This is a genomic window from Rathayibacter sp. AY1A2 (assembly GCF_002930935.1).
Classification (GTDB): Bacteria; Actinomycetota; Actinomycetes; order Actinomycetales; family Microbacteriaceae; genus Rathayibacter.
In genome coordinates, this window is record NZ_PSTP01000006.1 from 56,320 (window position 1) to 112,889 (window position 56,570).

Below are 56,570 nucleotides of genomic sequence, written 5' to 3' on the forward strand. Positions count from 1 at the left end.
GGGCTCGTGCACCCGTCTCGGAGGGAGGCGTCCCGTAGCCTGGAGCGGTCATGCTGCTTCTTCAGACCTCCACCCCGGACCCTGTCGCCGCCACCGTCTCCTTCTTCGAGTCCGAGCACTTCTGGAAGGTGGTCGCGATCCTCGGGATCGTGCTGGGCGCGCTGCTGGTGCGCGTCATCGCCCACTTCGTGATCGGCCGCGTCGTCGATCAGATCGTGTCGGGAGTGAAGCGCCGACAGCGCGTCGAGGACACCCAGTCGATCGCCGCGTCGCCGCTCGCGGCCGTGCGGGTGGTGCAGCGCACGCGCACGCTCGGGTCGATCCTCAACAACCTGAGCTCGATCCTGATCGTCGTCATCGCCCTGGTCATGATCGTGACGACGATCGACAAGGACCTCATCGGCTCCTTCGCCCTGCTGACGGCCGCCCTCGGCGCGGGCCTCGGCTTCGGCGCGCAGAACATCGTCAAGGACGTCCTGAACGGGCTGTTCATGGTCGCGGAGGACCAGCTCGGGGTCGGCGACGTCGTCGACACCGGGCAGGCGACGGGCGTGGTCGAGTCGGTCGGCGTCCGCGTGACGCAGATCCGCGACGTCAACGGCACCCTCTGGTTCGTCCGCAACGGCGAGATCGTCCGGGTCGGGAACATGTCGCAGGGCTGGTCGCGCGTCATCGTCGACCTGGCCGTGCCCTATGAGACGGACCTCGAGCAGGTGCAGTCCACGGTCCTCGCGACCGCGAACGAGCTGGCGGCGAGCAGCCGCTGGCGGGCCCGGATCATCGACAAGCCCGAGCTCTGGGGCCTGGAGTCCATCGCCGACGACGCCCTGGTCATCCGGGTCGTGGTCAAGACCCGCACCACCGCCAAGGACGACGTCGCCCGCGAGCTGCGCCTGCGCCTGAAGAAGTCGCTCGACGCGCTCGACGTGAAGCTCCCCTCGCTGGCCACCGTCGTCCTCGAGGGCTTCGAGGGGGCGACGAGCGTCGGAGGCGCCAAGCCGCCGCGGACCACGCCCTCCCCCACGATCAGCACCGAGCACGGCAAGCCCGTGCGGCTCCCCCGCGCGTTGCGGCGCGGGAGCGGGACGCCGCCCCAGGACGGCGGCGGTACCTCCGGCCCGACGGGAGCGCGCTCGTGAGCGGCCTGCAGATCGGCGGCACGCCTCCGCTGCGCAGCTTCTGGGAGCACATCGGCGGCCGGCCGACGTTCGAGCGCCTGGTCCGCCGCTTCTACGAGGGCGTCCGCGAGGACGAGGTCCTCTGGCCGATGTACCCCGAGCACGACCTCGAGGGCGCGATCCAGCGGCTGACCGGCTTCCTCGAGCAGTACTGGGGCGGCCCGGGCACCTACAGCGAGGAGCGCGGCCACCCGCGCCTGCGGATGCGGCACCAGCCGTTCCGGATCAACCCCGAGGCCCGCGACCACTGGCTCCAGCACATGCGGACGGCCGTCGACGATCTCGAGCTCGCTCCGGCCGACGACGCCCTGCTCTGGGACTACCTGGAGCGCGCCGCCCACGCGATGGTGAACACCTTCGAGGAGTAGCCGCTCAGCCCGGGGTGCGGACCAGCACGTGTCCGCGCCGTGAGGTGAGGCGGCGCCAGGCGCCGCTCTCGAGCAGGGCGACCGGGTCGTCGGCGCCGAGGAACCCGAGCGCGAAGAGGGCGAACGCCGCTCCCACCGGGACGTCCTCGAGGCCGTCGAGCGCGCGGCCCCAGACGCTCGACCGCACGCGGCCGACGATCTGCTCGCCCGTCTCGGAGCCGACGGCCCCCGCGATCTCGTCGATCCCCTCGCGCGCGACGCGCTCCAGGAAGCCCGGGTCCACGGGCTCGCGCCGGGTCCAGCCGCCGCGGGGCGGGGAGACGCCCGCCCAGGGCCCCGCCGTCGCGTCGTCGCCGTCGGGCAGGACGACCGGCTTGCCGTCCGCTCCGCCCGGCTCCCACTGCAGGCGGGCGAGGCGGTCCGACAGCGCACGGATCGGCACGACCCGGTCGAAGCCGGCGGGCTCGTCGAGCGCGAAGACGCGCAGGCCCAGCACGGTCGCGGAGCGGTCGAGCAGACCGCGGGGCTGGAGGATAGGCGTGTAGGCGGCCAGCACGTGGTCGTCGGCGAGGAGCCGGACCGCACCGTCCTCGACCCGGGCCGAACGGCCGAGGAAGACGCGCAGATCCGACAGGCTGGGCGGATCCGCCAGGGAGAAGGACGAACTCATCGCGTCTATAAACTTACCCGAGGCCGCTCGCCCGACCGCCCGACACCCCGGAGGTACCGTGCCCGATCCCCTGTCCTCGTTCCTCACCGCGCTCGACCTGACGGACACCGGCGCCCGCACCAGCGAGGACATCTCGACGGGTCCCTCGCAGTGGATGCCCGAGGGGCGGGTCTTCGGCGGCCAGGTCCTCGCGCAGTCGCTCATCGCGGCCGGTCGCACCGTCGAGGGGCGCTCCGTGCACTCGATGCACGGGTACTTCCTCCGCCCCGGGGACGTCTCCCTGCCGATCACGTTCTCGGTCGACCGGATCCACGACGGCCGCTCCTTCTGCACGCGGCGGACGCAGGCCTACCAGAACGGACGCCCCATCCTCTCGATGATCGCCTCGTTCCAGACCGAGGACGAGGGTCTCGACCACCAGGCGCCGATGCCGGAGGGGATCCCCGACCCGGAGTCGCTGCCGAGCACCGCTGAGATCCTCGCGGGGGTCGACCACCCGGTCGGCAGCTTCTGGGCCACGCAGCGCCCCTTCGACGTGCGGCACGTCGAGCAGCCGGTGTACCTCCGGGCCGACCCCGAGCGGGTCGCGCACCAGAGCGTGTGGATGCGCTCGCTCGGACCGCTGCCGGACGATCCGATGCTGCACCGCGCCGCCCTCGCCTACGCGAGCGACTACACGATCCTCGAATCCACGCTCCGCCGGCACGGTGCGGCGTGGACGACGCCGGGCCTGCGGATCGCGAGCCTCGACCACGCGATGTGGTGGCACCGCCCCGCGCGCGTGGACCAGTGGCTCCTCTACGTGCAGGAGGCGCCGAGCGCGTCCGGCGGACGCGGGCTCTCGCTCGGGCGCATCTACACGCAGGAGGGCGTGCTCGTGGCGAGCGTCGCCCAGGAGGGCATGGTCCGCGTCCCCCTGGGCTGAGCTCAGCCCCGCTTCGAGAAGGTGATGGGCTCCTCGACGTAGGGGCCCCACGCCTCGCGGAGCTCCTCCGGGATGCGCTGGGGCCTGCCCGTCGCGGCCGTGACCAGCACCAGAGTGGTGGCCGCCTTCGTGAAGAGCACCCGCGGGACGACGCCGGCGGGCGAGTAGAGCTCGTAGCAGACCTCGAGGCTCGCCCCGCCGATCCGCCCGATCCACAGCTCCACGTCGATCGGCGCGCGCATGTACGGGATCGGCGCGAGGTACTCGATCTCCTGCCGGGCGATGAGGCTGATCGACTCGGCGCCCGGCCGTGCGTCGAGCACCGCCGTCGCCATCCCGCCGGGCTGCGGCGAGTCCGGCTTCCAGAACGCCTGGATGCGCGCCTCCTCGAGCAGGCGCAGCATCTCGGCGTTGTTCACGTGCGCGTAGGCGTCGAAATCCGACCAGCGCAGCGGGATGGCGACGTGCAGGCGCATCAGTCGCGGGTGAGCTTGCGGTACGCGGAGCGGTGCGGCTTCGCCGCGTCCGGGCCGAGGCGCTCGATCTTGTTCTCCTCGTACGCCTCGAAGTTGCCCTCGAACCAGTACCAGTTGGCCGGATCCTCCTCGGTGCCCTCGTAGGCGAGGATGTGGGTCGCGATGCGGTCGAGGAACCACCGGTCGTGCGTGATCACCACGGCGCAGCCCGGGAACTCGAGGAGCGCGTTCTCGAGGCTGCCCAGGGTCTCGACGTCCAGGTCGTTGGTGGGCTCGTCGAGCAGGAGCAGGTTGCCGCCCTGCTTGAGCGTCAGCGCGAGGTTGAGGCGGTTCCGCTCGCCACCGGAGAGGACGCCGGCCTTCTTCTGCTGGTCCGGGCCCTTGAAGCCGAACTGCGAGACGTAGGCGCGGGAGGGGATCTCGGTCTTCCCGACGGTGATGTAGTCGTGCCCGTCGGAGACGACCTCCCACAGGTTCTTCTGCGGGTCGATGCCGCCGCGGCTCTGGTCGACGTAGGAGATGTCGACCGTCTCGCCGATCTTCAGGTCGCCCGAGTCGAGCGGCTCGAAGCCCACGATCGTCTTGAAGAGCGTTGTCTTGCCGACGCCGTTCGGGCCGATGACGCCGACGATGCCGTTGCGGGGCAGCGTGAAGCTGAGGTCGTCGATGAGGACGCGCTCGCCGAACTGCTTGTGCAGCTTCTTCGCGTCGATGACCTGGGAGCCCAGACGGGGGCCCACCGGGATGACGATCTCCTCGAAGTCGAGCACGCGCGTCTTCTCGGCCTCGGCCGCCATCTCCTCGTAGCGCGCCAGGCGCGCCTTCGACTTGGCCTGACGGCCCTTGGCGTTGCTGCGCACCCAGTCGAGCTCGGTGGTGAGCCGCTTGGCGAGCTTGGCGTCCTTCTTGCCCTGGACCTCCAGGCGGGCGCTCTTCTTCTCGAGGTACGTCGAGTAGTTGCCCTCGTAGGGGTAGAGGTGGCCGCGGTCGACCTCGGCGATCCACTCCGCGACGTTGTCGAGGAAGTACCGGTCGTGGGTGACGGCGAGCACGGCGCCGGGGTACTTCGAGAGGAACTGCTCGAGCCAGAGCACGCTCTCGGCGTCGAGGTGGTTGGTGGGCTCGTCGAGCAGCAGCAGGTCGGGCTTCTGCAGGAGGAGCTTGGTGAGCGCCACGCGGCGCTTCTCGCCACCCGAGAGGTTGGTGACGAGGGAGTCCCCCGGCGGGGTGCGCAGCGCGTCCATCGCCTGCTCCAGCTGCGAGTCCAGGTCCCAGGCGTCGGCGGCGTCGATCGCCTCCTGCAGGGTCCCCATCTCGGCGAGGAGACTGTCGAAGTCGGCGTCCGGGTCGGCCATCGCGAGGGAGATCTCGTTGAAGCGGTCGATCTTGCCCTTGATCTCGCCCACGCCCTCCTGGACGTTCTCGAGTACCGTCTTGGTCTCGTCGAGCTCGGGCTCCTGCATCAGGATGCCGACGGTGTAGCCCGGGCTGAGCCGCGCCTCGCCGTTGCTCGGCGTGTCCAGCCCCGCCATGATCTTCAGGATCGTCGACTTGCCGGCGCCGTTGGGCCCGACCACGCCGATCTTCGCTCCCGGCAGGAACGACATGGTGACGTCGTCCAGGATCAGCTTGTCGCCGACCGCCTTCCGCGCGCGCACCATCGAGTAGATGTATTCAGCCATGCCCAGTCCTCAAGTCCGTCGGTCTGCGCGGAGTCGGGTCGCCCGCCGGTCCCCTGCTCCGCGCGGAGGCGCTGACGGAGGCTCGGACCGGGGCGGGACGCCGGGCCCCGGCCGACGCGGAGCGCAGGCCGCGGGACCGTCCGCACCAGTCGAGGATAACGGGAACTCGCCGGTCCGCGTCGGAGGGAGCGCCTGAACGCGGACCGCCCTCCGCTCCGGCCGGGCCGGTGGGGAGGGCGGATCGCGTCAGCGGACGACGGTGCGGATCAGCTGCAGGGCGTCAGGCGCTCCACCGCCTCGGACAGCGTGTCCGTGCTGCCGAGCAGGATCACCTGCGTCGCCTTGGACGCGGTGATGTCGGCGAGGACCGCCCGGGGCACGCAGGTGGGCTGGACCGCGAAGAGCGGGCTCCGGGTGTAGCCCGCCGCCGTGGCTCCGGCCAGGGCGTCGGGGAACTTCTCACCGGTCGCGAGGTAGACGGTCGTCGCCGAGGTGAAGGCCGCCTTGTTCAGCTTCTCCGAGGTGTCGTACCGGTCGGTCCCGCCGATGCGGGTGATCATCGGGCCCGTGATCGAGCGCTCGATGCCGGCGCTGACCGAGAGCGTCGAGCCCGCGATCGTCAAGCTACTGACCTTGAGGCCGCTGATGATCTGCTGGGTGAGGGGGTCCACCGTGGAGCCGGTTCCATTGGTCAGCACCACCGGAGCGCGATTCGCGCCGGCTGCGGCGCTGGCGCTCAGGGCGTCGGGGAACTTCTCGCCCGTGGCCAGCCAGGCCATCGGGGAGCCGCCCCTGAAGGCGTCCTGGAGGATCAGCTTCGAGGTGTCGTAGCGGTCGACTCCGCCGATGCGCGTGGTCTTCCCCTTCGGCGCATACGCGGCCAGGTCGTTGTAGACCTGGCTGCCGACGCTGAGCTCGGAGCCGACGACGACGATCTTCGCGGGCTTGAGACGCGTCAGCTCGGTGCGGACGACCTGGCTCATCGAGTCGCGGTCGACCAGGAGCAGCGGCCCGCCCGCCTTGGCCGCGGCGGGTCCGGCGCTGAGCGCGTCCGGGAAGTTCTGCCCGGTGGCGACGTAGACGACGGGGACGTTCGCCGGGAAGGTGCGCTTGGACACCTCGACCGCGGTGCCCTGACGGTCGGTGCCCGAGATGCGCGAGACGACCGGCGAGCCGGCGGGCGGGGCGGTCGGCGTTGCGGTCGGCGTGGGCGTGACCGGAGGAGTGGTCGGGGTCGGCGTGACCGGCGGGGTGGTCGCGGTGGCCGTCGGGGTCGGCGTGACCGGCGGGGTGGTCGCGGTGGCCGTCGGGGTCGGCGTGACCGGCGGGGTGGTGGCTCCGCTTCCCGTGACGCGGACTGCGGCGTCCGACGTGATGGTCGCTCCGCGGGGCTGCTCCACCCTGCCGTTGCTGATGCCGGTGACCTGGAGCAGGCTGCTCACGCGGTCCTTGTAGGCGTCGTAGGCGCTGGACGGGATCGTCACGGTGACCTTGGACTGATCGTTGTCCGCGACCACCTGGGCGGGGATCCGCTCGGTCCTGCTGGGACCGACGTAGGCGGCGAGCCCCTGGAGGTCGTAGAAGCCGTCCCGGTTGGACTCGAGGACGACGGTGTCGCCACCCTTGACGTCCAGAGCCGTGTCGACCTTCTCGTACGCGAAGTACGCGGCGCTCCGCTGGAGCGTCTGTGCGCTGCTGCTGAGGTCGACCCCGCCGACACCGCCGGCGCCGGAGGCTCCGGCGACGGAGAGGGTGGCCGACGTGGTCAGCTCGAAGCCGCTGTCGACCGGCTGGCCGATCGGACTCTGGTTCTCCTCCAGCGGTTGCTTCTGCGCCGTGATCTGGAGGGCGACAGTCCCACCGCCGAACGAGGAGAGGGGCTGCTTCAGGTCGATGCGGAAGGTGCGATCCCCGGCGTCGAGGTCCACCGCCCCTGTGAGGGCGTAGTCGCCGATCACCCAGTTGTACGTCGTGAACGCTGGGTACCTCCCCGTCGGCCGGGCGGAGTCGGACAGCGTGACGTCGAGCCCGGTGACGTCTCCCGCGACGGGAGCGGTCTGAGCGGCCGAGAACGTCTCGGTGGTCGACCAGTTGTAGGGGGTGACCTTCGTCAGCAGACGCTTCTCCGCTGCGGCAGCCGCTCCGGCTCCTGTCGTCACTCCGAGGACGACGGCTGCCGTGCTCGCGACCGCGATGGCGGTGCGCCTCCACCTCGCTCGCGTCGTCGTCTGCGGTCGGGATGTGGTCATGGCGAGTTCCCCCTCGTCGTGGTCCTCGTGCCGAGCACTCCCGTCGGCACGTCCGTCGCGGTGCCCGCGCTGGGGCACACGTGTCGGTCCGGGCAGCCTAACCGTGCGGAGCGGCGTCCCGGGGAGGGGAGGGCGCCGCCGGCCACCGGGATCGCCGACCTGTCCGCTCGCACGAGGCGGTGCTCACGCTCGGATCCGTACCGGTCGGAGTGGTCCTGCAGGAGCGATGGGCGAACACCGGGCTCTCTCGGACTCGACGGGCGAGGGGCCTTGTCGAGGATCCTTTCGTCCTTTCCGACCCCGACCGGGGCGCGAGGCGGAGCGGTTCCCGGTCGAGGCCGGCGCGTCAGCCCTGGATCGGGACGGTCCGGCCGACCAGGCAGGCGCCGGTCGCGATCGGAGCCGCGATCACCGCCCGCACCCCGCCGCTCTTCAGGCCGTACTGGCCGATGAGGCACGACTCCCCGAGCTTGACGGAGACCTGCACCGAGTCCGCGTCGAGTCCGACCGAGGTCTCGTCCGCTGTCAGCTGCATCGACTCGCGGGAGAACCCCGCCGCGACGAGCGCGTCGACCACGCTGGAGCCGCTCACCTCCGGATCGGGCTCGGCCGCCGCGCGAAGGGTCTGCTCGAACACGGGGAGGTTCTGCTCCGTCGTCCCGCCCGGCACGAAGGCGACGGGTGCGGCGGACTCCGCCGGTGCCGGCGCCTCGGCCGCGGAGGAGGACACCACGGGGTCCGGCGCCGACGGCGACGTGCAACCGGAGAGGCAGACGGCGAGACCGCCGAGCACGAGCGCGATGCGGGCCGCTCGGTTCCGTGTCACGCCCGGCTCCTCCCGACCGGGACGGCTCTCGCTCCGGTCCCCCGGATCAGAACGGGGTCTCCCCGGATCCTACCGAGAGACCGGGAGCGCCTCCGCCGACGCCCGCCGCCACCGGCGGCTCGGGCACGGCATCACCGCGGTCATGGCCCGACGCGCCCCAGTCACCCGCCGCGGCGCCCTCGCGCGGCGCCTCCTCGCTCCACGCGGGCTCGGCGGCAGGGGCGGGAGCAGAGGCGCGCCCGACGGTCTTCGTGAAGCTGCTGGTCCCCCAGGCGAGGTCGTGCCCGATGCCCTCGGCCGTGAGGACCACATCGGTACCGGCCTTGCCTCCCGCCTCCCAGGCCCTCACCCCGAGCCGCCCGGTGACGAGGATCCGGTCGCCGCGCGACAGGGAGGACAGCGCGTTGCCGGCCAGGCCGTTGAACGCGGTGACGGTGTACCAGTTCGTCGAGACGTCGACCCAGCGCTGCTCCGAGCGGTCGTAGCGCCGCTGCGTCGAGGCGAGCCGGAAGCTGGTCATCGCGGTGCCGCTGGAGGTGTCGATGCTCCGGGGCTCGGTGCCGATGGTCCCGATGACGGTCAGCGTGTCGGTCATGGTCGTGTCCTCTCTACTCCTGCCCCGCCACGGCTGCGACGGGCACGGCGCCCGGGCGGAGGGGGCTGGTACCGCTCGGGCGCCGCAGGGCCAGTGTCGCGACGAAGGGCCCGCCTCCGAGGTGGAGGCGGGCCCTTCTGGGGAGAGGACGAGCGGATCGTCCCCTGTGGAGGAGCGTTACGACGCGGTGATGTACCTCGAGTAGGACTTGCGGATCTTGTTCACCTTGGGCAGTGCGACCGCCATGCAGTAGCCCTGGCCCGGGTTCTTCGCGAAGAAGTCCTGGTGGTAGTCCTCGGCGGGGTAGTAGACGCCCAGCGGCGAGATCTCGGTGACGATCGGGCCGTCCCACCACTCGGACGCACGGTCGCGCGCGGTCTCGAACAGCTCCTTCTCCTCGTCGGAGGAGTAGAACATCGCCGAGCGGTACTGCGTGCCGACGTCGTTGCCCTGGCGGTTCAGCTGTCGCGGGTCGTGCAGGGTGAAGAAGACGTCGAGGACGACCTGCTCGGGGATGACCTCGGGGTCGAAGGTGACGGCGACGGCCTCGGCGTGGCCGGTGCGCCCGGAGCAGACGTCCTCGTAGTCGGGCTCGGTCGTGCGGCCGCCGGTGTAGCCGGAGACGACGTCGGTCACGCCGTCGAGGACGCGGTAGACGGCGTCCAGACACCAGAAGCATCCTCCGGCGAGTACGAATGTGCGCATTGCGTGTGACTCACTTCCTGTCGCGTCGACGCGTCCGGGGTGCCGGAGGCGTCAGTCGGTCCAACACGCTCACCGCCCCCTGCATTCCGCGGATCCGCCCCCTGCAATAGAGTCGCGGCGTGAGCTACGACGCCGCCCCCGCCCGCTACGACCGCATGGACTACCGACGCACCGGACGGAGCGGCCTGCTGCTGCCCGCCCTGTCGCTGGGCCTCTGGCACAACTTCGGATCCGACCGCTCCCTCGACACGCAGCGCGCGATCCTCCGCCGCGCGTTCGACCTGGGCGTCACCCACTTCGACCTCGCGAACAACTACGGACCGCCCTACGGCGCCGCCGAGACGGCCTTCGGCCGCATCCTCGCGGAGGACCTCCGCCCGTACCGCGACGAGATCGTCATCTCGTCCAAGGCCGGATACGACATGTGGCCCGGCCCGTACGGGGACGGCGGCTCGCGCAAGTACCTGCTCTCCTCGCTCGACCAGAGCCTGCAGCGGATCGGCGTCGACTACGTGGACGTCTTCTACTCGCACCGGCCGGACCCGGAGACTCCGATCGAGGAGACCATGGGCGCTCTCGTCTCGGCGGTGGAGTCGGGCAAGGCGCTCTACGCCGGCATCTCGAACTACTCGCCCGAGCAGACCCGGGCCGCGCAGGCGGCACTGGCGGGCAGCGGAGTGCCGCTCCTCCTGCACCAGCCCCGCTACTCGCTCTTCGACCGCGGACCCGAGGACGGCCTCTTCCCCGTGCTCGACGAGCTCGGCACCGGCTGCATCGTCTTCTCGCCGCTGGCGCAGGGGCTCCTGACGGACCGCTACCTCGACGGCACCGTGCCGGAGGGGTCCCGTGCGGCGACGTCGCGCTTCCTCTCCTCCGACCGGATCGACGAGGCGTACCTGACGCGCGCCCGCGGCCTGAACGCGATCGCGCAGCAGCGCGGCCAGTCGCTGGCCCAGCTCGCCCTGAGCTGGGTGCTCCGGGTGCCCACCGTCACGAGCGCCATCATCGGAGCGTCGAGCGTCGCGCAGCTCGAGCAGAACGTCGCCGCGCTGGACGCCGGCCCCCTCTCGCAGGAGGAGATCGACGCGATCGAGGAGTTCGCGGTGCACGGCACGACCCTTCGCTGACGCCCCGGCGGGGATGTCGGTGGTCGGCCGTAGTCTGCGACAGCACTCGGCCGGTGGGTGCTGCGAGACTCGAGCAGGAGGAACCGATGTCCCTGTCCACGCTGCACGCCACCCGCACCCCGCCGACGCTCACCCGGGTCAACGCCCGGCTGTGGCGCGTGAGCACCGGCTCGGGTGCCGTCGTCGGCCACATCGAGCTGGTCGAGGATCCGCTCGGCGAGCGGTACCGCGCCCGGCTGCTGCGGGCGGGCATGCCCGCCGGCGCTGAGCTCGGCGAGTTCTGGAGCGTCGACGACGCGATCGAGGTCTTCCGCGTCGCCTGACGCGCCGATCCGCCCGGTCGGCGGCGTGCCGACCGGGCCACGGCGACCGCCACGGATAGCGTTCGCCCCATGCAGTGGTGGAACGAGTTCATGTCCTGGATCCGCACGAGCGACGGACACCAGGCGGTCTTCACGGCCGCTGTGGTCCTGCTGGCCGTGGTGGTCGGAGCGATCGTGATCGCCTCCGTCTTCCGAGCGTCCATCGCGCGCCTCATCCGTCAGCAGGATCACGAGCGGAAGAACGCGGTCATCGCGACGCTCGTCGACGCCGCGGTCGACGCCTCGGCCTGGAACGTCCTCAGCAGCCCGGAGCGCGTCCTCAGCGACCGCGCTTCCGCGCAGGCCGAGACGCACCTGCGCCTCCTGCCCGTCAAGGGCTCCGGAGTCGCGGCCAACTGGGCCGCTCACGAGCTCGCCGAGCTGAAGCACACGTCGAGCACCGGCGGCTACCAGACGCAGGCGAGCGTGGGCGAGTTCCGCGACCGCCTCGTGCAGTGGCGGGACAAGCCCGGGCGCGCCCGGAAGGCCTTCCTCGCCGACCTCGAGCGCTGGCGCTTCTCGGAGACGGGTCGAGACCGCTCCGCCGAGTCCGCTCCGTCGTCCGATCGGGCCGCGAGCACCGCCGAGGCCGCTCCCCAGCGCACCGCTCCCCCGGCCGCCGCACCGACCGCCGTCGCACCGGTCGTCGTCGGCGCGGGCTCCGCCTCCGGCTCTGCAGCCCCGCAGACGCCCACGATCGTCCTCCCCGCGTCGGCCGGGGACGCCTCGCAGGAGGAGACCCGCCGCCTGCTCGCCGACGTCGACCGCCTGGAGGTGCCGTCGCGCGAGCGTCCCGTGGAGGAGCTGCCGCCCGTCGACCCGCAGCGCTCGGCTCCTGCCGCCCAGCCGCAGCCGGACGCGGAGCACGACGCGACGCCGTCGGCTCCGGCCGACGGAGACGGCGACGGCGTGCCGGCCGACGACGAGGCGGTCGTCCGGGCGGACGAGGCCCGGTTCGAGCGGTCCGCCTCGGACGACGACCGAGGCCAGGAGCGCAGCTCGGTCTGAGTGCTCCCGACCACGAGAAGAAGGCCCCGATCGCGAGTGCGATCGGGGCCTTCTCCGTGGTGCGGGCGGTGCATGTACTGACTAGCTGTGTGCATCACGTGCACGGGCGACTCGGCCGACCAGTACGGCGAGGGGCGCCGCGACGATCGTCCACGCGACGGCGATTCCACCGAGGATGGCGAGGAGCAGCATGGTCGTACCTCCGTTCGTTACGTCGTTGTAATTCCGGACACCCCAAGACTAGGTGCCTGAATGACACTCAAACGACTTCGGGTGGGAAACACGCCGGTGTTGCCTCCGATTTGCCGGTGTGTTACTGGTGGAGCGACCGCGAGTCCTCGTCCGAGGGTCACCGGAGCGGAGGAAAACCCCGTGGGTGCCGGGCGTCACTCCTCGGAGGAGCGCAGCGCCGCCCGAGGAGAGGCCGCGACGCGGTCGAAGGACGGGCGCGAGACGTCGACGCTGATCCACACGCCACCGGGACAAGACTAGGGACGGCGACCGGCGCGCTCCCGATCCGATGGTGCCCCCGGCAGGAATCGAACCTGCGACCAAGAGATTAGAAGGCTCCTGCTCTATCCGCTGAGCTACGGGGGCGGACTGCGACCACGATACCGAAGCGCAGAGGCCGCGCCCGCCGGGGCCTAGGCGCCCCGGACGAGTCCCAGCACTCCCACGACCAGGGAGACCACGGCGAGGGCGAGCGACACGCCGATGAGCACCGTGTGCACGCGGAGGAAGGTCGTCGCGCGGCCGTCCGCGTCGCGCGCCCGCGGGTCCTTGCGGACGCGGCGGAGGAAGGGCGGCCAGACGGTCGCGTTCCACACGGCGTTGACGATCAGGAGGCAGCAGGCGAGCGTGATCACGAGAGTCCAGTGTAGGAGGAGCGGGACGGCCGGACCGGGTGTCGGCGGCCGCCGATAGACTGCCCCGCATGAGTAGCGCCCCCGACCGTCTTGTCTGGATCGACTGCGAGATGACGGGGCTCGACCTCTCCGTCGACGAGCTCGTCGAGATCGCCGTCGTCGTCACCGACTTCGAGCTGAACCCGCTCGACGAGGGGCTCTCCCTCGTCATCCGGCCCGACGCGACCGCGCTCGAGAACATGGGCGACTTCGTCCGGTCGATGCACGAGACCTCCGGGCTGCTGGTCGAGATCCCCTCCGGCGTCAGCGTCGCGGAGGCCGAGTACGAGGTGCTGGAGTACGTGCTGAAGCACGTCCCGGCGGAGCAACAGGCCCCCCTCGCCGGCAACTCGATCGGCACCGACCGCGCCTTCCTCGCGAAGTTCATGCCGCGCCTCGACGGCCACCTGCATTACCGCAACGTCGATGTCAGCACGATCAAGGAGCTGGCACGGCGCTGGTTCCCGCGCATCTACTTCAACGCGCCCAAGAAGCACGGCGGACACCGCGCTCTCGCCGACATCCTCGAGAGCATCCGCGAGCTGCAGTACTACCGCCGTGCCGTGTTCGTGGAGCAGCCGGGGCCGAGCACCGCCGAGGTGCAGGCCGTGTCGGCCGCCGTCGTGGACGAGTTCGCCTCGCGGATGTAGTACTCTCGTACAGTTGCTTCGGCGGGTCACCCCGCCGGAACACGCTCCTGGTGGGTATAGCTCAGTTGGCAGAGCGCCTGGTTGTGGTCTAGGAGGTCGCGGGTTCGAGCCCCGTTACTCACCCCAGTGGCTGTGCATGCAGCGGAAGAGGCCCGGAGTTCCGACTCCGGGCCTCTTCGCACATCCGGCGACCGGCAGCGATCGCCGACGCAGAGAGGTCCCGGATGCTCGAGCTCGACGAGGACGCCTTCGAAGCCCTGGTGATCTCCGAGCTCGACGCGCTCCCGGACGACATGGTCGACGGGCTCGACAACGTCGTCTTCGTCGTGGAGGACCGGCCCGAGGACGGGACCCTGGATCTGCTCGGCTACTACGACGGCGTCGCCCTCACCGAGCGCGAGCGCTACGGCTTCGGCGAGATGCCCGACCGCATCGTGCTGTTCCGCGAGCCGCACCTCGCCGCGTGCGACGATCTGGACGCGCTGCGCGACGAGATCCACGTCACCCTCGTCCACGAGATCGCGCACTTCTACGGCATCGACGACGACCGGCTGCACGAGCTCGGCTGGGCCTGATCGCCGCCGAGGGAGAGCCCCCCACCGGCATCCGCGCGTCGCCCCGCTCGGAGGGGACTTCTCAGCCGCGCACCGCTCCCCCGCCGCCCGTGTCCAGCACGAGGTCGGCGTTCTCCCGGGGCCGCTCCCGAGCGCAGTAGGAGCGGAAGTCGCGGTCCCAGGCGTCCCAGTGCGGAGCGAAGAGCTCGCCGTCGCGCTCGAGCGCGCGCACGCGCCGCACCTCGTCGTCGGCCTCGAGCCAGACCACCAGATCGGCGTGGCGGCGCGCGGCGGCGCCGGCCGATCCGCAGCCCTCGAGCACGAGAAGCGGCTCGCGGACAACGCGGCGCCCGGCCGTCGTCCCCGCGGCCCAGTTCCAGGGCCGCCAGTGCGCCGCGAGGCCGAGGCCGTGGGGGCGGACGAGCGTCGCGGCCGTCTCCCGCGACGCCCGGTCCAGGCCCGTCCAGCCGGGGTAGAGGTCGTCCATCCGCACGAGCGCGACCGACGATGCCGCCGGCGCGAGACGGAGCTGCTCGACCAGCGCGCGCGCGAACGTCGACTTGCCGGAGCCGCTCGGTCCGTCCAGCAGCACCGTCCGACGACGCCGCGCGATCACGGAGCGGGCGAGGTCTTCCGCCGTCCGATCCGTCAGCGGCAGGATCCGCTCAGCCATGCAGGACGAAGCTCCAGGAGCCGGTGACGACGGCGGCGGTCACGGCGACGGCAGCGATCAGCACTCCGCCCGCGAGCAGCAGGAGGTCGCCGGCTCCGAGGCGCGACTGCCGCGCCCAGGTGCGCGGGACGCCGGAGCCGAAGCCCTTCGCCTCCATCGCCGTCGCGAGCCTGCTCCCCCGCCGGATGGCCAGCACGAGCAGCGAGAACGTGCGGGCCGCGAGGCTGCGGAGCGCCTCGACGGGCCCGCGGCCGTCGGCGACCCCGCGGGCCCGGCGGGCCATCGACAGGGTGCGCCAGTCGTCGATGAGCAGACCGACGAGCCGCATGCCGGCGAGAGCGCCGAGAACGAAGCGCGAGGGCAGGCGCAGGATCTGCGCGAGGCCGTCCGCCAGGTCGGTCGGGTCGGTGGTGGCGATGAGGACCACGCTCGGCAGTCCGATCGCCAGGACGCGCAGCGCGATGGCCAGCCCGAGGGCGAGGGATCCCTCCGTGACCGAGACGATGAGGAACTCCGCGTAGACGGCGCCGCTGTCGCGCCCGTAGAGGACAGTCGAGAGGCCCGCGAGCGGAGCCGCGATCCAGACGGGAGCCGTCCGCCGCACGAGCTCTCCCGCCCGGAGCCCCGCGAAGGGCAGAACCAGCAGCTCGAGCGCCAGCGCCGTCGCCGCGGAGACCGCATCGACCGTGAGGAGGAGCGCGAACGCGATGACCAGGCTGGCGAGGAGCTTGGCGACCGGGTTGGCCCGGGCGATCCGGCTGCGCGCGGGAACGGAGTCGAGGAGCGTCATCCCGACACCGCCTCGCGGGCGCCGAGGGTGACGACCGAGTCGGCGAGGGCGGCGACCAGCGCCTCGTCATGGGTGACGGCGAGCACCGCCGTGCCCGCGTCGCGCTGCTCGGCGAGGAGGTCGACGAGCACCTCCCAGGTCAGGCGGTCCTGCCCGAACGTCGGCTCGTCGAGGACGAGCACGGACGGCGACCGGGTGAGGGCGGACGCGACGGCCAGGCGCCGCTTCTCGCCTCCGGAGAGGGTGAACGGATTGGCGTCGGCGAGGTGCGCGAGGCCGAGGCGCTCCAGGAGCTCCTCCGCCCGATGCCGCTCCGCCTCGTCGCGGGCGCCCAGCGCGAGCTCGGCGCGCACGCGAGCGGTGAGGAACTGGTGCTCCGGCTCCTGGAACACCATCGCGATCCGTCCGGCGAGCTGAGCCGAGGTCCAGCGGATCGGCTCGGGGCCCGCACCGGCGCGGAGCGACTCGGAGGCGGTCACTCGCCCCGCGACCGGCGGCAGGAGACCGGCCAGCGTGAGCGCGAGGGTCGATTTCCCTGCGCCGTTGGGTCCCAGCACGGCCGTGGCCCGCGCGGAGTCGACGGCGAGCTCGAGCCCCGAGGCCACGATGGTCGAGCGGCGGCGCCCGAGGACGGGCCGGCCGATGGCGAGGTCGTGCGCGCTCAGGGCGGCGGGCGAGGGCAACACGCTCGCCCCGCGCCTGGCGGGGGTGTCACCGGGCAGCCAGACGCCGGAGGCGCGGAGCACGTCGTGCGTTCGATCGAGGACCTCGACCGGAGCGCCGTCGGCGACGACCGCGCCGTCCCGCCCGAGCACCACGACCCGGTCGACGAGGCCGACCCACACGTCGACCCGGTGCTCGACGACGATCAGCGTCGCCCCCGTGCGGTCGGCCGTGCGCTCCACCGCCGCCCGCACCTCGCGTACACCGTCCGGATCGAGGTTGGCGGTGGGCTCGTCGAGGAGCAGGAGCCGCGGACGCATGGCGAGCACACCCGCCAGGGCGAGCCTCTGCTTCTGCCCGCCCGAGAGCGCCGAGGTGGAGTGGTCCAACGGCACGTCGAGCCCGACGTCGCCGAGTGCCTCCCGCACCCGCGCGGGGATCTCCTCGCGCGGCACGCCGAGGTTCTCGCAGGCGAACGCGACGTCGTCGCCGACCCGCGCCAGGACCGCCTGAGTGTCCGGATCCTGCAGCACGAGCCCCGCGACACCGCGCCGGGTGAGCGGCGCGGCTCCGTCGATCTCGAGCTCGCCCGCCGCGGAGCCGTCCTCCTCCCCGCCGAGGACGCCGGCCAGGGCGTGCAGCAGCGTGCTCTTTCCCGCGCCGGAGGGGCCGAGGAGCAGCACGCGCTCCCCCGGCTCCAGCGCGAGATCGAGGCCGGAGAGGGCGTCGCGGGAGCGTCCCGCGTGCCGCCAGCTCCAGCCCCGCGCCCGGACGTAAGCGCCGCTCATCGAGCGCCCGCGCCGGCTCCCTCGACCGTCCGGCCCTCGCGCCCGGAGGCGAAGCGGTCCAGCGCTCCCGAGGCCGCGAGCCCCCGCACCGCGAAGCAGGACAGCAGCCCGGCCAGGAGCGCGCCCGAGACGATCGAGGAGGCGACGTAGACGGTCTTGAAGAGCGCGTCGTTGACGGCGTAGTACGACAGCAGGTCGTTGATCGCGAGGGCGAGCCCCGCACCGGCACCGGCCAGCATCGCGACGAGCGGACGGCCGCTGCGGTAGAGGAAGAGCGCCAGGACGATCTCCGCGCCGAGTCCCTGCACGAGTCCGGAGATCAGCACGGTGAAGCCCCACTGGGTGCCGATCAGAGCCGACACGGCCGCGGCGACCAGCTCGGTGTAGAGCGCGGCTCCGGGCTTGCGGATGATCAGGCCGCCGAGGACGCCGGCGAAGAGCCAGCCGCCGCCGAGGAGCCCGCCGAGCCCGGGCAGGAACTCGAAGGCGAGGCCGAGGACGTTCGTCGCCAGGCCCCAGGCCCAGAAGACGATCCCGCTCGCGACGGCGACGACGCTCGCCACCACGATGTCGACGACCCGCCAGCGCAGATCGCGCCGGGCCGGGGCGGAGGAGGTGAGGTTCTGCGCGTTCGTGTTCTGCGCGTTCGTGTTCTGCGCGTTCGTGTTCTGCGCGTTCGTGTTCTGCGCGTTCGTGTTCTGCACTGACGTGCCCTTTCGTGGAAGCGAATGGAGGGCACGGGTTGGTAAGAGGAGATCGAAACGTTCCTTCGCTGGCATGACCCAGATCAGGTTCGACGGTCGAAGGCTGCTGCCTTCCTCTCAGCCCGGTGCACCGGACTCCCGTGTTCGTCGGCAATCATAGACGTCATGTCGTGGTCGGTGGTCGTCGTCCTGGCCGTGCTGCTGATCGTCCTGCTGCAGGCCCTGCTCTGGCAGCGCCGTGCGCGGATCCGCCGCGAGCTGCTCAGCTACGGCACGCGGGTGCCGGCGCGCGTCGTCGGGCCGGATCCGGCACGCGGCGATCGCGATTCGGCACGGGATCTGGGCAGGCTCCTGGTCGTCTACCGGACCGCCGAGGGTGTGGAGAAGCGCGCGCAGAAATACCCGCTGAAGCGGGGGGACGCGTGGATGGCCGGTGAGCCCGCCGCGGTGATCTACGACCCCCGCCGGCCGGACGACGCCGAGCGTCTGATCGTCGGCTTCGGCCGGACGAAGAAGAAGTGGTACCCCGCGCGCCAGCAGCGCGCCAGCTGACGCGGGGCCGCTCCGGCTACTTCTTGAGGGCGCGGATGATGCGCGCGAGGGCCTTGCCGGTCACCCACACGAAGGGGATGCCGACGGCGAGGACCGAGATCACGTTCGGCTGGAACCGCAGGCCGAGGTCGTCCTTGATGTAGGCGCCGATCGGGATGACCGTGGCGCCGCCGCCTCCGCCGCCGCCCTCCTGGCCGTCCTCGGAGCCGCTGCCTCCGCCGAAACCGAACCAGCGGAGGGCGACGGGGACGAGCGAGACGCCGTCGACGGTGACGGGCTCGCCGTAGATCGTCGCGGTACCCGCGGTGGTGACGGTGTCGGCCAGGGAGACTGCGATGTTGGGCATGGTCCGACGGTACTCCGCGGCTCTCCGCGGCGACAAGCGGCCCGCCGGGGCGCACAGGACTCGTCCATGGACCTCCGGGGACCTGCTGCCATGATCGACGGATGTCCGCCCGCACCCGCCGCCGCCGCCCCGTGCGCTCGGCCGCGGTGGCGGTCGCGAGCCTCGTGCTCGCCGCCTTCCTCGCCTTCCACCGCGCGCTGCCCGATCCGATCGGCTGGCTGTCGGTCCTCGAGGTCGGGATCCCGTGGACGGGGCTCGTCGTGTTGCTCCTCATCGCGGCCGCGGCGGCCCTCCGGTCGCGCCGGACGGCAGCCGCGGTCACCGTGCTGGCGATGGTCTACGGCGTGCTGGTGCTGCCGGTCGCGCTTCCGGCGCCGGCCGTGCGCTCCGGCTCGTTCACCGTCGTCAGCCAGAACATCGAGACGAGCAGCGACGCCGGTGGGCTGGCCGCCTCGCTCGCCGCCCGCGGCCCCGACGTGATCGCGCTGCAGGAGCTCGACGGAGACGCCGTGGACGCGGTCGACGCCGAGCTGGCCGACGAGTACCCGTACTCGTCCGTCTCGAGCACCGTCGGCGTCTGGAGCCGGACCGAGCTGACCGACGAGGAGCCGCTCGACCTCGGTCTCGGCTGGGAGCGCGCGCTCGCCGTCGACGTCGACACGCCGGTCGGCAGCGCGCGCCTGTTCGTGGTGCACCTGGCCTCGTTCCGGCCGGGCGACCACGAGGAGCGGGACACCATGCTCTCGAACCTCGCCACCGCTCTTCGAGACGACGCGTCGGAGCGGACACTGGTCATCGGCGATTTCAACACGCCGACGGACGACCACCTGTTCGCGCCGGTGCTGGCGGAGGCGGGTCTCGTCCGCACGGGCGGAGTCGGCTTCCCGGCGACCTGGCCGTCCCTGCTGCCGCTCGTCTCGCTCGACCACGCGCTCGCCGACGGCGTCACCGCCGCGACCGTCGCGGTCCTGCCGCCGAACGGCTCCGACCACCGCCCGATCAGTCTGACGATCGGTTCCGCGTAGCGAGCGTGTCGCTGAGGTCGATCCCCTTGGCCGACTCGGGAGCCGACCGGGACAGGAGCGAGGCGGGACGCACGGCCCCGGAGCCGAAGCGGGCGGCCACGCCGTCGACCGCGAGCTCCGCGTCGCGCCAGTCGTCGGAGTCGCTCCACAGGGAGAACGCGACGTCGTCGCCCTCGACCAGCTGCTCGCCGCGCACGCCGATCAGCCGCACGGGCCGCCGCATCGGGTTGGCCGCCTCGAGGAGCGCGGAGGAGGCCTCGTAGAGGACCCGGGCCACGTCCGTCGCCTCGACGAGCGTGCGGGAGCGGGTAAGGGTGCTGAAGTCGCCGAAGCGCACCTTCACCGCGACGGTGCGGCAGCGCACTCCCGAGCGGCGCATCCGCACGGCGACCTTGTCGCAGAGCCGCAGCAGCTCACGACGGACGAGCTCGGGGTCGGCCACGTCGTCGGCGAACGTGATCTCGTGTCCGGCGCTCTTCTCGATCTGGCGGGTGTCGACCGGCCGCGGATCCACCCCGTTCGCCAGGGCGTGCAGGCGCCTCCCGGTCGCCTCGCCGAGGGCGGACACCAGCGACGGCAGCGGGGTGGTCGCGACGTCGGCGACGGTGCGCAGACCGCGGCGGACGAGCGCCTCCTCCGTGCTCGCGCCGACTCCCCACAGCGCGCTCACGGGCAGCGGATCGAGGAACTCGCGGACGCCGTCGGCGGGGACGACCAGCAGACCGTCGGGCTTGGAGCGGCCGGAGGCGAGCTTGGCGACGAACTTGGTGCTGGCGATCCCGACCGAGCAGGTCAGCCCGAGCTCGGCGTGCACCCGGCGGCGGATCTCGGTGCCGATCGCGAACGGCGAGCCCGAGATGCGGCGGGCACCCGCGACGTCGAGGAACGCCTCGTCGATGCTCAGGCGCTCGACCAGCGGCGTGAAGGAGTCGAAGATCGCCATGACGCGGCGAGAGGCCTCGCGGTAGCGCTCCATGTGCGGCTCGAGGACCACGGCCTGCGGGCAGCGGCGGAGGGCGACCGCCATGGGCATCGCCGAGTTGACGCCGTAGCGGCGCGCCTCGTAGGTCGCCGCTGTGACGACGGAGCGCGCTCCGTGGTGCCCCACGATGACCGGCCTCCCGCGCAGATCCGGCCGGTCGAGCAGCTCGACGGAGGCGAAGAACGCGTCCATGTCGATGTGCATGATGCTCGCGCGCGGGTCGTCGAAGGGCTCGGTCGTGACCTGCCGCCCCGTGCCGTCCTGCTTGCTCATGCGGTGCCGTCCTGCTCGCTCACGCCGCGCCGTCCTGCCTGCTCACGCCGCTCCGTCCTGCTCGCCCACGCCTCGGGACATGCTCCCACGCACCACCGACATCGGCCGCTCGACAGCCGCGCCCGGGAATGAGCGCCGACCACTCGCGGTTGACCCGAGCACCACGACGCTCCGGAGAGACCATGACGCACGAGCAGCCCGACTCCCCCACCGCCACCGAGACCGGCCCCGGCGCCGAGATGAGCCGCTGGCTCGATCTGCAGGACCGCGCCCACCGCGCCTTCGAGCTCCGGCTGAGCGCCGTCGAGGACTGGTCGGCCCCCACGCCCGACACCGAGTGGGACACGCGCGCTCTGGTGCTGCACGTCGTCCGCGAGCAGCAGCGCGCGCACACGCTCCTCTCGGGCGGCGACGAGTCGGCGCTGCGACTCGAGTCCGTCGCCACCGATCTGAGGAGCGAGTGGCGCCGCGTGACCGACCGCCGGCGCGTCGCTGTCCGCACCGTCGACCCGGCGGCGACCGTGCAGCTGGGGCGCGACACCGTCAGCGCCGTCGAGCTGCTGCAGGAGCAGACGGCCGATGTGACCGTCCACGCCTGGGACCTCGCCCGCGCGACCGGCAGCGACGAGCGGCTGGACGAGGAGCTCGTCGCAGCGGTCTGGGAGCTCTTCGCACCCCAGGAGGAGACCCTGCGCGCGAGCGGCCTCTACGCCGCGCCCGTGCCGGTCGACGACGCCGCCTCCCTCCAGAGCCGCCTGCTCGCCATCACCGGACGCGACGACCGCCTCGCCGCCTGACGGCCCGGCGCCCGGACGCCGTCAAGGCCTGGGGGCGTCCAGGGACGCCGCGGCAGGATGGAGGGGACCACGAACACGGGGCGACCCGCCCCGACGAGGAGAGGAACGTCCATGACACGCATCGCCGTCATCGGAGCCCACGGCAAGGTGGGGCAGCAGATCCTGCACCTGCTCTACGACGCCGGCCACGAGTCGGTCGGAGTGATCCGCAACCCCGATCACGCCGAGGACATCGTCCGGCTGGGCGGCGAGCCGCTCGTGCACGACCTCGAGGACACGACGCCCGAGGCCTTCGCCGAGGCGCTGGGCCACGTCGACGGCATGGTCTTCACCGCCGGAGCCGGACCCGACTCGGGCCCGGAACGCAAGCGCACCGTCGACCTGGGGGGGTCCGTCCTCAGCCAGAAGGCCGCCGCGATCGTCGGGGTCCAGCACTTCGTGCAGGTCAGCGCGATCGGTGTGGACGACCCGCTCCCCGAGGACACGGAGGAGGGCTGGAAGGCCTACGTCGAGGCCAAGCGCGACGCCGACGCGGCACTGCGCGACTCCGGCCTCGACTACACGATCCTCCGCCCGGGCGGGCTGACGGACGACGAGGGCACCGGCACGATCACGCTCGGCACCTCCGTCGAGAAGGGGAGCATCCCCCGAGCGGACGTCGCCGCCACGGTGATCGCCGCCCTGGCGCAGCCGACCTCCATCGCGAAGACGTGGGAGATCGTCTCCGGTCCCACCCCGATCGAGGACGCGGTAGCTCAGGGAGCCTGAGCCCCGGCCCCTCCTCCTAGAGTGGGGCGGGTGAGCACCCACCCGCCCCGCCCCTGGATCCGCAGCTACGCGCCCGGCGTGCCGACGGAGCTCGAGCTCCCGACCGGCTCGCTCGTCGACATCGTCACCGAGTCGGCCGAGCGCTATCCCCACCAGGTCGCGCTCGAGTTCTTCGGCCGTTCGACCAGCTACTCCCAGCTCGCCGACGAGGTGGAGCGGGCCGCCGAGGGCCTCCGCCGCCTGGGCGTCCGCGCGGGCGATCCGGTCGCCCTCGTCCTCCCGAACTGCCCGCAGCACGTCGTCGCCTTCTACGCCGTCCTCCGGCTCGGCGCCGTGGTGGTCGAGCACAACCCGCTCTACACCCCGCGCGAGCTGCGCCACCAGTTCGAGGACCACGGCGCTCGTGTCGCGATCGCCTGGAACCGCGTCGTGCCGACGGTGCAGGACCTCCCGGCCGACCTCGGCGTCGAGACCGTCGTCGCCGTCGACCTCACCCGCGCGATGCCCGCCTCGATGCGCGCAGCCCTCCGCCTGCCGCTGAAGAAGGCCCGGGAGTCGCGCGCCGCGCTGACCGGGCCGGTCCGCGGTGCGATCGAGTGGGAGACGCTGCTGAGGCGGCGGATCGACCCGGCGCACCCGCGCCCGGTCGCGGAGGACCTCGCGGTCATCCAGTACACGAGCGGCACGACCGGCACACCCAAGGGCGCCGAGCTGACCCACGCGAACCTGACGGCGAACGCCGCCCAGTCGCGCGCCTGGGTGCCGACGGTCCGCCGCGGCGACTGCGTGGTCTACGCGGTGCTCCCCATGTTCCACGCCTACGGGCTGACGCTCTGCCTCACCTTCGCGATGAGCATGGGCGCGCGCCTGGTGCTGTTCCCGAAGTTCGACCCGGAGCTGGTGCTGAAGGTCGTCAAGAAGCACCCCGCCACCTTTCTCCCGGCCGTTCCGCCGATCGCGGAGCGCCTGGCGCGCAGCGCGCAGCAGCGGGGCGTCTCCCTGCGCGGCATCGAGATCGCCATCTCGGGTGCGATGCCGCTCGACCCGGCGCTGGTCGACTCGTTCGAGGCACTGACCGGAGGCACGCTCGTCGAGGGCTACGGCCTCTCGGAGACCTCTCCGGTCCTGATGGCCAACCCGGTCGGTCCGACGCGACGCGCCGGGACGGTCGGGCTCCCGCTGCCCGGCACCGACGTGCGGATCGTCGACCCTGAGGATCCCGACACGGAGGTGGCGACCGGCGAGCAGGGCGAGCTGGTCGTGCGCGGTCCGCAGGTGTTCCGGGGCTACCACCGCAAGCCCGACGAGACGGCGGCGACCTTCACCGGTGACGGCTGGTTCCGCACCGGCGACATCGCGACGATCGACGAGGACGGCTTCGTCCGCATCGTCGACCGGATCAAGGAGCTCGTGATCACGGGCGGCTTCAACGTCTCGCCGTCCGAGGTGGAGGAGGTGCTGCTCCGCCTGCCCGAGATCAAGGAGGTGGCGGTGGTCGGCCTGCCCGATCCGCGCAGCGGCGAGTCCGTGGCGGCGGCGGTCGTCCTGGAGCCGGGCGCGCAGCTCGACGTCGCGGCCGCCCGCAAGGCCGTCCGGGAGGCGCTGACGCCCTACAAGGTGCCCAAGCGGATCACCGTCGTCGACGAGCTGCCGCGGAGCATGATCGGCAAGGTCCTCCGCCGCCAGGTGAAGGCGATGCTGACCGACGAGGACTAGCCCGGAACGAGCGGGGGCCCCCGACCACTGTCCGTGATCGGGGGCCCTCTGCAACGAGGCTAGAAGCCGAAGTCGCCGCCTCCGAAGTCGCCGCCCCCGCCGAAGTCGCCTCCGCCACCGAAGTCGCCGCCGCCGGAGTCGCCCCAGCCGCCGCCGTCTCCGGCGTCCGCACCGGAGGCGTCCGCACCTCCCGCATCCGCTCCGCCGTCGGCCGAGGCGTCTCCCCCGCCGTCACCGCCGGCGTAGTCGCCTCCCGCATCGGGGAGGAACGCGCCCGCGATGGCCGAGCCGATCGCGAACCCGGCGATCGTGCCGAGCATCGAGGAGGCGAGGACGCCGCCGAAGCCCATGCCTCCGCCGCCGGAGAAGCGCCGCTCCATGAATCCGGGCTGGCGCAGCTCGCTCCGCGTGGCGGACTGGGCGAGCGTGCGGGGGTCGTCGTCCTTCGGCGCGTCGCCGACGGGGGCCCCCTCGCTGAGCTCTCGGAAGACCTGCTGGCGCTGCTCCGGGGTCAGCTGCTCGAAGGCCTCGCGGTGCACCTGCTCGATCGCCTCGGGCGGCGCGGTGCGGAGGAGGTAGCGGTAGCGCTCGATGGCACGCTCATCGTCGGTGCGCGGAGACGTCGCCGGAGGGGAGCCGTACTCGGGCCTGCGGTCCGCGGCCTGCGGCGGCGCGTACGTCGAGCGGCGTGCGCTCTCGGGCTGCTCGTCGCGGCCCAGCAGTCGGTCCAGGAATCCCATGATCTCCTCCTCGGCGCCCGACGGACGCACACCGCCACCGTAGGCCTCCCACCGCTCCGGGTGCTGAGCGTTCTCTCAGAGGCTGCTCGGAGCGGGGGCCTCGGTCACTTCTGCTTCGGGATGACCACCCACATCACGAGGTAGGCGATGATCTGCGGCCCCGGGAGGAGGCACGAGAGCACGAACAGGAGACGCACCACGAAGGGGCTCCAGCCGAATCGGCGGGCGAGACCGGCACAGACGCCGGCGATGATCCTGCCCCGACGGGGGCGCACGAGAGTAGCCATGACTCCACTCTGGCGCAGGGCGCCTGAGCGGGGCATCCGGGAAACCCCCTAGGTCTGCGCGGGAGTCCCGTCGAGCTCCTCGGGCCGGAACGCTCCGACCGAGCGGGCGAAGGCGGCGGCGCGCTCGGCGTCGGCCTCCGGCCAGACCACGTGGAAGCGCTCGAAGACCACGTCGCCGGGTCCGCCCGGTGAGACGCGGGCGAAGTAGCGCCGGTGGCCGTCGAGCCAGGAGGCGCGCGTGCGGTCCCCCTCGCCCTCGGCCCAGGCGAACGCGTCGTCGACGGAGTCGAGCGGACCGGTCCGAACCTCGTCCGTCACGAGGACGACACGCGCCGCTCCCGCGCCGTCGCAGACGATCCAGTGGTCGCCCGCGACGGGTGCCCCCTCCTCGGCGAGGGACGCCGTGGCCGTCTTCACTCCGCGCCGCACGAGGCCCAGCAGCTCGTCCGCCATCGCCGTGCTGTCGCCGAACGCCTCGACCGGCGGGAGCGCCTCGTCGACTCCCGGATGTGCGGAGCGGTACTCCGCCCAGAGGAGCGCCGCCGAGGCGGCGTCGGTGTCGGGGAGGGCGGTGCGCTCCGGCGCGGCGGGCACGAGCGCCACGATGTTCGCCCCGGCCAGGGAGGCGGGATCGTCGGGGTGGTTGTCGGGCGTGGTGACCGTGTCGAAGGGCCAGTGCTGCTGGAGCCAGCGGCGCGCGTAGGCGTCGAGCTCCTCCTCGAGCCGCGAGCCCCGGACGGCGGGGACGACCCACCAGGAGGCCTCGGCGGAGTCGCCGCCGCCGGGCCGGACGCTCAGAGCGCCCAGCGCCTCGGTGCGGTCCGGGCCGACGAGCAGGAACGCGTGCGCTCTGCCCGCACGCGACTCCTCCTCGAGGCGCAGGAGACCGCGCACGTCGTCGCCGAGGGACGCCGACGGCAGGGCGGCCGGATCGTCCCCGCGGAGGAGAGTCGCGAGCCACGGTCGCTGCTCGCCGATCACCGCGTGCAGGAGGTCCGCATCGCTCGAGACGAGAGGACGCAGGAGGGCGCCCGCCGGCAGCTCGAGCCGCGCGGGAAGGGGCGCGTCGCCGGTTCCACCGCTCATGACCGCACCTCCCCGCGCACCGGCTCAGCCGGCCGCGCGCTCCAGGACGAGCTCGCGGACGCGGGCGGCGTCGGCCTGCCCCTTCATGGCCTTCATCACGGCACCGATCACGGCACCGGCGGCCTGCACCTTGCCGTCGCGGATCTTCGCGAGCACGTCGGGCTGCGAGGCCAGTGCCGCGTCGATCGCCTCGATGAGCGCTCCGTCGTCCGAGACGACCGCGAGTCCACGGGCGTCGACGACCTCCTGCGGGGTGCCCTCTCCGGCGATGACGCCCTGGAGGACCTCGCGGGCGAGGCGGTCGGTCAGCGTGCCGCTCTCGATCAGACCGGCGAGCTCGGCGACCTGGGCCGGGGTGACCAGGGAGGCCGGGTCCTCGCCCGCCGCGTTCGCGAGGCGCGCGATCTCCCCGGTCCACCACTTGCGGGCCGCCTGCGGAGCGGCTCCCGCGGAGACGGTCTCGGTGATCTCGACCAGCAGGCCGCTGTTGGCGACGTCCTGGAACTCGAGATCGGTGAAGCCCCACTCCTGCTTGAGGCGGCGACGGCGGTCGGCGGGCTTCTCGGGGAGCGCGCCGCGCAGCTCCTCGATCAACTCCGGGCTCGGCACGACCGGGAGCAGGTCGGGCTCCGGGAAGTAGCGGTAGTCGTCGGCGTCGCTCTTGGGCCGGCCCGCGGAGGTGCGGCCGGTGTCCTCGTGCCAGTGGCGCGTCTCCTGCGTGATCGTTCCGCCCGCGGCGAGGATCGCCGCCTGGCGCTGGATCTCGTAGCGGACGGCGCGCTCGACCGAGCGGAGCGAGTTGACGTTCTTGGTCTCGGTGCGGGTTCCGAGCTTCTCCTGGCCGATCGGGCGGAGCGAGACGTTCGCGTCGCAGCGCAGGTTGCCGCGCTCCATCTTGGCGTCCGAGATGCCGAGCGCCAGCACGATGTCGCGGATCGTCGCGACGTAGGCCTTCGCGTACTCGGGCGCGCTCTTCCCCGCGCCGTAGATGGGCTTCGTGACGATCTCCACGAGCGGGACCCCCGCGCGGTTGTAGTCCACGAGCGAGTACTCGGCGCCCTGGATGCGGCCGGTGGCGCCGCCGACGTGCGTGAGCTTGCCGGCGTCCTCCTCCATGTGCGCGCGCTCGATCGGGATCTGCACGAGCGCGCCGTCGGCCAGCTCGATCTCGACCGAGCCCTCGAAGGCGATCGGCTCGTCGAACTGCGAGATCTGGTAGTTCTTCGCCAGGTCCGGATAGAAGTAGTTCTTGCGCGCGAAGCGGCTGGACGGGGCGATCGAGCAGCCCAGGGCGAGGCCGAGGCTGATCGAGTAGCGGACGGCCTGCTCGTTCACGACCGGCAGCGAGCCCGGGAGGCCGAGGTCGACCGGGGTCACGTTCGTGTTGGGCTCGGACCCGAACTCGTTCGGCGCGTCCGAGAACATCTTGGTCTTCGTGTTGAGCTCGACGTGCACCTCGAAGCCGAGCACCGGCTCGAAGGTCTCGAAGACCTCGTCGTAGTCCATCAGCTCGGGAGCGGACGTGTGCGCGGAGGCCATCAGACGGCACCTTCCTCGGTCGCGGAGAGCACGGAGTGGGTCAGGTCGGGGGCCTGCGCGAGGAGCGGACGGCCCCACTTCTCCTCGAGCAGCGCCTCGAGCGCGGCGCCCACGGTGTAGAGGCGCACGTCCTCCCGGGCGGGAGCGAGGAACTGGATGCCGACGGGCAGCCCGTCCTCGTCGGCGAGGCCGGCGGGGACGGAGATGCCGGGGATGCCGGCCAGGTTCGCCGGGATGGTCGCGACGTCGCCGCGGTACATCGCCAGCGGGTCGTCGAGCTTCTCGCCGAGGCGGTAGGCGGTCGTCGGTGCCGTCGGCGAGGCGATCACGTCGACGTCCGCGAAGGCCGCGTCGAAGTCCCGCTGCACCAGGGTCCGGACCTTCTGCGCGCTGCCGTAGTAGGCGTCGTAGTAGCCGGCCGAGAGGGCGTAGGTGCCGAGGATGATCCGGCGCTTGACCTCGGGGCCGAAGCCCTGCTCGCGGGTCGCGGACATGACCTGCTCGACCGTGCCGCCGCCCTCCGGCGTGACCCGGAGGCCGAACCGGACCGAGTCGAACTTGGCGAGGTTGCTGGAGGCCTCCGCGGGGAGGATCAGGTAGTAGGCGGCGACCGCGTGCTCGACGCTCGGGAGGCTCACCTCGACGACCTCGGCTCCGGCGCCCTGAAGGATCTCGAGCGCCTCGTGGAAGCGCGCCAGCACGCCGGGCTGGAAGCCCTCGCCGCCGTCGAGCTCCTTGACCACGCCGATCCGGAGGCCCGTCACGTCGGCGCGGCGCACCGCGTCGGCGAAGGAGGGCCAGGAGTCGCGCAGCGACGTCGAGTCGCGCGGGTCGTGGCCCGCGATGACGTCGTGCAGCAGCGCGGAGTCGAGGACGGTCCGGGAGACGGGGCCGATCTGGTCGAGGCTCGAGGCGAGCGCGATCGCTCCGTAGCGGGACACGCCGCCGTAGGTCGGCTTCACGCCGACGGTGCCGGTCACGTGCGCGGGCTGGCGGATCGATCCCCCGGTGTCGGAGCCGAGGGCCAGGGGCGCCTCGTAGCTCGCGACGGCCGCGGCGGACCCGCCGCCGGAGCCGCCGGGGATGCGGTCGAGGTCCCACGGGTTGTGGGTGGGGCCGTAGGCGCTGCGCTCGGTGGTCGAGCCCATCGCGAACTCGTCCATGTTGGTCTTGCCGATCGGGACCAGCCCGGCCTCGCGGACCTTGCGCATGACGGTCGCGTCGTAGGGCGGGCGCCAGCCCTCGAGGATGCGGGAGCCGCTCGTGGTCGGCATGTCGTTCGTGACGATGACGTCCTTGACCGCGAGAGGCACTCCGGCGAGGGGGTGCAGCGACTCGCCGTCGGCGCGCCGGCGGTCGATCGCCTCGGCGGACGCGACCGCGCCCTCGCGCGCGACGTGGAGGAAGGCGTGGACCGCTCCGTCGACCGCGTCGATGCGCTCGAGGTGGGCGCGGGTGGCCTCGACCGAGGAGACCGAGCCGTCGGCCAGCTTCCCGGAGAGGGCGGACGCGCTGAGGCGGACGAGCTCGTCGCCGTGCGCGCTCACTGCTCCTCCCCCAGGATCGCGGAGACCTGGAAGCGGCTGCCGTCGTGCTCGGGCGCGCCGGAGAGCGCCTGCTCGAGCGTGAGGGTCTCGCCGACCACGTCGGGCCGGAAGACGTTCTCGAGCGGGATCGGGTGGCTGGTCGCCGGCACCTCGGGCGTGGCGACGGCCTGGACCGCGCGCACGGAGTCGACGATCTGGCCGAGCTCCCTGGTGAGGCTCCCGATCTCGTCGGAAGTGAGGTCGATCCTGGCCAGCTGGGCCAGATGGGCGACCGTGTCGGCCGTGATCTCGGACATGCGTCTCCGTCTGGTGATTCGGGGGGATTTCCGGCCGCCAGTCTACTCGGCGCGCCCGCACCGCCTCCGCCCGCGCCGCCCGACCGTCAGGAGCCGCCGAAGAGGCTGGAGCCGTGCTTCAGGAGTGCGTTGTACGCCCCCTCGTAGGTGGTCGGCAGGTCCTCGCCGGGCTCGCCGTACCGGGCCAGCAGCAGGCCCATCAGGCCGACGGCGGGCGGGCTCAGCGGCTTGTCGCGGTTCACGTGCGCCGGATGCGCGGGCGCCGCCTCGGGGTTCGGGGGCAGGTACTGCGGCACCGTGGTCGGCCAGTCGCCGATCTGCCGCGGCTCGTCGAGGGTCAGCACCCCGAAGAGGTCGGGGGCGGAGGCGTCGCGAGCGGTCAGCGGCTCGAGGCCGTGCAGGGCGCTGAGGGTCCGGATCACCGCGCCGTGGTGCAGCTCGTCGTGCACGATCGTGCCGGCCCTCGTGTACGCCGAGACGGCGATCGCCGGCACGCGGCAGCCGAGCCGGTCGAAGGCGAAGCCCATCTCGCCCTCGCGGCCGTCGCCCGGCGGAGTCGCCGACGGCGGGGGGACGTGGTCGTAGAGGCCGCCGTGCTCGTCGAAGGTCGCCAGCAGCAGCGTGTTCACCGCGTTCGAGCCGGTCGTGCTCGCGCTCTCCCGGATCGCCGAGTACACCTGGTGCAGCAGCAGCTCGCCGGCGCGGACGTCGGACAGCGCGCTGTCGTAGACGGGCGTGCCGTCGACCTCGTCCTCGTGCAGGACCCCGGTCGGCGGGTGCATGTCGTTGTGGTCGAAGACGAGCCGCGGCTCGAGGAAGGCGTAGTCGGGCAGCTCGCCGTTCTCCACGTCGGCGTAGAACCGGTCCATCGTCGAGAAGTGGGTCTTCCAGTACTTCTCGAGCACCGGCGCGTGCAGGAACCCGGTGTACGAGACCACCTGCAGCGCGTCGAAGTAGACGCGCCAGGTCCTCCCCGCCTCCTCGAGGCGGTTGAACACCGTCGGCGCGTCGGCCAGGTCGTCCGCGAGCCACTTCTCGTAGCCGCCGCCCTGCTTGTTGGTGACGAAGCCGTGCGAGGTCGACGCGTGCAGGAAGGACCGGTTGCAGAAGGTCTGGGAGGGGACGGCGCAGAACCACTTGTCGAAGACGGCGAACTCGCGGGCGAGAGTGGAGAAGACGGGCAGCATCTCCGGCGAGAAGCCGCCCATGATCGTCCGCGCCTCCTCCGCCGTGGGCTCCTGCCCCTTCTTCATCACCCTCAGGTGCTGGACGTAGTCCTCGAGGAAGCCGCTCATCGTCGGGGCAGAGGCGTCGGCGGGCGCGTTGAAGGGCGCGGTCATGGCGCCGACGGTGCGGCCGGCGTTCTCGGGCGGATCCACCGTGCCGAAGAGCTGAGTGTTGACATGCGGGTACTCCTCGCCCGGGTCCGGGTCGGGCTGGCGCATCACGGAGTCGGTGGCGCCCTCGTAGACGTGCGTGCCGACGGTCAGTCCCCCGGCGCTGGTGTTCGTCCGCTCGTCGGGGAGGAGGCCCTCGAAGCTCTCGCCCGCGGGCAGGTCGTCCGGTCCGTAGAGGCGGCCGAGGACGTTGTCGAAGGAGCGGTTCTCGAACATGATCACGACGACGTGGTCGAATCCCGGCTCCGTGCGGGCGGGCAGTCGCGGCTCCTCCTCGCGGCGGGGGCCGGAGGCGACGGCCGCGCCGATCGCGCCACCGGCGAGGGCTCCGGCTCCGACTCCGGCGGCGGCGGTGCCGGCCAGGAAGCGGCGGCGCGAGCGGGAGCGGGGAGCTCCGTCGTCGTGCTCCGAGGGAGTCCGCTCGCTGGTCATCTCCGCCGCCTCTCCTGCGCCGCCTGCGCCTGCTCGGAGTGTAGCGACGCGCCCGGGACGGCGGCTCGAACGCGGGCGAGCAGTCCCGACTCCGGCTCGGGGTCGACGTGCGCGCGGCGGGCCGCGTCGCGGAGGCGGCGCCCGACCGGCGCGGGCGGCGCGAACGCCGGCGCCGTGCGGGGCCAGCGCGCGAGGGACCGGTCGGGACCGCTGAGGAGTGCGGCCAGCTCACGGACCTGCGGATCGACGAGGGCCCGGCGCACGCCCGCTCGGGCGCGGACGAGCTGCGCGGGAGTCTCCGGACCGAGCGGCACGCCGATCCGTGCACCCGAGGGGACGGCCGAGGCGAGCACGAGCGCCGGCACCGTGCCGGGCCGCTCCGCGCTCCCCCGCGCGGTGACGAGGAGCAGCATCCGCCGCCCCGCCCGCTCCGCGTCGCGGACGGCGTCGAACACGACGTGCAGCAGCTGCTCCGCGAGGCGCGCATCGGCGGATCGATCGGTGCCGGCGGCTGCGGCGTCGGCGAAGTCGGCCGGATCGACGAGGGACCGCGGCTCGACCAGGACGAGCGGAGGCAGGGTGCCGGCTGCGGCCTCGGCGGCCAGCGCGTCGATGGGAAGGAGGCGCCCGCCGCGGGAGCCGGCGGCGCCCGGATCGCGGTGGGGCCACTCCGGATCGGCGAGGAGCGTGATCGAGACGCCCTGCCGCTCGTCGACCGCGAGAGCCCAGCCTGTGCCGGTCTCCCGGGCCGCGCGCAGGGCCGCCGGCAGCGGATCGCGGCCGTCGGCGCGCCAGTGGTCGGCCCGCGCGAAGGCCGTGGCGAGGAGCGCGTGCACCGGCAGCATCTCGGGGGCGAAGCGCGCGACCGGAGGATCGTCCGGGCCGGGCGCGGTCATCACGGCGTCCGTATCACCGGTGAACACCGGGCCGTCCGGATCGTCGAGCGCGCCGAGGACCTGGTCGCGGCTGCGGCCGGCGAAGGAGAGCACGACCAGGTGGTCGATCCGGCCCAGCGCCTCGGCGGTCCGGCGCTCGGCGGCGGTGGGCCGAGCCGCGGCGTCGAGCGCGAGCGACGCTGCGTCGGCGAGGGACCGGCGCAGGAACGCACGCCGCTCCCCGCCGCCCGCGTCAGGCATCGGGCCCGGTCGGCTCCTCCGTGCTCGGGGCGGCCGCGTCCGGGACGGCGTCGGTCTCCGGCACGGCGTCGTCCTCCGGCGAGGCGTCGGAGCGCGATGCGCCGGCGACGTCCTCGTCCGGACCGGCGGCGGCCTCCTCCGGAGCGTCGGCGGACGCCTCCTCCGGCAGCGCGATCGCGTCCGGTCCCTCCGTCACCAGGAGGTGGAACTCGGCCGCGGTGATGATCCGGAGCCCCAGGGCCTCGGCCTTGCCGAGCTTGCTGCCGGCGCCGGGACCGGCGGCGACGTAGTCGGTCTTCTTGGAGACGCTCGAGCCGGCCTTGCCGCCGGCCGCGAGGATGGCCTCCTGCGCCCCCTCGCGGGAGTACCCCTCGAGGCTGCCGGTCGCCACGACCGTGAGACCCGCGAGCACCCCGCCGGCGGCGTCCGCGGCACCGGGCCCGGGGTGGCCGGGCGTGGCGAAGCGCACTCCGGCCGCGGCCCAGCGGTCGACGATCTCGACGTGCCAGGCGACCTCGAACCAGGCGATCAGGGCGTCGGCGATGATCCCGCCGACCCCGTCGACCGCGGCGAGCTCGTCGCGGCTCGCCCCGCGGATCGCGTCGAGCGAGCCGAAGTAGCCCGCCAGCGCGCGCGCGGCGACCGGGCCGACGTGCCGGATGCTGAGCGAGACCAGCAGGCGCCACAGCTCCTTGGTCTTCGCCCGCTCGATGTTCTCGATCAGCCGGAGGGCGTTGGTGGAGGGCACGGAGGCGGCGTCCCCCGCGAAGGCTCCCGCCTCCGGGTCGAAGGCGCCGTCCTTGGCGAGCTGCCGCTTGCGCTTGAAGGGCGTGACGACCTTCGGATCGCCCTTCGCGTCGAGCTTCTGCAGACCCGTCTCGGAGTCGCGGACGACGACCTCGATCGGGAAGAGATCGGCCACCGTGAGCTCGAACAGGCCGGCCTCGGTCCGCAGCGGCGGCTCGGCGGGCACCAGGGGCTGGGTCAGGGCGGCGGCGCTGACCTCGCCGAGCGCCTCGATGTCGAGCGCGCCGCGGCTGCCGATGTGCTCGACGCGCCCGCGGACCTGCGCGGGGCAGGACTCCGCGTTGGGGCAGCGCAGGTCGACGTCGCCCTCCTTGGCCGGAGCGAGCGTGGTGCCGCACTCGGGGCACTGCGTCGGCATCACGAACTCGCGCTCGGAGCCGTCGCGGAGCTCCACCACCGGGCCGAGCACCTCGGGGATGACGTCCCCGGCCTTCCGCAGCACGACCGTGTCGCCGATGAGCACGCCCTTGGCCTTGACCACGTCGGCGTTGTGCAGCGTGGCCTGGCGCACCTCGGACCCCGCGACCTTCACCTTGGTCATCTGGGCGAACGGCGTCGCGCGGCCGGTGCGCCCGACGCTCACCACGATGTCGAGGAGCTTCGTGTGCACCTCCTCGGGCGGGTACTTGTAGGCGATCGCCCAGCGCGGCGCCCGGCTGGTGGCGCCGAGCTCGTCGTGCAGCTCGAGCTCGTCCACCTTCACGACCACGCCGTCGATCTCGTGCTCGACCGAGTGCCGCTCGCGGCCGTAGCGCTCGACGAAGGCGAGCACCTCCTCCACCGAGGCCGAGACGCGGTTGTGGCCGCTGACCGGCAGTCCCCAGGAGGAGAGGAGCCCGTAGACCTCGGACTGGGTCGCGACCGGCGGGTCCGGCCAGGCGCCGATGCCGTGCACGTAGAGCGCGAGGGAGCCGACGCGCGCCTCGCCGGCGCGCAGGTCGAGACCCGACTTCTTGTCGAGCTGCTGGCGGAGGCCGCCGCTCGCCGCGTTCCGCGGGTTGGCGAAGGTCGGGAAGCGCCGCAGCGCGCTCGTGCGCGCCTTCTCCTCCTCGAAGACGCCGCGGGTGGCGGCCGGGCGGGTCGACCAGCGGGTCCGCGCCTCCTCGACCGCCTCGTCGCGCAGCGTCTCCTGGAGGGCGTTCAGCTCGGCGAAGGCGGCCACGGGGATGAAGACCTCGCCGCGGACCTCGACGAGTGCCGGGTGGCCCTCACCGGAGAGGCGCTCGGGGATGCCCGCGACGCGGAGGGCGTTGACGGTGACGTCCTCGCCGGTGCGGCCGTCGCCGCGGGTCGCCGCCGTGACGAGGCGGCCGTCCTCGTAGTGGAGGGAGATCGCGAGCCCGTCGATCTTGAGCTCCGTGAGCCAGGCGACGGGGCGGTCGGCCGAGGCCACCGTCTTCTCGCACCACTCGCGCAGCTCCTCGGCCGAGAACACGTTGTCGAGGGAGAGCATCCTCTCGGCGTGGTCGATCGGGGCGAGGCCCGCTCCGACGATCCCGCCGACGGTCCGCGTCGGCGAGTCCTCGGCGGCGAGCTCGGGGTGCTCGGCCTCGCGCGCGGCGAGCTCGCGCACCAGGGCGTCGTACTCGGCGTCGGACAGCGGCGAGGAGTCGGCCGCGTAGTAGTCGTCGCTCGCCGACCGGATCCGCGCCCGCAGCTCCTCGACGCGGGCGGCGGGCTCGACGGCGCTCACTGGAGCACCGCGGCGTCGGCCGCGACCGTGCGGTCGATCGTGCACTGGCCCAGCACGCGGGTGCCGAGGTAGACGACGGCCGTCTGGCCGGGGGCGACGCCGTCGAGCGGCGAGTCCGGAGTGATCACGAGCTCCACCCTGCCATCGACGTGCGACACCACCGCGGAGGCGGGGGCCGGGTCGGCGTGCGCGCGGATCTGGACGTCGCAGCGGAAGGGCGCGTCCGCGTCCTCGGGAGCGGCGCCCGCCCAGGTGAACCGCTCGCCGGCGATCTCGCCGATGCGCAGCGCTTCGCGCGGACCGACGACGACCTCGTTGCTCACCGGCCGCACCTCCAGGACGAAGCGGGGCCGTCCGTCGGGCGCGGGGACGCCGAGGTGCAGGCCCCGGCGCTGGCCCACCGTGTACCCGTGGGCGCCCTCGTGGGAGCCGACCACCGCGCCGTCCCGATCGACGACCGCTCCGGTCTCGGGGGCGACGCGCTCGGCGAGCCAGCCGCGGGTGTCGCCGTCGGGGATGAAGCAGATGTCGTAGCTGTCGGGCTTGCTCGCGACGCTGAGGCCCCGCTCCGCCGCCTCCGCGCGCACGATCGCCTTGGACGGCGTGGAGCCGAGCGGGAACATCGAGTGCCGCAGCTGCTGCTCCGTCAGCACGCCGAGGACGTAGGACTGGTCCTTCGCCTCGTCGCTCGCGCGATGGAGCTCCGGGGAGCCGTCGGCGGCGGTGCGGAGGGAGGCGTAGTGGCCGGTGCAGACCGCGTCGAAGCCGAGGTCGAGAGCCTTCTCGAGCAGGGCGGCGAACTTGATCCGCTCGTTGCAGCGCATGCAGGGGTTCGGGGTGCGGCCCGCCGAGTACTCGGCGACGAAGTCGTCGACGACGTCCAGCTTGAACCGCTCGGAGAAGTCCCACACGTAGTACGGGATGCCGAGGACGTTCGCGGCGCGCTGCGCGTCCATCGAGTCCTCGATCGTGCAGCACCCCCGGCTGCCGGTGCGCAGCGTGCCGGGCATCCTGCTCAGAGCGAGGTGCACGCCCACCACGTCGTGCCCCGCCTCCACCGCGCGGGCCGCGGCCACCGCCGAGTCCACTCCACCGCTCATCGCCGCCAGAACCTTCACCGTGCGAGTCTACGTTTCCCGCGGGCGCGGCCGGCAGGGGTTCAGGCGGGCAGCACAGCGCGGTTCGAGAGTCCGGCTCGGGCGGCGCGGGCGTAGGCGCCGGGCAGCGCGGCCAGGAGGGCGTCGACGTCCGCGTCGGTCGAGGTGTGGCCGAGCGTCATCCGGAGCACCCCGCGGGCCTCGTCCTCGCTCCGGCCGAGCGCGAGGACCACGTGCGAGGGCTCCGGGATCCCCGCCGTGCAGGCGGACCCGGTCGAGACGGAGACGCCCGCGGTGTCGAGGAGGAAGAGGAGGGAGTCGCCCTGCGCACCGGGGAAGGCGAGGTGCGCGTTGTTGGCGACCCGGCGGCCGGAGTCGAGGGCGGGCCCGGTCAGGGTCGCCCCCGGCACGGCGGCGAGGACGCCCGCGACGAGCCGGTCGCGCAGGGCGGCCAGGCGCTGCGCCTCCGCCGACAGCTCGGCGTCCGCCTCGACCGCGGCGGCGGCGAAGGCCGCGGCGCCGGGCACGTCCTGGGTGCCGGAGCGGACGCCCCGCTGCTGTCCGCCTCCGTGCAGCACCGGGACCACGCGGGCATCGCGGGCGAGCACGAGCGCACCGGTCGCGATCGGCCCGCCGACCTTGTGACCCGAGACGCTGACGGCGGCCAGTCCCGCGCCTCGCCCGGAGCCGGATGAGCGGCGGATCTCGGCAATCCGCAGCGGCACGTGTCCGAGGGCGGCGACCGCGTCGACGTGGAGGGGGACGCCGGCGCGGGCGCACACCGCCGCCAGCTCGGCGATCGGGTTGATCGTCCCGATCTCGTTGTTGACCCAGAGCACCGTGACCAGGGCGACCGATCCGGGATCCTTCTCCAGCGCCGCGGCGAGCGCCTCCGGCCGCAGGGTGCCCTCGTCGTCGAGAGGCAGCCACTCGAGGACGGCGCCCTCGTGCTCGGCGAGCCAGGCGGCCGAGTCGAGCGTCGCGTGATGCTCCCCCTCGGCGACCAGGACCCGGACGCGGGCCGGGTCCTCGCTCCGGCGCTGCCAGTAGAGGCCCTTGATCCCGAGGTTGACCGCCTCGGTGCCGCCGGCGGTGAGGATCACCTCGATCGGCTCGCAGCCGAGCACCCCGGCGAGCGCCGACCGGGCGTCCTCCAGCCGGCGGCGCGCCTCCTGGCCGGAGCCGTGGACGGAGGAGGGATTGCCGCCGTGGGCGGACGCCTCCGCGAACGCGGCGAGCGCCGAGGCGCGAAGCGGGGTGGTCGCGGCGTGGTCGAGGTAGATCACAGCAGCCCTTCGTCCCGCGTCGGGGGCACGGAGGGAGCCGGTGCCCGTCACTACTGTAAGTCGCATGACCTCTCACGATCCCCTGGCCCGGCTCGGCGTGACCGTGGACGATCAGGGCGGTGAGCTGCGGGTCTGGTCCGAGAGCGCGAGCGCCGTCGATCTGCTGCTGTACGACGAGAAGGATCCGACCTGGGTGACCCGCACGGTCCCGCTGGCGCGCGACGACGCCGCGGTCTGGTCCGCGCGCTCCGATCTGCTGGCACCCGGCCGCCGCTACGCCCTGCGCGTCGACGGGCCGACGGGCCCCCGGCACCGGTTCGACCCCCGCCGGGCCCTGCTGGAGCCGTACTCCCGCGGCCTGCACCGGGTGGCGGAGAACGAGTGGCGCTCCGTCGTCGTGGACGACGCGTTCGACTGGGGCTCCTCCTCCCGGCCCGGCACCCCGATGGACCGCACCGTGATCTACGAGGCGCACGTGAAGGGGCTGACCCGGCTGAACCCGGCGCTCCCCGTGGAGCTGCGCGGCACCTACGCCGGCCTGGCGCACGAGTCGACGGTCTCGGCACTGCTCGAGCTGGGCGTGACGGCGGTCGAGCTGCTGCCCGTGCATGCGTTCGTGTCGGAGCAGCGCCTGCTGCGGCAGGGGCTGACCAACTACTGGGGCTACAACACGCTGAACTTCTTCGCCCCGCACGCCGCGTACGCCTCCTCCACCGCGCAGCGCGGCGGACCGACCGCGGTGCTCCGCGAGTTCAAGGGGATGGTGAAGCTCCTGCACGAGGCCGGCCTCGAGGTGATCCTGGACGTGGTCTACAACCACACCGCCGAGGAGGGGCCGGGCGGGCCGATGTCGAGCCTGCGCGGGATCGACGACGCCGGCTGGTACCGCCAGACGCCCGAGGGCCACTACGTGGACGTCACCGGCTGCGGGAACACGATCGACTTCGGCCGGCCCGCGGCGCAGCGCCTCGCGCTGGACTCGATGCGCTACTGGTCGGGCGAGGTCGGGATCGACGGCTTCCGGCTCGACCTGGCCGCGACCCTCGGCCGCGACGAGATCGCGCACTTCCGGAGCGACCACCCGCTGCTGCGGGCCGCGGTCGAGGATCCGGCGCTGGCCGGCGTGAAGATGATCGCCGAGCCCTGGGACGTGGGAATGGGCGGCTGGCAGACGGGAAACTTCCCGGCCGGGTGGTCGGAGTGGAACGACCGCTACCGCGACCGCGCCCGCAACTTCTGGCTCTCGGACATCGACTACGCCCGCCGCGCAGGCACGGCCCCCGTCGGCATCGGCGGCTTCGCGACCCGGCTCTCGGGCTCCTCCAACACCTTCTCGGCGGAGCGGGGCCCCCTCGCGTCGGTCAACTTCGTCACCGCGCACGACGGCTTCACGCTGGCGGACCTCGTCTCGTACAACGTCAAGCACAACATCGGCAACGGCGAGTCGAACCGCGACGGAGCCGACACCAACCGCTCCTTCAACCACGGCTTCGAGGGCCCCACCACCGACGAGCGGATCACGCTGGCGCGGCGCAAGGCGATGCGGAACCTCCTCGGCACCCTGCTGCTGTCGGCCGGCGTGCCGATGATCACGGCGGGCGACGAGACCGGGCGCAGCCAGCGCGGCAACAACAACGCCTACTGCCAGGACTCGGACCTGACCTGGGTGCGCTGGGAGGGCCTGGCCGACTGGCAGCTCGCGCTCCGCGCGCACACGCGCACCCTGCTGCGCCTGCGGCGCGAGCACCCGGCGCTGCGTCCCTCCCGCTACGGCAGCGGCGACGCGAGCGAGCCGGGCGCCACGACCATGACGTGGTTCGACGCCCACGGGCGCGGGATGAGCGAGCACGACTGGACCTCCGCCGCCAACCGGACGCTGCAGTACCTCGCGGCCTCGACGTCGGTCGAGGGCGAGCCGGACCGTGTCCTGCTGGTGGTGCACGGCGTCGAGCAGGACACCACGGTCGTGCTCGCCGACGGCGAGGGGGTCACCGGCTACACGCGCCTGTGGAACAGCGAGGAGCCGGAGCCGCTGGAGCACGGCGAGTCGTTCGAGCCGGGGCAGGTCATCCGCGTGGCCGGCACCTCGATGCAGCTCTTCGCCGCGCACGGGCCGGCGGCCGAGCAGGACGCCTGATGGCGCGGAGCGGGCCGGGGACCCCGGCGACCGTCGCGCTGACGGCGGCGGGTGTCCCCTTCACTCCCCGCCAGTACCGGCACGACCCGGCCACGACGCGCTACGGGCTCGAGGCGGCCGAGGCGCTCGGCGTCGAGCCGGAGCGCATGTTCAAGACCCTGATGGTCGATGTGGACGGCGAGCTCGTGGTGGGCGTCGTGCCCGTCACCGGCTCGCTCGGGCTGAAGGAGCTCGCGGCCGCGGTCGGAGGCAGGCGGGCGGCGATGGCCGACCCCGTGCTGGCCCAGCGCCGGACCGGCTACGTGCTCGGCGGCATCTCGCCGCTCGGGCAGAGGACGCGGCACCGCACCGTGATCGACGAGACCGTCGAGCTCCACGACACGGTGCTCGTGTCGGGCGGGCGCCGGGGCTTCGACATCGAGCTCGCCCCCGCCGACCTCGTCGCCGCGACGGCCGCCCTCCTCGCCGACATCGCGCGCTGACCCCTGCTCCCCCGCCGTCCTCCTCCGGGCGCCGTTTCGCTCGATGCGCCGTCCTCCTCCCGCGAGATCCCACTCCGGTCCGCGAGACGCCGAGGAAGGCGCACCGGAGCGGCATCTCGCGGAGAGGGACCGGGCGGGGTCAGCCGGCGGCGGCGGCCAGGCCCAGCTCGGCGGAGCGGGCCAGGAGGGGGTGCCGCGGCACGACGCGGACGGTGTAGCCGAAGGAGCCGCTGCGGTCGAGGGTGACCACTCCGGCGTAGGGCACGCGCCCGACCGCGTCGGCCGGCACTACGGCACCCGACTCCTCGACCACCTCGAGCTCGTGGTGGCGGACCTCGGTGAGCGAGCCGTCAGCGGCCGTCGTCCCGTACACGACCTCGACCGAGACGTCCGCCGGCGAGAGCTCGCCCAGGCGCACGCCCGCCCGCACGGCGAGCCGGTCCCCGCGCTGGGGCACCGCGTCGATCCCGCCGGACTCGACGGACGCGACCGCGACCCCGGGCCAGCCGGCGCGGACCCGCCGCTTCCAGGTCGCCAGCTCCTTGGCCGGCTCGAAGTGGTCGGCGGCGACGGCGCGCCCTGCCTCGGCGGCCGGGGAGTAGAGCGCCTCGACGTACTGGCGCACCATCCGCTCGGCGGAGAGCTCGGGCGAGAGGGTCGCGAGGGTGTGCCGGATCGAGCGCACCCACCGCCGGGGCACGCCGTCGTGGTCACGCTCGTAGTAGCGCGGCACGACCTCGGTCTCGAGCAGCTCGTAGAGCGCCTCGGCCTCGAGCGTGTCGCGGGCCTCCGGGTCGAGCGCGCGGTCGGAGGAGGGGATCGCCCAGCCGTTCTCGCCGTCGAAGTACTCGTTCCACCAGCCGTCGAGGATCGAGAGGTTGAGCGAGCCGTTGAGCGCCGCCTTCATCCCCGAGGTGCCGCACGCCTCGAGCGGGCGCAGCGGATTGTTGAGCCAGACGTCGGTGCCCGGGTAGAGCAGCTGCGCCATCGCGATGTCGTAGTCCGGCAGGAAGACGATCCGGCGGCGCACGTCCGGCTCCTGCGCGAAGCGGACGAGCCGCTGGATCAGGCGCTTCCCCTCCTCGTCGGCGGGGTGGGACTTGCCCGCGATGACGATCTGGATCGGATGCTGCGGGTGGGTGAGCAGCGCCCGCAGACGCTCGGGGTCGTGGAGCATCAGGGTCAGCCGCTTGTAGGTCGGCACCCGCCGCGCGAAGCCGATGGTGAGCACGTCCGGGTCCAGCAGCTCGTCGAGCCAGGCCGGCGGGAGGCCGCCCGGGTTCTGCTCGCGCCAGGAGCGGGCGGCCCGGCGGCGGGCGTCCCGCACCAGCTGCTCCCGCATCGCCCGGCGCGCGGCCCACAGCTCGGCGTCGCCGAGCGAGCCCGAGGCCCAGTCGGCCCGCGTCGTGTCGTCGGTGCCGAGCCGCTCCTCCGCGAGCCGCCGGAGGATCGGATCGGTCCAGGTGGCCGCGTGGACGCCGTTCGTCACCGAGCCGATCGGCACCTCCGCCGTCTCGAAGCCGGGCCAGAGGCTCGAGAACATCGAGCGGCTGACCTCGCCGTGCAGCGTCGAGACGCCGTTGGAGCGCTGCGCGAGCCGCAGGCCCATGTACGCCATGTTGAACGCCGTCCCGGAGTCCCCCGGCTCGGCGCCCAGCGCGAGCACGTCCTCGACCTGCACGCCCGGGAGCAGCTCCGTGGAGAAGTACTCCTCGATCATCCCGCGGTCGAAGCGGTCGATGCCCGCCGGCACCGGAGTGTGCGTGGTGAAGACCGTGCTCGCCCGCACCACCTGGAGAGCCTGGTCGAAGTCCAGGCCCGCGCCGATCAGGCCGGAGATGCGCTCGAGCCCCTGGAAGCCGGCGTGCCCCTCGTTGGTGTGGAACACCTCCGGGAGGACGCCGCCCGAGACCTCGGCCCAGAGTTCGAGCGCGCGGACCCCGCCGATGCCCAGCAGCAGCTCCTGCAGCAGGCGGTGCTCGCCCCCGCCGCCGTAGAGGCGGTCGGTGACGGAGCGGAGCGAGTCCTCGTTCTCGGGGATGTCGGTGTCGAGCAGGAGGAGGGTCACCCGGCCGACCTCCGCGCGCCAGACCCGGGCGTAGAGCGCGCGTCCCTCGGGGAGCGCCAGCACGATGCGGGCGGGCGAGCCGTCGGCGAGACGGACGACGCGCAGCGGCAGCCCGTCGGGATCGAGCGAGGGGTAGGACTCGAGCTGCCAGCCGTCGGCGGAGAGCTTCTGCGAGAAGTAGCCCGACCGGTAGAAGAGGCCCACGCCGGTGAGCGGCACGCCCAGGTCCGAGGAGGCCTTCAGGTGGTCGCCCGCGAGGATGCCGAGTCCGCCGGAGTACTGGGGCAGCGCCGCCGCGATGCCGAACTCCGGCGAGAAGTAGGCGATCGAGCGCGGGGCGGACTCCGGCAGCGACTGGTACCACCGCGGCTCGGTGCGGTAGCGCTCGAGCTCGTCGCGGAGGCGCCACGCCTCGTCGACGAAGCCCTGGTCCCCCGCCAGCTCGGCGAGGCGCTCGGGGCTCACTGCTCCGAGCAGAGCGGTGGGGTCCGCTCCCCCGCGCCGCCACAGCTCCGGATCGACCCGCTCGAACAAGCGCCGGGCGGGCTCGTGCCAGGCCCAGCGGAGATTGCCCGCCAGATCGCCCAGAGCCGAGAGCTCGGGCGGGAGGACGGAGCGGACGATGAAGCGGCGGATCGCCTTCACGGCACCCCTCGACTCTCTGCGGACCCCGGAGCGCCCGGTCGCGGAGCACCGGGGCGGTCGCGCTCGGTCACCCTAGCGGACCCCTCGGCCGCCGCGGATCGGCCGGACGCGGACCCGCCCCGACGCTCCGGCACGCGCTCCCCGGATCCGTTTGCACAGGCCCGAGCGCGGGCGCAACCGTCGTGTGCGAGCCGCCGCCGGTCGCTACTGTCATGACGTGGCTCAGATACCTTTCGGCAAGGCTCAGAACGGCAAGGACGCACGGCGAGCGGGTCGCGGACGCGCACCCCAGGAGGCGTCGGCGCCTCCCGAGACGGCCGCTCCGGCGCCCGCCGCCGCCCCCGAGGCGACTCCTGCTCCCCCCGCGGCCGACAGTGCTCCGGCCGACCCGGTGACCGCGGACGCACCCCACGCGTCGCCGGCGACCGCGACGACCGGGAGCGGCTACCGCGTCCGGGCCGAGCGCCTGCCGATCATCGACCCGCAGCCCCGGCTCGAGGACGACCGCTGGCCCGCGAAGGCGTTCGTCGGCGAGGTCGTCCCCTTCGCTGCCACGGCCTTCCGCGAGGGGCACGACCTCATCGGCGTCGACCTCCTGCTGCGCTCGCCGTCCGGGGCCGAGTCGGAGCACCGCATGTCGCTCCTCGCGACCGGCACCGACCGCTACGGGCGCCTCGTGGCCCTCGACGAGGAGGGCGACTGGAGCTACCGCATCCGCGCCTACGCCGACGACTGGGCGACCTGGCTCCACACGGCCGAGGTCAAGATCCCGGCCGGCCTGGACATCGACGTCACCTTCGCCATCGGCGAGGGCCTGCTGCGCAGCGGCGCCGACGACTCCTCGCGGCCCGAGGGCGAGCGCAGCCTGCTCTCCGACACCGCCGCCCGCGTCGGCGACACCACGCTGAGCGCCGAGGAGCGCCTCGCCGCGGCGACCGATCCCGCCGTCCACGGCGCGCTCGACGCCCGCCCGGTGATGAGCCTCACCAGCGTCTCGGAGCCGCGCACCGTCCACGTCGAGCGCACCCGCGCCGGCGTCGGCGCCTGGTACGAGTTCTTCCCCCGCTCCGAGGGCGCCGTGCGCCACGAGGACGGGACCGTGACCAGCGGATCCTTCCGCACCGCGATCGACCGCCTCCCCGCCGTGGCGGCGATGGGCTTCGACGTGCTCTACCTGCCGCCGATTCACCCCATCGGCCGCTCCTTCCGCAAGGGCCCGAACAACACGCTCGACGCCGGCGAGAACGATCCCGGCTCGCCGTGGGCGATCGGCTCGGCCGAGGGCGGCCACGACGCGATCCACCCGGACCTCGGCACCGAGGACGACTTCCGCGCCTTCCACGCCGCGGTCGAGGCCGCGGGCCTCGAGCTCGCCCTCGACTTCGCCCTGCAGGCCTCGCCCGACCATCCCTGGGTCACCAGCCACCCCGAGTGGTTCACGACGCTCCCCGACGGCTCGATCGCCTACGCCGAGAACCCGCCGAAGAAGTACCAGGACATCTACCCGATCAACTTCGACAACGACCCCGAGGGCATCCGTCAGGAGTCGCTGCGGGTCCTGCGGCACTGGATCGACCTGGGCGTGCGGATCTTCCGCGTCGACAACCCCCACACGAAGCCGCTCGACTTCTGGGAGTGGATCATCCACGAGGTCAACGCCGAGCACCCCGAGGTCGTCTTCCTCGCGGAGGCGTTCACCCGCCCCGCGATCATGCGCGCGCTCGGCAAGGTCGGCTTCCAGCAGTCGTACTCGTACTTCACCTGGCGCAACACCAAGGAGGAGCTCGGCGAGTTCTTCACGAGCATCTCCCACGAGACGGCCGACTACATGCGGCCGAACCTCTTCGTGAACACTCCGGACATCCTCACCGAGTACCTCCAGTACGGCGGCCGCTCGGCGTACAAGGTGCGGGCGGCCCTCGCCGCGACCGCGTCGCCGCTGTGGGGGGTCTACGCCGGCTACGAACTGGTCGAGAACGTCGCTCGCCCCGGCGCCGAGGAGAACATCGACAACGAGAAGTACGAGTACAAGACGCGCGACTGGGCCGGCCCCGAGGAGTCGGGCCGCTCGCTGGCGCCGTACATCACGCGCCTCAACGAGATCCGGCGCTCGCACCCCGCACTCGGGCAGCTGCGGAACCTGCACGTGCACGGCAGCGACGACGACGCGATCCTCGTCTACTCCAAGCACCTGCAGGCCGCGTTCACGGGCACCGGGACCGACGACACGATCATCGTCGTCGTCAACACCGACCCGCACTCGGCCCGCGAGACCACGGTCCACCTCGACCTGCCCGCGATCGGGCTCGACTGGAGCGCGACCTTCGAGGTCGAGGACCTGATCACCGGCGCCGTCTGGACCTGGGGCAGCGACGACTACGTGCGGCTCGACTCGTTCGTCGAGCCCGTGCACATCCTGAGCGTGAAGGCGGACGAGCGATGAGCGGAACCACCCCCGAGGGCACGAGCCCGGCCGAGGAGGCGGGCCTCGGCGCGCACGCCGAGACGGTCCCCACGACGGGCACCAGCTCGGCGACCACCTCCGGCCACGGCGCGCACGTCGCCGACGCGGCGCCCGACGCTCGACAGCACCCCGGAGCGGACGGCGAGAACGCGCGCAGCTACGCGGTCGAGACGGTCCCGGAGGCGCCTCAGCCGGTCGCGGCCGACGACGCCGTGACCGTCGAGCCCGACGCCGACGACGCGGAGTCCGCTCCGGTCGGCAGCGGGGCCGAGGGCGACCTGCCCGACGACACGGACGCCGCCGATTCCGTCGCAGCGGACAGCGCCGGCCCCGCCGAGACGACCGCGGACCCCGCATCCGCTTCGGGCCCTGTCGACGGCACCGCGGCGATCGCGCTGCCCGACATCCCCGAGTGGGTGCTGCAGCAGCTCGCCACCGGCAGCAACGCGCTCCCCCACGACGTCCTGGGCCAGCACCTCGTCGCGGCCCCCGGCGTCTCCGACCCGGTGACGGTCGTCCGCGTGCGCCGCCCGCTCGCCGAGAAGGTCGCCGTGGTGCTCGCCACCGGCGCCCGCGTCGAGCTCAGCCACCTCAGCGACGGGATCTGGCAGGGCTTCCACGTCCTCGGTCCGCAGGCGTACACCGTCGAGGCCCGCTACGGCGGCGGCGGCGAGTGGACCGCGGAGGACCCCTACCGCTTCTCGAAGACGGTCGGTGATTTCGACCTCTACCTCATCGGCGAGGGCCGCCACGAGCGCCTCTGGGAGGCGCTCGGCGCCCGTCACCGCGAGCACGAGGGGGTCTGGGGCACGAGCTTCGCCGTCTGGGCCCCGCACGCCCAGGCCGCTCGGGTCGTCGGCGACTTCAACGACTGGAACGGCGAGGGCCACTCCCTCCGCAACCTCGGGACGACCGGGGTCTGGGAGATCTTCGTCCCGGGCGTCGAGCCCGGAGCCTCCTACAAGTTCGACCTGCTCTCGCGTGACGGCCACTGGGTCCGCAAGGCCGACCCGATGGCCCGCGCCACGGAGGTGCCGCCCGCGACGGCGTCCAAGGTCCCCGTCTCGCACCACCAGTGGGGCGACTCCGGCTGGATGGAGAAGCGAGCCTCGGTCGATCCGCACACGCAGCCGCTCAGCGTCTACGAGATGCACCTCGGCTCCTGGCGTCCGGGACTGGGCTACCGCGACCTCGCGGACCCGCTGATCGAGTACGTCACCGAGCTCGGCTTCACGCACGTGGAGTTCATGCCGCTCGCCGAGCACCCGTTCGGCGGCTCCTGGGGCTACCAGGTCACCGGCTACTACGCCGCCTCGAGCCGCTTCGGCACGGCCGACGACCTCAAGTACCTGATCGACCGTCTGCACCAGGCCGGCATCGGCGTCATCGTCGACTGGGTGCCCGGGCACTTCCCCAAGGACGACTTCGCCCTCGCCCGCTTCGACGGCGAGCCGCTCTACGAGCACCCGGACTGGCGCCGCGGCGAGCAGATGGACTGGGGCACCTACGTCTTCGACTTCGGGCACACCCAGGTGCGCAACTTCCTCGTCGCGAACGCCCTGTTCTGGCTCGAGGAGTTCCACGTCGACGCCCTGCGGGTGGACGCCGTCGCCTCGATGCTCTACCTCGACTACTCCCGCAAGGAGGGCGAGTGGCTGCCGAACCAGTACGGCGGACGCGAGCACCTCGAGGCGATCAGCTTCCTCCAGGAGGTCAACGCAACGGCCTACAAGCTGCACCCCGGCATCATGATGATCGCCGAGGAGTCGACGAGCTGGCCCGGCGTCACCCAGCCCACCAGCTCCGGCGGCCTCGGCTTCGGGCTCAAGTGGAACATGGGCTGGATGCACGACTCGCTCGACTACATGGCGAACGACCCGCTCTGGCGCCAGTACCACCTGGGCGAGATCACCTTCTCGTTCGTCTACGCCTTCAGCGAGAAGTTCGTCCTGCCGATCAGCCACGACGAGGTCGTGCACGGCAAGGGCTCGCTGATCCAGAAGATGCCGGGCGACCACTGGCAGCAGCTCGCGAACGTGCGCGCCTACCTCGCCTTCATGTGGGCCCACCCCGGCAAGCAGCTGCTCTTCATGGGCCAGGAGTTCGGCCAGTACTCCGAGTGGAGCGAGGAGCGGGGTCTGGACTGGTGGATCCTCGATCAGCCGAGCCACCGCGGTCTCTGGAGCCTCGTCGGTCAGCTGAACCGCGTGTACCGCGACTCGCCGTCGCTCTGGGAGCTCGACCACGAGCAGTCGGGCTTCGAGTGGATCGACGGCGGCGCGGCGGCGGCCAACGTCGTCTCGTTCCTGCGCAAGGACAGCGAGGGTCGCCCGATCGCCGTCATCGCCAACTTCTCGGGCTCGCCCGTGCACGGCTACCGCGTGAGCCTGCCCACGGCCGGCCGCTGGGAGGAGCTCGTCAACACGGACGCCGAGATCTACGGCGGCAGCGGAGTCGGGAATTTCGGAGCGGTCGAGGCTCGCGAGGAGCCGTGGGCCGGCCGCCCGGCTTCCGCCGAGCTGGTCCTGCCCCCGCTGGCCGTGCTCTACCTGCGACCCGCCGACTGATCGGTCCCCGCACGGAAGAGGCCGCCCGCCGCGACGATCGTCGCGAGCGGGCGGCCTCGCGGCGTTCCGGCCGGCGTCAGTAGAGCAGGCCGGTGAGCCGGGCCCGAGCCTTGTTGACGCGCGGGTCGGTCTGACCGACGATCTCGAAGAGCTCCAGAAGACGAGCCCGGACGGCGGCCTTCCCCTCGGCGTCGAGGCGCGGGAACATCGAGAGCAGCCGGTCGAAGGCGTCCTCGACGTGGCCGCCCGAGACGTCCAGGTCGGCGACGGCGAGCTGCGCGTCGAGGTTCGACGGCTCGGCTGCGGCGGTCGAGCGGATGTCGTCGAGCGTGCGGCCCTGGAGGCGGGCCAGCAGCCGCACCTGAGCGAGACCGGCGACCGCGAGGTCGTCGCGCGGGTTCTGCGCGATGGCGGTCTCGTACTCGGTGATCGCCGCGGCGTAGTCGCCCCGGTCGATCGCGTCGTAGGCCTCCTGGTGGTGCGGCGGCAGCGGCTCCGGCTCGGGCTCCGCGCCCTCGGCGGGAGCGGCTCCCTCCACCGGCACCGTGCCCGTCACACCGTTCTGAGCGGCGAGCTGGAGGACCTGCTCGAGCAGGTCGCGCAGCTGCTCCTCGGCGATGAGGCCGCTGAACAGGGGCACCGGGCGGCCGCCGATGATCGCGGCGACCGTCGGCACGGACTGCACCTGGAACGCCTGCGCCAGCTGCGGGCTCGACTCCACGTCGACCCCGACGAGCACGAACGCGCCGGCGTACGAGACGACGACCTTCTCGAGCAGCGCAGTCATGCTCTGGCTCTGGTCCGACCAGGAGCCGCGCAGGTCGACGATCACCGGCACGCGCGACGAGAGCTGGACCACCTGGTCGAACTCGGCGTCGCCGGCGGTCAGCAGCAGAGGATTCGCGCCGGGCGCGCCTCCGGGAGCGGCGGGCGCGGCCGGGGCGCCGGCGGAGGCGGCGGGCGGGGTGCGGCGGTTCACCAGCGACGAGAGGTCGACGGCGCCGCGGAGGTTTCCAGGCAGGGGCGGGACGGTGCTCACGGCAGCTGCACCACCGAGACGAGTCCCTGGCTCCATCCGAGCATCACGATCTTCTCCTCCGATCCGACGGGCGGTACGTAGAACAGCAGTTGGTATCCGTAGGTGGTCTCGATGCCGGTCGTCGACTTGTCCGTGCCCAGCAGGGTCTGCGAGGCGCCGGAGGTCGAGACGGTCGAGCCCTCGGCAGTGGGGCGGACGGTCGACGTCTCGGCGATGCTCGCCGCGACGAGGGCCCCCGAGTCGTTCGTCGCGAGCGCGATCGTCGGCGACGTTCCGGCGGCGTTCGAGAACTCGATCGAGGCGGTGTCCGGCAGCGCCTCGCGGTCGGCGTTCTTCTTGTCGACGCCGACCTGCCCCCGAAGGGTGTCGCCGTCGGCCGCGAAGAGCTCGGCGTACTGGCTCGAGTCGCCGTTGGCGAGCACGTCCGCGTACGCGGAGCCGACCGACTGCGGGGCGAGCTTCATCAGGCGCGAGTCGGGCGCCACGATCGACGTGCCGACGGTGACGGGCGCGACGTCGGGGATGCGCGCGTTGGCCTCGAGCGAGATGGCGTAGTCGACCTTGTAGTCGACGCGCGGGCTCGCCTGGCTCATCATCAGCGCGATCGGGGCCTGGGTGGTGTCCGTCGAGTTCTGCACGACGGCGGTGACGAGGCGCGGCCACGACTCCGTGTCCTGCGGGAGCACCAGGCTCACCGGGGAGGCCGGGATCGTCTGCGGCGGGTCGATCGTCCCGCCCTTGGCGACGACGTCGTAGTTCGTGGTGCGCTCGGTGAGCGCCTCGCCCTGGAAGCGCTCGGCCAGGATCCCGGCGTCCCGGGCGGCGTCGGCGCGCGACGCGACATCGGCGACCTCGGCGACGACGGCCTCCGCCTGCTGCGTGGTGACCACGGGGGTCGGCTCGGCCGAGACCGGCTCTGCCCCCGCGGTCGCCGTGGCGGACGCGGTCGGCGCCTCGCTCGCGCCCGCGGCGAGATCCGGCCAGTAGTCGGAGCTGCAGCCGGAGAGGAGGACCGTCGTCCCGAGGACGACGGGCAGCACCAGGGCCGCCCGGCGGCGCGAGGGCGCCGGCGACGCCGTGGAGGCCTGGATCCCGGCACGCGGCCGGGGACGGCGGGCACCGCGGGGGATACGGCCCTGCGGTCCCTTCCGGCGCGGGCCGTGCTGGCGGCGCAGGTGGACGAAGGCCCAGATGTAGAGGACGAGGCCGAGGAGGAGGAACACGGCTCCTCCGAGCAGCAGCGGGCCGGCGAGGGGCGTCGCGGTGTCCACGGGCCAGCTGACGCGCACGGAGTCGGCTGCCGGCGCGGTGCCGTCGCTCGCGATGAGGATGGAGACGTCCTCCGGCACGTCGAGCGCCAGGGTCACGCTGCCGCTCCCCTCGAACTCCTCGAGCCAGAGGTCGGAGCCGCGAGGATCGACGACCGCCGCGTCGGCGGTCTCGACGTCGGAGGAGAGCTGGACGCGCTCGCCCGTCTCCTCCGCGGAGGTGAGGGTGTCGTCGGCGCGCTCGTAGCCGATGGCGTCGTAGCTCGAGCCGCCCACCCAGCCCAGCACGTCGGAGGTCCGGGCGTAGGCGACGACGAGGTCGCCGCTGCCCTCGACCGTGATCGTCTGGCGTCCCGGGTTGGCGCCCAGGGTGCTGCCGTCGATCACCGCGTAGGGAGCGGAGGAGTCGAGCGCGGTCTCGGCGGTGAGGGACTCCGGAGGAGCCCAGACCGTCCGCTGACCGATGCCGAGCACGATCATCGCGGCAGCGATGACGGTGGCGATGATGGCGAAGACGAACCGCACGAAAGAACTCCTCCTGCGTTGCCGGATCGGGGTGACGGCCGGGGCCGGCTCGGGGTACGCAGCCGGACCGGGGCGCGACGGCAACAGACAAAGACAGTCCACGATAGCCGATGCCCTCGCTCCGATGCCCGGGAGAAGCCGAGAGTGCGGCCCGGGCGGCGCGCGGTGCGGGTGTCGCCCCGGCCGCGGCCTCCGCGCTGAATACACTTTCCGAGTGCCGCGAGCCCCACCGCGGTCCTGCTCTGAAGGAGACGACGTGGCGAACGACGAGGCCGAATTCACCCAGGTGTTCCGTGGCTACGACCGGGACGAGGTCGACAAGGCCGTCCAGGGCCTGCGCCGCGAGCTCATCCACTCGAACACCCAGGCGGCCGAGAGCGGCCGCGAGGTGAAGCGCCTGTCCTCCCGGATCGAGGGCCTCGAGAAGGAGCTGCAGCAGGTCGGCACTCCCACCTACGCCGGCCTGGGCGCCAAGCTCGAGCACACCCTGCGCGTGGCCGAGGAGCAGTCCGAGCGGATCATCGCCCAGGCCGAGAACGACGCCTCCGCCCTCCGCCGATCCACCCGCGACGACGGCGACCGCATCCTCCAGGAGGCGCGCGACGAGGCCGAGCGCCTGGTGACCGAGGCGCGCCGCCGTGCGGACCGGACCCGCGACGAGTCCGAGGCGCAGGCCGCGGCGACGCTCGGCAAGGCCGCCGACGACCGCGACGTGATGACGCAGGACGCCGTCCGCGAGGCCGCCGCGATCCGCGGCACCGTGGCGACCGAGGCCGCCGAGACCCGCGCCACCGCGAAGCGCGAGGCCGCCGCGATCCGCTCCGAGGCCGAGCGCGAGGCTGCGGAGATGCGCGCCGTCGCCGCCCGCGAGATCGAGGTCGCCCGCGCCGAGGCCGCCCGCCTCGCCCAGGCCAACGAGCTCCTGCGGGCCGAGGTCGCCTCCGAGGTCGACCGGCTCCGGGCGGCCGTCGAGGCCGAGGTCGCCCAGGCTCGCGCGGCGGTCGAGGCCGAGGTGCTCTCGACCCGCGCCGCGCTCGACGCCGAGGTCGCCGCCGCCCGCGCCGGGGGCGCCCGCGAGATCGCCGACCAGCGCACCCGGCTCACCCAGGAGCGCGCCGAGGCCGTCGCCGTGCTCGACGCCGAGCTGGCGGGCCTGCGTGCCGCGTCCGCCGACGAGGCCGCTGCGCTCTCGCGCGAGGTCGAGCAGGCCCGGATCGACCTGGTGGTCGAGCTCGCCGCGCGCCGCGAGGAGGCCGACCGCGACGACCTGCTCCGCCACCAGGAGGCCGTCGCGCAGACCCAGCGCTACCTCGACGAGTCGAACCTGCAGCTCGCCGACGCCATCCGACGCGCGAACGACAAGCGCCTCGAGGCGGACGCCCTCCGCAGCGACGCCCTCGACGACACGACGCGACTGCGCCGGAAGGCCCAGGACGACTCCGACGCCCTCCTCGACGACGCGCGCGACCAGGCGCAGAAGCTCGTCGCGGACGCGGAGCGCCGCAGCCGCGAGCTGATGGACACCGCCGAGCGGCGCCTCGACGAGATCCGCACCGAGCGCGACGCGATCGCCGGCTACGTGTCCGGACTGCGCGGGCTCATCGGGCACATCGACGGACTCGCGGACGACGGCGACGGCGACGGCTCCGACGGCAGCGGCCCTGACGGCAGCGGCTCCGACGGCGGCTCGTCCGGCCGCTAGGCGGTCGCTGGGCGGGTCGGCTCAGCCGAGCTCGCCCGCCCACTCCGTCGGCAGCGGGGACGAGGCGGGCGCGACCACGCGCACGATCTCGTCGAGGACGCGCCGGGTCTGCGCCTCGCCGACCCAGAGGTGCTTCCCGCCCTCCACAGCGACGAGGTCCAGCTGCGGCACGCTCGCGAAGCGCTCGGCGGCCGCCTCCGGCCGCAGGTAGTCGTCGAACTCCGGGACGAGCGCCACGAGCGGTCGGCCGTCCTCGCCCCAGGCGGCGACCTCCTCCGCGCTCGTGCGGTGCAGCGGCGGCGAGAGCAGGATCGCTCCCTCGACGGGGTGCTCCCTCCCCCACTTCAGCGCGAGCTCGGTGCCGAAGGACCAGCCGACCAGCCAGGGGTGCGGCAGTCCGCGCTCCGCGACGAGCGCCAGGGCTGCGGCGACGTCGGCGCGCTCCTCGGTGCCGTGTCCGAACGCGCCCTCGCTCGTGCCGCGCGGCGACGCAGTGCCGCGGGTGTTGAAGCGGAGGACCGCCAGATCGGCGAGCGCGGGCAGGCGGGCGGCGGCCTTCCGCAGGATGTGCGAATCCATGAAGCCGCCGTGTGTGGGCAGCGGATGCAGGGTGACCAGGGTCGCGACCGGCTCGCGCTCCAGGGGCAGCGCGAGCTCCCCGACAAGGGTCAGCCCGTCGGCTGTGTGCAGCTCGATGTCCTCGCGACGGGCGGGGAGGACGACGCCTCCGCGGATCTCGTGGGTCATCGTGCTCCTCGGATTCTCCAGCAGTGCGTGTGCCAGTGGCGGCGGCCGGCCAGATCGGCCGCGTCGCCGAGCGCGCCGTCGGCCCGCCAGGTGACCAGGTGCGGCTGGCCGATGTCGATGGTGAGCCCGCAGCCCGGGCAGAGGTAGTTCTTCACGGCCCGCGCTGCGGAGACGGGCTGGACGTTCCACTCCCGGCCGGCGTGGGACTCGGTGCGCCGGAAGCCGGCGAGCATCTGCGAGAGGTCGCGCTGCTCGTCGTCGTCGTCACGGCGGCCGCCCCGGGGTCTGTTGCTGCGCGGCATCCCCCCAGTCTAGGAGGCCGCCGCCGTGCCCCTTCCGTCAGTGGGAGCTGTCGTCCATCTCGAGCCGGGTCTCCTCGGCGTCGAGCATCAGCTGCGCCCGCCGCAGCGTCCGCGAGGAGTAGACCCCGCGCCGCCGGGCGTCCAGCAGTGCCTCCCGCTCGGCGAGCAGGACCGCTCGGCGCAGCCGCAGGTACTGCGCGTGCGGGCCGAGGGGCGCATCCTCCGCGCGGCCGACCTGTTCCCACGCCACCTGCGAGCGGGTCAGAGTGTCGCGGCGCACGCGCTCGAGGACGCGCTCGCCCGCCTCGCCGTCGGGCAGCTCCGCCACCGCCTCGGGGAGGGCCTGGATGCCCGTGGCCGCGACCTCGTCGAGCAGCGTCGCGAGCTCGCGGCGGTCGGCCTCGCCGTCGGTGCCCTGGATGCCGGTGAGCCGGATCAGCGCGGGGAGCGTCGCACCCTGCAGGAGCAGCGTCACGACGGCGACGGTGAAGGCGATCAGGATCAGCTGGGAGCGGTAGGGAGTCTCGTCCGGCAGCGACTGGGCCGCGGCGAGCGTGACCACGCCGCGCATCCCGGACCAGGACAGGACGACTCCTCCGCGCCAGCCGAACGCCTCGCTCGTGGTCGCGGCCAGATCGGTCTCGCGCCGGAGGTAGAGCCGCTCCGCTCTCACCTGCCGCCGCCGGAAGCGCTCGTCGCTGGTGGCGCTGTTGCGCAGTCGCATCAGGCCCACCGCCAGCCGCCGGTTGATCCGCTCCGCCCGCCGACCGGAGCTGCGCAGCCACAGGAGCAGCGGCCACACGAAGAGGGCCCGCAGCACGATCAGGATGACCACGGTGGCCAGACCCAGCAGCACCGCGGTGCCCACTCCGAACTCGCCCGGGTTCACGACCCCGGAGACGATCGCCTTGATCTCGGCGCCCATGAGCAGGAAGACGCCGTTCTCGAGCAGGAACTGCGCCGTCCGCCAGTTCACCCGCTCGCTGATCCGCGACTGCGGCGAGAGGAAGCGCGCGCTGTTGTGCCCCGTGTAGATCCCGGTGACCACGACGGCGAGCACCCCGGACGCGCCCAGCTCCTCGGCCGGGATGTAGGCCAGGAACGGCACGGCGAAGGACACGGCGGTGTCGAGCACCGGGTCCCGCAGCTTCGAGCGCACGAAGACGGTGAGCACGCCCATCACCAGTCCGAGGACGATCGCCATCAGGACGGAGTAGACGAAGAGGACCCCCACCTCGCCCACGTCGATCGCGTCGGTCGTGACGGAGGCGCCGACCACGGCCGCCGCAGCCGTCGCGGCGCGCAGCAGCACCAGCGCCGACGCGTCGTTCACGAGGCTCTCGCCCTCGAGCACCGTCACCAGGCGGGGCGGGAGTCCGAGCTTCTTGCCGATCGAGGTCGCGGCCACCGCGTCGGTCGGGCTCACGACGGCGCCCAGAGCGATCGCCGCGGGCAGGCTCAGATCGGGGAACACGAGGTAGAGGAAGCCGCCGACCACGAGGGCGGTCACGACGACCAGGAGGACCGAGAGCCCGAAGATCGAGCGCAGGTTCCGCCGGAAGTCGGTGAGGGGCACCTGGATCGCGGCCGAGTACAGCAGCGGCGGCAGCACGCCCGCGAGGATCAGCTCAGGCTCGACCTCGATGTCCGGGACCCCGGGGAGGTAGGACGCGCCGATCCCGATGACGACCAGGAGCAGCGGTGCGGCGATCCCGAGGCGACTCGAGAACCGCGCGACGGTGACGACCGTGATGATCCCGACGACCCCGAGCAGCGCGTAATCCACGGCACCAGGGTAGCGAGAGCCTCAGCCCGCCGGACGCGGTGCCGAGCGGAGGGGAACGATCAGTACCAGCCGACCGACTCGGAGTGGGCCCAGGCGCCGCAGGGCGAGCCGTAGCGGCCGGAGATGTAGCCGAGGCCCCAGGTGATCTGGGTGCTCGCGTTGGTCGCCCAGTCGGAGCCGGCCGTCGCCATCTTGCTGCCGGGGAGTGCCTGCGGGATGCCGTAGGCGCCGCTGGACTTGTTCTCGGCGTAGACGTTCCAGCCGGACTCGCGGTTCCAGAGGAGGACGAGGCAGTCGTACTCGCTGTCGGCCCAGCCGCGCTGCACGATCATGTCGTACGCGATGGCCTTCGCGGATCCGGGATCCGGAGCGGCGGCGCGCTGGACGGGAGCGGCGGTCTCGGCCTCGGCGGAGCCCGACTCCTCCTCGTCGGCGGTCGCGGAAGCGGTCTGAGTCTCGGTCGGAGTGGGCGTCGGGGTCGGAGTGGGCGTCGGCTTCGCCTCGGCGCCGAACGAGTCGCGCTGGACGGTCCGCTCGACGGCGTCCGCGACGACGAGTCGCTGCGCGGAGTCGCCGTTGAAGCGCGCCGGGGCCTGGTAGTAGGGGGACGCGACCGCGCCGCTGGACGGATCGACGACGTTCACCATGGCGAACGCGATCGACGCCGTGAAGGCCAGCACCGTCACCGGGATCCGAGCCCAGGAGCGCCGCACCGGGGTCTGGTGCGGGACCGCCGGGCGACCGCTGGTGCGGTTCGCGGGCGTGTGGGCGACGGAGGTCTGAGGATGCTGAGCCACGATTACGAAAGCATAACGGACGATGACCTGATCGGCCAGCAGATCCGGCTCCGGTCAGCGGACCGCCAGCATCACGTCGACGACCGTGTCGAGCAGCAGGTCGACCTGCGCCTCGGCGTACCCGCCGCGCTGCGGGGCGAAGGAGACGGTCCGCACGTCGTCCACGGTCAGCACCGATCCGTCGCGGAAGTAGCCGGAGATCCGGTCGGCGAAGGCGTCGACCTGGCGGATGTTGTAGCCCGTCGTGAGAGCGCCGGCCCGGGTGAACCGCTCGCGGGGAGCGCGGGCCAGCCGGTTCACGATCTCCTGGGCCGTCGACCGCGCGTCCGCGAGCCACGCCT

Annotated in this window: 51 protein-coding genes, 2 tRNA genes and 1 riboswitch (1 of these 54 running past the window's edge); of the genes, 19 read left to right on the forward strand and 34 right to left on the reverse strand. The window is 73.0% G+C overall.

Going from position 1 to position 56,570, the window contains the following annotated elements; genetic code table 11:
• Positions 1–50: 50 nt before the first annotated feature.
• Positions 51–1,139, forward strand: coding sequence for a mechanosensitive ion channel family protein (locus tag C5B93_RS07665; RefSeq protein WP_104292164.1), 1,089 nt, complete (start codon positions 51–53; stop codon positions 1,137–1,139).
• Positions 1,136–1,546, forward strand: coding sequence for a globin (locus C5B93_RS07670; protein WP_279630823.1), 411 nt, complete (start codon positions 1,136–1,138; stop codon positions 1,544–1,546). Before C5B93_RS07665 ends, C5B93_RS07670 begins: the two co-directional genes overlap by 4 nt.
• A 4-nt stretch (positions 1,547–1,550) precedes the next feature.
• On the opposite strand, the gene C5B93_RS07675 is transcribed toward C5B93_RS07670, so the two are convergent.
• Positions 1,551–2,216, reverse strand: a complete 666-nt coding sequence (locus C5B93_RS07675) for a hypothetical protein (RefSeq protein WP_104292165.1) — start codon at positions 2,214–2,216, stop codon at positions 1,551–1,553.
• 58 nt (positions 2,217–2,274) lie between these two features.
• On the opposite strand from C5B93_RS07675, the gene C5B93_RS07680 reads away from it, so the two are divergent.
• Positions 2,275–3,141 (forward strand): acyl-CoA thioesterase II, encoded by an 867-nt coding sequence (locus C5B93_RS07680; RefSeq protein ID WP_244230637.1) that lies wholly within the window; start codon positions 2,275–2,277, stop codon positions 3,139–3,141.
• Between the two features lie 2 nt (positions 3,142–3,143).
• Here C5B93_RS07680 and C5B93_RS07685 read toward each other — a convergent pair whose 3' ends face one another.
• The 6 genes from C5B93_RS07685 to msrA all read right to left on the reverse strand — a co-directional run bounded on the left by C5B93_RS07685 (position 3,144) and on the right by msrA (position 9,674).
• Positions 3,144–3,617 (reverse strand): thioesterase family protein, encoded by a 474-nt coding sequence (locus C5B93_RS07685; protein ID WP_104223707.1) that lies wholly within the window; start codon positions 3,615–3,617, stop codon positions 3,144–3,146.
• Complete coding sequence (ettA, locus tag C5B93_RS07690) at positions 3,617–5,299, reverse strand: energy-dependent translational throttle protein EttA (protein ID WP_104223708.1); 1,683 nt, start codon at positions 5,297–5,299, stop codon at positions 3,617–3,619. Before ettA ends, C5B93_RS07685 begins: the two co-directional genes overlap by 1 nt.
• 266 nt (positions 5,300–5,565) lie before the next feature.
• A complete protein-coding gene (locus C5B93_RS07695; protein WP_104292166.1) occupies positions 5,566–7,548 on the reverse strand; it encodes a cell wall-binding repeat-containing protein in 1,983 nt (660 codons plus the stop codon).
• A gap of 346 nt (positions 7,549–7,894) precedes the next feature.
• Entirely contained in the window at positions 7,895–8,374 is a 480-nt protein-coding gene (locus C5B93_RS07700; RefSeq protein ID WP_104292167.1) for a DUF6993 domain-containing protein, read from the reverse strand.
• 46 nt (positions 8,375–8,420) lie between these two features.
• Positions 8,421–8,969 carry a single-stranded DNA-binding protein gene (locus C5B93_RS07705; protein WP_104274010.1) on the reverse strand — a complete coding sequence of 183 codons (549 nt, stop codon included), beginning with the start codon at positions 8,967–8,969 and terminating at the stop codon, positions 8,421–8,423.
• Between the two features lie 177 nt (positions 8,970–9,146).
• Complete coding sequence (gene msrA / locus C5B93_RS07715; protein WP_104223713.1) at positions 9,147–9,674, reverse strand: peptide-methionine (S)-S-oxide reductase MsrA; 528 nt, start codon at positions 9,672–9,674, stop codon at positions 9,147–9,149.
• Positions 9,675–9,793: 119 nt separating this feature from the next.
• Between msrA and C5B93_RS07720 the strand changes: the two genes are divergently transcribed.
• From C5B93_RS07720 to C5B93_RS07730, 3 genes are all read left to right on the forward strand, one after another.
• Positions 9,794–10,801: an aldo/keto reductase gene (locus C5B93_RS07720; RefSeq protein WP_104223714.1), complete on the forward strand. Its 1,008-nt coding sequence runs from the start codon at positions 9,794–9,796 to the stop codon at positions 10,799–10,801.
• A gap of 86 nt (positions 10,802–10,887) precedes the next feature.
• On the forward strand, positions 10,888–11,124 hold the full coding sequence (locus tag C5B93_RS07725; protein ID WP_104223715.1) for a hypothetical protein: 237 nt from the start codon (positions 10,888–10,890) through the stop codon (positions 11,122–11,124).
• Between the two features lie 69 nt (positions 11,125–11,193).
• Positions 11,194–12,171, forward strand: coding sequence for a hypothetical protein (locus tag C5B93_RS07730; protein ID WP_104292168.1), 978 nt, complete (start codon positions 11,194–11,196; stop codon positions 12,169–12,171).
• Between the two features lie 521 nt (positions 12,172–12,692).
• On the opposite strand, the gene C5B93_RS07735 is transcribed toward C5B93_RS07730, so the two are convergent.
• Positions 12,693–12,768: transfer RNA gene (locus C5B93_RS07735), tRNA-Arg, on the reverse strand.
• A 47-nt stretch (positions 12,769–12,815) separates the two neighbouring features.
• Positions 12,816–13,037: an SCO4848 family membrane protein gene (locus C5B93_RS07740; RefSeq protein ID WP_104292169.1), complete on the reverse strand. Its 222-nt coding sequence runs from the start codon at positions 13,035–13,037 to the stop codon at positions 12,816–12,818.
• Between the two features lie 68 nt (positions 13,038–13,105).
• On the opposite strand from C5B93_RS07740, the gene orn reads away from it, so the two are divergent.
• The 3 genes from orn to C5B93_RS07755 all read left to right on the forward strand — a co-directional run bounded on the left by orn (position 13,106) and on the right by C5B93_RS07755 (position 14,301).
• On the forward strand, positions 13,106–13,726 hold the full coding sequence (orn, locus tag C5B93_RS07745) for an oligoribonuclease (RefSeq protein WP_104223718.1): 621 nt from the start codon (positions 13,106–13,108) through the stop codon (positions 13,724–13,726).
• A 50-nt stretch (positions 13,727–13,776) separates the two neighbouring features.
• A tRNA-His gene (locus C5B93_RS07750) sits at positions 13,777–13,852 on the forward strand.
• A 98-nt stretch (positions 13,853–13,950) separates the two neighbouring features.
• Entirely contained in the window at positions 13,951–14,301 is a 351-nt protein-coding gene (locus tag C5B93_RS07755; protein ID WP_104223719.1) for a metallopeptidase family protein, read from the forward strand.
• 61 nt (positions 14,302–14,362) lie between these two features.
• Here C5B93_RS07755 and C5B93_RS07760 read toward each other — a convergent pair whose 3' ends face one another.
• The 4 genes from C5B93_RS07760 to C5B93_RS07775 are packed head-to-tail and all read right to left on the reverse strand — an operon-like array spanning position 14,363 to position 17,898.
• Positions 14,363–14,953: an AAA family ATPase gene (locus tag C5B93_RS07760; protein ID WP_219814028.1), complete on the reverse strand. Its 591-nt coding sequence runs from the start codon at positions 14,951–14,953 to the stop codon at positions 14,363–14,365.
• Positions 14,946–15,743 carry an energy-coupling factor transporter transmembrane protein EcfT gene (locus tag C5B93_RS07765; protein WP_104292170.1) on the reverse strand — a complete coding sequence of 266 codons (798 nt, stop codon included), beginning with the start codon at positions 15,741–15,743 and terminating at the stop codon, positions 14,946–14,948. The genes C5B93_RS07760 and C5B93_RS07765 overlap by 8 nt, the downstream gene beginning before the upstream one ends.
• Complete coding sequence (locus tag C5B93_RS07770) at positions 15,740–17,194, reverse strand: ABC transporter ATP-binding protein (RefSeq protein ID WP_104292171.1); 1,455 nt, start codon at positions 17,192–17,194, stop codon at positions 15,740–15,742. Before C5B93_RS07770 ends, C5B93_RS07765 begins: the two co-directional genes overlap by 4 nt.
• Positions 17,191–17,898 (reverse strand): ECF transporter S component, encoded by a 708-nt coding sequence (locus C5B93_RS07775; RefSeq protein WP_374953138.1) that lies wholly within the window; start codon positions 17,896–17,898, stop codon positions 17,191–17,193. The genes C5B93_RS07770 and C5B93_RS07775 overlap by 4 nt, the downstream gene beginning before the upstream one ends.
• Before the next feature lie 43 nt (positions 17,899–17,941).
• Positions 17,942–18,049: riboswitch (TPP riboswitch) on the reverse strand.
• 14 nt (positions 18,050–18,063) lie between these two features.
• Here C5B93_RS07775 and C5B93_RS07780 point away from each other — a divergent pair.
• Positions 18,064–18,450, forward strand: a complete 387-nt coding sequence (locus tag C5B93_RS07780; protein WP_104223723.1) for a DUF3592 domain-containing protein — start codon at positions 18,064–18,066, stop codon at positions 18,448–18,450.
• Between the two features lie 16 nt (positions 18,451–18,466).
• Here C5B93_RS07780 and C5B93_RS07785 read toward each other — a convergent pair whose 3' ends face one another.
• The gene (locus C5B93_RS07785) at positions 18,467–18,796 is read right to left on the reverse strand and encodes a hypothetical protein (RefSeq protein WP_104223724.1); all 330 of its coding nucleotides are present in this window, start codon (positions 18,794–18,796) and stop codon (positions 18,467–18,469) included.
• Positions 18,797–18,897: 101 nt separating this feature from the next.
• On the opposite strand from C5B93_RS07785, the gene C5B93_RS07790 reads away from it, so the two are divergent.
• Positions 18,898–19,821, forward strand: coding sequence for an endonuclease/exonuclease/phosphatase family protein (locus tag C5B93_RS07790; protein WP_104292172.1), 924 nt, complete (start codon positions 18,898–18,900; stop codon positions 19,819–19,821).
• On the opposite strand, the gene dinB is transcribed toward C5B93_RS07790, so the two are convergent.
• Complete coding sequence (dinB, locus tag C5B93_RS07795) at positions 19,796–21,076, reverse strand: DNA polymerase IV (RefSeq protein WP_104223726.1); 1,281 nt, start codon at positions 21,074–21,076, stop codon at positions 19,796–19,798. The genes C5B93_RS07790 and dinB overlap by 26 nt on opposite strands.
• Before the next feature lie 182 nt (positions 21,077–21,258).
• Between dinB and C5B93_RS07800 the strand changes: the two genes are divergently transcribed.
• From C5B93_RS07800 to C5B93_RS07810, 3 genes are all read left to right on the forward strand, one after another.
• Positions 21,259–21,873 carry a TIGR03086 family metal-binding protein gene (locus C5B93_RS07800; RefSeq protein WP_258068170.1) on the forward strand — a complete coding sequence of 205 codons (615 nt, stop codon included), beginning with the start codon at positions 21,259–21,261 and terminating at the stop codon, positions 21,871–21,873.
• 111 nt (positions 21,874–21,984) lie between these two features.
• A complete protein-coding gene (locus C5B93_RS07805) occupies positions 21,985–22,641 on the forward strand; it encodes an SDR family oxidoreductase (RefSeq protein WP_104292173.1) in 657 nt (218 codons plus the stop codon).
• A gap of 30 nt (positions 22,642–22,671) precedes the next feature.
• On the forward strand, positions 22,672–24,357 hold the full coding sequence (locus C5B93_RS07810; protein WP_104292174.1) for a long-chain-fatty-acid--CoA ligase: 1,686 nt from the start codon (positions 22,672–22,674) through the stop codon (positions 24,355–24,357).
• A 59-nt stretch (positions 24,358–24,416) separates the two neighbouring features.
• On the opposite strand, the gene C5B93_RS07815 is transcribed toward C5B93_RS07810, so the two are convergent.
• The 11 genes from C5B93_RS07815 to C5B93_RS07865 form a co-directional block, all read right to left on the reverse strand.
• Positions 24,417–25,097 carry a hypothetical protein gene (locus C5B93_RS07815; RefSeq protein WP_104232676.1) on the reverse strand — a complete coding sequence of 227 codons (681 nt, stop codon included), beginning with the start codon at positions 25,095–25,097 and terminating at the stop codon, positions 24,417–24,419.
• 104 nt (positions 25,098–25,201) lie between these two features.
• Positions 25,202–25,384 (reverse strand): PspC domain-containing protein, encoded by a 183-nt coding sequence (locus C5B93_RS07820; RefSeq protein WP_104223873.1) that lies wholly within the window; start codon positions 25,382–25,384, stop codon positions 25,202–25,204.
• Between the two features lie 48 nt (positions 25,385–25,432).
• Positions 25,433–26,470 (reverse strand): ASCH domain-containing protein, encoded by a 1,038-nt coding sequence (locus tag C5B93_RS17225; RefSeq protein WP_181068358.1) that lies wholly within the window; start codon positions 26,468–26,470, stop codon positions 25,433–25,435.
• A 24-nt stretch (positions 26,471–26,494) separates the two neighbouring features.
• A complete protein-coding gene (gene gatB / locus C5B93_RS07830; protein WP_104292175.1) occupies positions 26,495–28,009 on the reverse strand; it encodes an Asp-tRNA(Asn)/Glu-tRNA(Gln) amidotransferase subunit GatB in 1,515 nt (504 codons plus the stop codon).
• Positions 28,009–29,556 (reverse strand): Asp-tRNA(Asn)/Glu-tRNA(Gln) amidotransferase subunit GatA, encoded by a 1,548-nt coding sequence (gatA, locus tag C5B93_RS07835; protein ID WP_104223876.1) that lies wholly within the window; start codon positions 29,554–29,556, stop codon positions 28,009–28,011. The genes gatB and gatA overlap by 1 nt, the downstream gene beginning before the upstream one ends.
• A complete protein-coding gene (gene gatC, locus C5B93_RS07840; RefSeq protein WP_104226848.1) occupies positions 29,553–29,852 on the reverse strand; it encodes an Asp-tRNA(Asn)/Glu-tRNA(Gln) amidotransferase subunit GatC in 300 nt (99 codons plus the stop codon). The genes gatA and gatC overlap by 4 nt, the downstream gene beginning before the upstream one ends.
• 86 nt (positions 29,853–29,938) lie before the next feature.
• On the reverse strand, positions 29,939–31,681 hold the full coding sequence (locus C5B93_RS07845) for an alkaline phosphatase family protein (protein ID WP_104292176.1): 1,743 nt from the start codon (positions 31,679–31,681) through the stop codon (positions 29,939–29,941).
• On the reverse strand, positions 31,678–32,817 hold the full coding sequence (locus tag C5B93_RS07850; RefSeq protein WP_104292177.1) for a hypothetical protein: 1,140 nt from the start codon (positions 32,815–32,817) through the stop codon (positions 31,678–31,680). The genes C5B93_RS07845 and C5B93_RS07850 overlap by 4 nt, the downstream gene beginning before the upstream one ends.
• The gene (ligA, locus tag C5B93_RS07855; RefSeq protein ID WP_104292178.1) at positions 32,810–35,317 is read right to left on the reverse strand and encodes an NAD-dependent DNA ligase LigA; all 2,508 of its coding nucleotides are present in this window, start codon (positions 35,315–35,317) and stop codon (positions 32,810–32,812) included. The genes C5B93_RS07850 and ligA overlap by 8 nt, the downstream gene beginning before the upstream one ends.
• Positions 35,314–36,435 carry a tRNA 2-thiouridine(34) synthase MnmA gene (gene mnmA / locus C5B93_RS07860; protein WP_181068359.1) on the reverse strand — a complete coding sequence of 374 codons (1,122 nt, stop codon included), beginning with the start codon at positions 36,433–36,435 and terminating at the stop codon, positions 35,314–35,316. The genes ligA and mnmA overlap by 4 nt, the downstream gene beginning before the upstream one ends.
• A 41-nt stretch (positions 36,436–36,476) precedes the next feature.
• Entirely contained in the window at positions 36,477–37,700 is a 1,224-nt protein-coding gene (locus tag C5B93_RS07865; protein ID WP_308471251.1) for a cysteine desulfurase family protein, read from the reverse strand.
• A gap of 64 nt (positions 37,701–37,764) precedes the next feature.
• On the opposite strand from C5B93_RS07865, the gene glgX reads away from it, so the two are divergent.
• Both glgX and ybaK read left to right on the forward strand, forming a co-directional pair.
• A complete protein-coding gene (gene glgX, locus C5B93_RS07870) occupies positions 37,765–39,837 on the forward strand; it encodes a glycogen debranching protein GlgX (RefSeq protein WP_104292181.1) in 2,073 nt (690 codons plus the stop codon).
• Complete coding sequence (gene ybaK / locus C5B93_RS07875) at positions 39,837–40,319, forward strand: Cys-tRNA(Pro) deacylase (RefSeq protein WP_104232508.1); 483 nt, start codon at positions 39,837–39,839, stop codon at positions 40,317–40,319. The genes glgX and ybaK overlap by 1 nt, the downstream gene beginning before the upstream one ends.
• 139 nt (positions 40,320–40,458) lie before the next feature.
• Here ybaK and glgP read toward each other — a convergent pair whose 3' ends face one another.
• Positions 40,459–43,032: an alpha-glucan family phosphorylase gene (glgP, locus tag C5B93_RS07880; RefSeq protein WP_104292182.1), complete on the reverse strand. Its 2,574-nt coding sequence runs from the start codon at positions 43,030–43,032 to the stop codon at positions 40,459–40,461.
• A gap of 472 nt (positions 43,033–43,504) precedes the next feature.
• Here glgP and C5B93_RS07885 point away from each other — a divergent pair, with 472 nt between their 5' ends.
• Together C5B93_RS07885 and glgB are read left to right on the forward strand one after the other, a co-directional pair.
• Positions 43,505–45,475, forward strand: a complete 1,971-nt coding sequence (locus C5B93_RS07885) for an alpha-1,4-glucan--maltose-1-phosphate maltosyltransferase (RefSeq protein WP_308471252.1) — start codon at positions 43,505–43,507, stop codon at positions 45,473–45,475.
• Positions 45,472–48,063 carry a 1,4-alpha-glucan branching protein GlgB gene (gene glgB, locus C5B93_RS07890; RefSeq protein WP_146078461.1) on the forward strand — a complete coding sequence of 864 codons (2,592 nt, stop codon included), beginning with the start codon at positions 45,472–45,474 and terminating at the stop codon, positions 48,061–48,063. Before C5B93_RS07885 ends, glgB begins: the two co-directional genes overlap by 4 nt.
• Positions 48,064–48,139: 76 nt before the next feature.
• On the opposite strand, the gene C5B93_RS07895 is transcribed toward glgB, so the two are convergent.
• Both C5B93_RS07895 and C5B93_RS07900 read right to left on the reverse strand, forming a co-directional pair.
• Entirely contained in the window at positions 48,140–49,102 is a 963-nt protein-coding gene (locus C5B93_RS07895; protein WP_104292183.1) for a tetratricopeptide repeat protein, read from the reverse strand.
• The gene (locus tag C5B93_RS07900) at positions 49,099–50,895 is read right to left on the reverse strand and encodes a hypothetical protein (RefSeq protein ID WP_104292184.1); all 1,797 of its coding nucleotides are present in this window, start codon (positions 50,893–50,895) and stop codon (positions 49,099–49,101) included. Before C5B93_RS07900 ends, C5B93_RS07895 begins: the two co-directional genes overlap by 4 nt.
• Before the next feature lie 256 nt (positions 50,896–51,151).
• Here C5B93_RS07900 and C5B93_RS07905 point away from each other — a divergent pair, with 256 nt between their 5' ends.
• Positions 51,152–52,597: a DivIVA domain-containing protein gene (locus C5B93_RS07905; protein WP_104292185.1), complete on the forward strand. Its 1,446-nt coding sequence runs from the start codon at positions 51,152–51,154 to the stop codon at positions 52,595–52,597.
• A 21-nt stretch (positions 52,598–52,618) separates the two neighbouring features.
• On the opposite strand, the gene C5B93_RS07910 is transcribed toward C5B93_RS07905, so the two are convergent.
• The 5 genes in view from C5B93_RS07910 to C5B93_RS07930 are tightly spaced (at most 59 nt apart) and all read right to left on the reverse strand, a layout consistent with a single transcriptional unit that may run on beyond the window.
• The gene (locus C5B93_RS07910; RefSeq protein ID WP_104226862.1) at positions 52,619–53,344 is read right to left on the reverse strand and encodes an alpha/beta hydrolase; all 726 of its coding nucleotides are present in this window, start codon (positions 53,342–53,344) and stop codon (positions 52,619–52,621) included.
• On the reverse strand, positions 53,341–53,646 hold the full coding sequence (locus tag C5B93_RS07915) for a hypothetical protein (RefSeq protein ID WP_181027199.1): 306 nt from the start codon (positions 53,644–53,646) through the stop codon (positions 53,341–53,343). Before C5B93_RS07915 ends, C5B93_RS07910 begins: the two co-directional genes overlap by 4 nt.
• Before the next feature lie 37 nt (positions 53,647–53,683).
• Entirely contained in the window at positions 53,684–55,432 is a 1,749-nt protein-coding gene (locus C5B93_RS07920; protein ID WP_104292186.1) for a sodium:proton antiporter, read from the reverse strand.
• A gap of 59 nt (positions 55,433–55,491) precedes the next feature.
• A complete protein-coding gene (locus tag C5B93_RS07925) occupies positions 55,492–56,229 on the reverse strand; it encodes a lytic transglycosylase domain-containing protein (RefSeq protein WP_258061290.1) in 738 nt (245 codons plus the stop codon).
• A gap of 54 nt (positions 56,230–56,283) precedes the next feature.
• Positions 56,284–56,570, reverse strand: partial view of a DivIVA domain-containing protein gene (locus C5B93_RS07930; RefSeq protein WP_104226865.1) — the 3' portion only. Its footprint extends 265 nt past the window's final position; the window shows 287 of its 552 coding nt (coding positions 266–552); its start codon lies beyond the right edge, outside the window; its stop codon occupies positions 56,284–56,286.

Coding starts and splice junctions, on each gene's coding strand:
- C5B93_RS07730 (WP_104292168.1), top strand. CDS start 11,194: ATGCAGTGGTGGAACGAGTTCATGTCCTGGATCCGCACGAGCGACGGA.
- C5B93_RS07845 (WP_104292176.1), bottom strand. CDS start 31,681: ATGACCAGCGAGCGGACTCCCTCGGAGCACGACGACGGAGCTCCCCGC.
- C5B93_RS07705 (WP_104274010.1), bottom strand. CDS start 8,969: ATGACCGACACGCTGACCGTCATCGGGACCATCGGCACCGAGCCCCGG.
- C5B93_RS07675 (WP_104292165.1), bottom strand. CDS start 2,216: ATGAGTTCGTCCTTCTCCCTGGCGGATCCGCCCAGCCTGTCGGATCTG.
- C5B93_RS07765 (WP_104292170.1), bottom strand. CDS start 15,743: ATGACGCTCCTCGACTCCGTTCCCGCGCGCAGCCGGATCGCCCGGGCC.
- msrA (WP_104223713.1), bottom strand. CDS start 9,674: ATGCGCACATTCGTACTCGCCGGAGGATGCTTCTGGTGTCTGGACGCC.
- C5B93_RS17225 (WP_181068358.1), bottom strand. CDS start 26,470: ATGAGCGGTGGAACCGGCGACGCGCCCCTTCCCGCGCGGCTCGAGCTG.
- C5B93_RS07815 (WP_104232676.1), bottom strand. CDS start 25,097: ATGGGATTCCTGGACCGACTGCTGGGCCGCGACGAGCAGCCCGAGAGC.
- C5B93_RS07755 (WP_104223719.1), top strand. CDS start 13,951: ATGCTCGAGCTCGACGAGGACGCCTTCGAAGCCCTGGTGATCTCCGAG.
- C5B93_RS07915 (WP_181027199.1), bottom strand. CDS start 53,646: ATGCCGCGCAGCAACAGACCCCGGGGCGGCCGCCGTGACGACGACGAC.
- C5B93_RS07785 (WP_104223724.1), bottom strand. CDS start 18,796: ATGCCCAACATCGCAGTCTCCCTGGCCGACACCGTCACCACCGCGGGT.
- ettA (WP_104223708.1), bottom strand. CDS start 5,299: ATGGCTGAATACATCTACTCGATGGTGCGCGCGCGGAAGGCGGTCGGC.
- C5B93_RS07910 (WP_104226862.1), bottom strand. CDS start 53,344: ATGACCCACGAGATCCGCGGAGGCGTCGTCCTCCCCGCCCGTCGCGAG.
- orn (WP_104223718.1), top strand. CDS start 13,106: ATGAGTAGCGCCCCCGACCGTCTTGTCTGGATCGACTGCGAGATGACG.
- C5B93_RS07805 (WP_104292173.1), top strand. CDS start 21,985: ATGACACGCATCGCCGTCATCGGAGCCCACGGCAAGGTGGGGCAGCAG.
- dinB (WP_104223726.1), bottom strand. CDS start 21,076: ATGAGCAAGCAGGACGGCACGGGGCGGCAGGTCACGACCGAGCCCTTC.
- C5B93_RS07695 (WP_104292166.1), bottom strand. CDS start 7,548: ATGACCACATCCCGACCGCAGACGACGACGCGAGCGAGGTGGAGGCGC.
- glgX (WP_104292181.1), top strand. CDS start 37,765: ATGACCTCTCACGATCCCCTGGCCCGGCTCGGCGTGACCGTGGACGAT.
- C5B93_RS07665 (WP_104292164.1), top strand. CDS start 51: ATGCTGCTTCTTCAGACCTCCACCCCGGACCCTGTCGCCGCCACCGTC.
- C5B93_RS07685 (WP_104223707.1), bottom strand. CDS start 3,617: ATGCGCCTGCACGTCGCCATCCCGCTGCGCTGGTCGGATTTCGACGCC.
- C5B93_RS07800 (WP_258068170.1), top strand. CDS start 21,259: ATGACGCACGAGCAGCCCGACTCCCCCACCGCCACCGAGACCGGCCCC.
- gatB (WP_104292175.1), bottom strand. CDS start 28,009: ATGGCCTCCGCGCACACGTCCGCTCCCGAGCTGATGGACTACGACGAG.
- C5B93_RS07850 (WP_104292177.1), bottom strand. CDS start 32,817: ATGCCTGACGCGGGCGGCGGGGAGCGGCGTGCGTTCCTGCGCCGGTCC.
- C5B93_RS07790 (WP_104292172.1), top strand. CDS start 18,898: ATGTCCGCCCGCACCCGCCGCCGCCGCCCCGTGCGCTCGGCCGCGGTG.
- glgB (WP_146078461.1), top strand. CDS start 45,472: ATGAGCGGAACCACCCCCGAGGGCACGAGCCCGGCCGAGGAGGCGGGC.
- ybaK (WP_104232508.1), top strand. CDS start 39,837: ATGGCGCGGAGCGGGCCGGGGACCCCGGCGACCGTCGCGCTGACGGCG.
- C5B93_RS07820 (WP_104223873.1), bottom strand. CDS start 25,384: ATGGCTACTCTCGTGCGCCCCCGTCGGGGCAGGATCATCGCCGGCGTC.
- C5B93_RS07760 (WP_219814028.1), bottom strand. CDS start 14,953: ATGGCTGAGCGGATCCTGCCGCTGACGGATCGGACGGCGGAAGACCTC.
- C5B93_RS07770 (WP_104292171.1), bottom strand. CDS start 17,194: ATGAGCGGCGCTTACGTCCGGGCGCGGGGCTGGAGCTGGCGGCACGCG.
- C5B93_RS07780 (WP_104223723.1), top strand. CDS start 18,064: ATGTCGTGGTCGGTGGTCGTCGTCCTGGCCGTGCTGCTGATCGTCCTG.
- C5B93_RS07725 (WP_104223715.1), top strand. CDS start 10,888: ATGTCCCTGTCCACGCTGCACGCCACCCGCACCCCGCCGACGCTCACC.
- gatC (WP_104226848.1), bottom strand. CDS start 29,852: ATGTCCGAGATCACGGCCGACACGGTCGCCCATCTGGCCCAGCTGGCC.